The organism is Micromonospora sp. NBC_00898 (genome assembly GCF_045207895.1).
In the GTDB taxonomy this organism is placed as follows: Bacteria; Actinomycetota; Actinomycetes; order Mycobacteriales; family Micromonosporaceae; genus Micromonospora.
The window spans coordinates 3580721-3638391 of the sequence record NZ_CP108775.1 but is presented as its reverse complement, the minus strand read 5'-3'; the positions used below and the strand labels follow the sequence as shown (position 1 = coordinate 3638391).

General features: G+C 69.6%; 47 protein-coding genes and 4 pseudogenes (2 of these 51 running past the window's edge). 20 read left to right on the top strand and 31 right to left on the bottom strand.

Translation table 11 applies throughout. The features are described 5' to 3' along the window. From OG799_RS17720 to OG799_RS17710, 3 genes are all read left to right on the top strand, one after another. Window positions 1-621, top strand: the 3' portion of a protein-coding gene (locus OG799_RS17720) for a carbohydrate ABC transporter permease (RefSeq protein ID WP_406046136.1). The gene continues 273 nt to the left of window position 1, outside the view; 621 of the gene's 894 nt are visible here — the last part of the coding sequence; its start codon lies beyond the left edge, outside the window; its stop codon occupies window positions 619-621. 1 nt (window position 622) lies between these two features. Then, window positions 623-2158, top strand: a complete 1536-nt coding sequence (locus tag OG799_RS17715) for a GMC oxidoreductase (protein ID WP_406046135.1) — start codon at window positions 623-625, stop codon at window positions 2156-2158. Window positions 2159-2246: 88 nt separating this feature from the next. Continuing rightward, window positions 2247-3884: a GMC family oxidoreductase gene (locus tag OG799_RS17710; RefSeq protein WP_406046134.1), complete on the top strand. Its 1638-nt coding sequence runs from the start codon at window positions 2247-2249 to the stop codon at window positions 3882-3884. A 267-nt stretch (window positions 3885-4151) separates the two neighbouring features. On the opposite strand, the pseudogene OG799_RS17705 reads toward OG799_RS17710, so the two are convergent. The 3 genes and pseudogenes from OG799_RS17705 to OG799_RS17695 all read right to left on the bottom strand — a co-directional run. Then, window positions 4152-4388, bottom strand: a pseudogene (locus OG799_RS17705) (transposase); the annotation flags it as partial. Window positions 4389-4720: 332 nt separating this feature from the next. Further along, entirely contained in the window at window positions 4721-6706 is a 1986-nt protein-coding gene (locus OG799_RS17700) for a zinc ribbon domain-containing protein (protein WP_406046133.1), read from the bottom strand. Then, complete coding sequence (locus OG799_RS17695; protein ID WP_406046132.1) at window positions 6706-7314, bottom strand: IS607 family transposase; 609 nt, start codon at window positions 7312-7314, stop codon at window positions 6706-6708. The genes OG799_RS17700 and OG799_RS17695 overlap by 1 nt, the downstream gene beginning before the upstream one ends. A 312-nt stretch (window positions 7315-7626) precedes the next feature. Here OG799_RS17695 and OG799_RS17690 point away from each other — a divergent pair, with 312 nt between their 5' ends. Together OG799_RS17690 and OG799_RS17685 are read left to right on the top strand one after the other, a co-directional pair. Continuing rightward, the gene (locus tag OG799_RS17690) at window positions 7627-8385 is read left to right on the top strand and encodes a hypothetical protein (RefSeq protein ID WP_406046131.1); all 759 of its coding nucleotides are present in this window, start codon (window positions 7627-7629) and stop codon (window positions 8383-8385) included. Between the two features lie 468 nt (window positions 8386-8853). Beyond that, complete coding sequence (locus tag OG799_RS17685) at window positions 8854-9231, top strand: ArsR/SmtB family transcription factor (RefSeq protein ID WP_406046130.1); 378 nt, start codon at window positions 8854-8856, stop codon at window positions 9229-9231. Window positions 9232-9344: 113 nt separating this feature from the next. Here the strand turns inward: OG799_RS17685 and OG799_RS17680 are convergent, their stop codons facing one another. From OG799_RS17680 to OG799_RS17665, 4 genes are all read right to left on the bottom strand, one after another. Next, window positions 9345-11030 carry an ABC transporter ATP-binding protein gene (locus OG799_RS17680; protein ID WP_406046313.1) on the bottom strand — a complete coding sequence of 562 codons (1686 nt, stop codon included), beginning with the start codon at window positions 11028-11030 and terminating at the stop codon, window positions 9345-9347. Window positions 11031-11071: 41 nt separating this feature from the next. Further along, window positions 11072-12943 carry an ABC transporter ATP-binding protein gene (locus tag OG799_RS17675; RefSeq protein ID WP_406046129.1) on the bottom strand — a complete coding sequence of 624 codons (1872 nt, stop codon included), beginning with the start codon at window positions 12941-12943 and terminating at the stop codon, window positions 11072-11074. Between the two features lie 118 nt (window positions 12944-13061). Further along, window positions 13062-13244, bottom strand: a complete 183-nt coding sequence (locus OG799_RS17670; RefSeq protein ID WP_406046128.1) for a hypothetical protein — start codon at window positions 13242-13244, stop codon at window positions 13062-13064. After that, window positions 13216-15123 (bottom strand): GTP-binding protein, encoded by a 1908-nt coding sequence (locus OG799_RS17665; protein ID WP_406046127.1) that lies wholly within the window; start codon window positions 15121-15123, stop codon window positions 13216-13218. Before OG799_RS17665 ends, OG799_RS17670 begins: the two co-directional genes overlap by 29 nt. 858 nt (window positions 15124-15981) lie before the next feature. Here OG799_RS17665 and OG799_RS17660 point away from each other — a divergent pair. Continuing rightward, window positions 15982-16416 carry a GNAT family N-acetyltransferase gene (locus tag OG799_RS17660; protein ID WP_406046126.1) on the top strand — a complete coding sequence of 145 codons (435 nt, stop codon included), beginning with the start codon at window positions 15982-15984 and terminating at the stop codon, window positions 16414-16416. An 82-nt stretch (window positions 16417-16498) separates the two neighbouring features. Here the strand turns inward: OG799_RS17660 and ddaH are convergent, their stop codons facing one another. Continuing rightward, window positions 16499-17326 (bottom strand): dimethylargininase, encoded by an 828-nt coding sequence (gene ddaH, locus OG799_RS17655; RefSeq protein WP_406046125.1) that lies wholly within the window; start codon window positions 17324-17326, stop codon window positions 16499-16501. 287 nt (window positions 17327-17613) lie between these two features. On the opposite strand from ddaH, the gene OG799_RS17650 reads away from it, so the two are divergent. Beyond that, complete coding sequence (locus OG799_RS17650) at window positions 17614-18102, top strand: hypothetical protein (protein ID WP_406046124.1); 489 nt, start codon at window positions 17614-17616, stop codon at window positions 18100-18102. A 183-nt stretch (window positions 18103-18285) separates the two neighbouring features. On the opposite strand, the gene OG799_RS17645 is transcribed toward OG799_RS17650, so the two are convergent. From OG799_RS17645 to OG799_RS17600, 10 genes and pseudogenes are all read right to left on the bottom strand, one after another. Next, window positions 18286-19317: a LacI family DNA-binding transcriptional regulator gene (locus OG799_RS17645; RefSeq protein ID WP_406046123.1), complete on the bottom strand. Its 1032-nt coding sequence runs from the start codon at window positions 19315-19317 to the stop codon at window positions 18286-18288. Window positions 19318-19328: 11 nt separating this feature from the next. Further along, window positions 19329-19490 (bottom strand): hypothetical protein, encoded by a 162-nt coding sequence (locus tag OG799_RS17640; protein ID WP_406046122.1) that lies wholly within the window; start codon window positions 19488-19490, stop codon window positions 19329-19331. A gap of 86 nt (window positions 19491-19576) precedes the next feature. Further along, window positions 19577-20470 (bottom strand): carbohydrate ABC transporter permease, encoded by an 894-nt coding sequence (locus OG799_RS17635; RefSeq protein WP_406046121.1) that lies wholly within the window; start codon window positions 20468-20470, stop codon window positions 19577-19579. Window positions 20471-20475: 5 nt separating this feature from the next. Continuing rightward, window positions 20476-21558, bottom strand: coding sequence for a carbohydrate ABC transporter permease (locus OG799_RS17630; protein WP_406046120.1), 1083 nt, complete (start codon window positions 21556-21558; stop codon window positions 20476-20478). A gap of 117 nt (window positions 21559-21675) precedes the next feature. Then, window positions 21676-22806, bottom strand: coding sequence for an ABC transporter substrate-binding protein (locus OG799_RS17625; protein WP_406046119.1), 1131 nt, complete (start codon window positions 22804-22806; stop codon window positions 21676-21678). An 804-nt stretch (window positions 22807-23610) separates the two neighbouring features. Beyond that, window positions 23611-24066 carry a pyridoxamine 5'-phosphate oxidase family protein gene (locus tag OG799_RS17620; protein WP_406046118.1) on the bottom strand — a complete coding sequence of 152 codons (456 nt, stop codon included), beginning with the start codon at window positions 24064-24066 and terminating at the stop codon, window positions 23611-23613. A 122-nt stretch (window positions 24067-24188) separates the two neighbouring features. Further along, window positions 24189-24815 (bottom strand): glyoxalase, encoded by a 627-nt coding sequence (locus OG799_RS17615; protein WP_406046117.1) that lies wholly within the window; start codon window positions 24813-24815, stop codon window positions 24189-24191. Window positions 24816-24820: 5 nt separating this feature from the next. Continuing rightward, a complete protein-coding gene (locus OG799_RS17610; protein ID WP_406046116.1) occupies window positions 24821-25285 on the bottom strand; it encodes a helix-turn-helix transcriptional regulator in 465 nt (154 codons plus the stop codon). 43 nt (window positions 25286-25328) lie between these two features. After that, window positions 25329-25651 (bottom strand): annotated as a pseudogene (locus OG799_RS17605) (excinuclease ABC subunit UvrA); the annotation flags it as partial. 14 nt (window positions 25652-25665) lie between these two features. After that, complete coding sequence (locus OG799_RS17600) at window positions 25666-26076, bottom strand: VOC family protein (RefSeq protein WP_406046115.1); 411 nt, start codon at window positions 26074-26076, stop codon at window positions 25666-25668. 449 nt (window positions 26077-26525) lie between these two features. On the opposite strand from OG799_RS17600, the gene OG799_RS17595 reads away from it, so the two are divergent. Then, the gene (locus tag OG799_RS17595) at window positions 26526-26690 is read left to right on the top strand and encodes a hypothetical protein (protein ID WP_406046114.1); all 165 of its coding nucleotides are present in this window, start codon (window positions 26526-26528) and stop codon (window positions 26688-26690) included. Window positions 26691-26945: 255 nt separating this feature from the next. On the opposite strand, the gene OG799_RS17590 is transcribed toward OG799_RS17595, so the two are convergent. The 3 genes from OG799_RS17590 to OG799_RS17580 form a co-directional block, all read right to left on the bottom strand. Beyond that, entirely contained in the window at window positions 26946-27959 is a 1014-nt protein-coding gene (locus OG799_RS17590; protein WP_406046113.1) for a hypothetical protein, read from the bottom strand. An 808-nt stretch (window positions 27960-28767) separates the two neighbouring features. Beyond that, entirely contained in the window at window positions 28768-29988 is a 1221-nt protein-coding gene (locus OG799_RS17585; protein ID WP_406046112.1) for a hypothetical protein, read from the bottom strand. Further along, window positions 29985-30371 (bottom strand): hypothetical protein, encoded by a 387-nt coding sequence (locus tag OG799_RS17580; RefSeq protein WP_406046111.1) that lies wholly within the window; start codon window positions 30369-30371, stop codon window positions 29985-29987. Before OG799_RS17580 ends, OG799_RS17585 begins: the two co-directional genes overlap by 4 nt. Window positions 30372-30477: 106 nt before the next feature. Between OG799_RS17580 and OG799_RS17575 the strand changes: the two genes are divergently transcribed. Next, window positions 30478-30624, top strand: coding sequence for an SDR family oxidoreductase (locus tag OG799_RS17575; protein ID WP_406046110.1), 147 nt, complete (start codon window positions 30478-30480; stop codon window positions 30622-30624). Window positions 30625-31108: 484 nt separating this feature from the next. Further along, window positions 31109-31498: a PPOX class F420-dependent oxidoreductase gene (locus OG799_RS17570; protein WP_406046109.1), complete on the top strand. Its 390-nt coding sequence runs from the start codon at window positions 31109-31111 to the stop codon at window positions 31496-31498. 183 nt (window positions 31499-31681) lie between these two features. Here the strand turns inward: OG799_RS17570 and OG799_RS17565 are convergent. Beyond that, window positions 31682-32065 (bottom strand): annotated as a pseudogene (locus OG799_RS17565) (transposase); the annotation flags it as partial. A gap of 300 nt (window positions 32066-32365) precedes the next feature. Beyond that, window positions 32366-33364, bottom strand: a pseudogene (locus OG799_RS17560) (transposase); the annotation flags it as partial. A gap of 253 nt (window positions 33365-33617) precedes the next feature. Here OG799_RS17560 and OG799_RS17555 point away from each other — a divergent pair. The 4 genes from OG799_RS17555 to OG799_RS17540 all read left to right on the top strand — a co-directional run bounded on the left by OG799_RS17555 (window position 33618) and on the right by OG799_RS17540 (window position 38705). Beyond that, window positions 33618-33788 (top strand): hypothetical protein, encoded by a 171-nt coding sequence (locus OG799_RS17555; RefSeq protein ID WP_406046108.1) that lies wholly within the window; start codon window positions 33618-33620, stop codon window positions 33786-33788. Window positions 33789-33929: 141 nt separating this feature from the next. Beyond that, complete coding sequence (locus OG799_RS17550; protein ID WP_406046107.1) at window positions 33930-35585, top strand: MDR family MFS transporter; 1656 nt, start codon at window positions 33930-33932, stop codon at window positions 35583-35585. Between the two features lie 133 nt (window positions 35586-35718). Next, entirely contained in the window at window positions 35719-37953 is a 2235-nt protein-coding gene (gene helR, locus OG799_RS17545; protein ID WP_406046106.1) for an RNA polymerase recycling motor ATPase HelR, read from the top strand. Between the two features lie 404 nt (window positions 37954-38357). Next, window positions 38358-38705, top strand: a complete 348-nt coding sequence (locus tag OG799_RS17540) for a hypothetical protein (RefSeq protein WP_406046105.1) — start codon at window positions 38358-38360, stop codon at window positions 38703-38705. A 146-nt stretch (window positions 38706-38851) separates the two neighbouring features. Here OG799_RS17540 and OG799_RS17535 read toward each other — a convergent pair whose 3' ends face one another. From OG799_RS17535 to OG799_RS17525, 3 genes are all read right to left on the bottom strand, one after another. Beyond that, window positions 38852-39712 (bottom strand): zinc metalloprotease, encoded by an 861-nt coding sequence (locus tag OG799_RS17535; RefSeq protein WP_406046104.1) that lies wholly within the window; start codon window positions 39710-39712, stop codon window positions 38852-38854. A gap of 530 nt (window positions 39713-40242) precedes the next feature. Next, on the bottom strand, window positions 40243-40392 hold the full coding sequence (locus OG799_RS17530; protein ID WP_406046103.1) for a hypothetical protein: 150 nt from the start codon (window positions 40390-40392) through the stop codon (window positions 40243-40245). Window positions 40393-40582: 190 nt separating this feature from the next. Beyond that, window positions 40583-40885, bottom strand: a complete 303-nt coding sequence (locus OG799_RS17525) for a hypothetical protein (protein ID WP_406046102.1) — start codon at window positions 40883-40885, stop codon at window positions 40583-40585. A gap of 924 nt (window positions 40886-41809) precedes the next feature. On the opposite strand from OG799_RS17525, the gene OG799_RS17520 reads away from it, so the two are divergent. Continuing rightward, complete coding sequence (locus OG799_RS17520) at window positions 41810-47431, top strand: GH92 family glycosyl hydrolase (protein ID WP_406046101.1); 5622 nt, start codon at window positions 41810-41812, stop codon at window positions 47429-47431. Between the two features lie 204 nt (window positions 47432-47635). On the opposite strand, the gene OG799_RS17515 is transcribed toward OG799_RS17520, so the two are convergent. The 4 genes from OG799_RS17515 to OG799_RS17500 all read right to left on the bottom strand — a co-directional run bounded on the left by OG799_RS17515 (window position 47636) and on the right by OG799_RS17500 (window position 51017). Continuing rightward, window positions 47636-48112: a heme-degrading domain-containing protein gene (locus OG799_RS17515; protein WP_406046100.1), complete on the bottom strand. Its 477-nt coding sequence runs from the start codon at window positions 48110-48112 to the stop codon at window positions 47636-47638. Window positions 48113-48234: 122 nt separating this feature from the next. Then, on the bottom strand, window positions 48235-49695 hold the full coding sequence (locus OG799_RS17510) for an SDR family NAD(P)-dependent oxidoreductase (protein WP_406046099.1): 1461 nt from the start codon (window positions 49693-49695) through the stop codon (window positions 48235-48237). Between the two features lie 224 nt (window positions 49696-49919). Beyond that, window positions 49920-50534 (bottom strand): dihydrofolate reductase family protein, encoded by a 615-nt coding sequence (locus OG799_RS17505; protein ID WP_406046098.1) that lies wholly within the window; start codon window positions 50532-50534, stop codon window positions 49920-49922. Window positions 50535-50549: 15 nt separating this feature from the next. Further along, the gene (locus OG799_RS17500; protein WP_406046097.1) at window positions 50550-51017 is read right to left on the bottom strand and encodes a hypothetical protein; all 468 of its coding nucleotides are present in this window, start codon (window positions 51015-51017) and stop codon (window positions 50550-50552) included. Window positions 51018-51205: 188 nt separating this feature from the next. Between OG799_RS17500 and OG799_RS17495 the strand changes: the two genes are divergently transcribed. The 3 genes from OG799_RS17495 (at window position 51206) to OG799_RS17485 (ending at window position 54435) form a co-directional block, all read left to right on the top strand. Continuing rightward, complete coding sequence (locus OG799_RS17495) at window positions 51206-52609, top strand: PLP-dependent aminotransferase family protein (RefSeq protein ID WP_406046096.1); 1404 nt, start codon at window positions 51206-51208, stop codon at window positions 52607-52609. A gap of 34 nt (window positions 52610-52643) precedes the next feature. Then, window positions 52644-53495 carry a pyridoxal kinase PdxY gene (gene pdxY, locus OG799_RS17490; RefSeq protein WP_406046095.1) on the top strand — a complete coding sequence of 284 codons (852 nt, stop codon included), beginning with the start codon at window positions 52644-52646 and terminating at the stop codon, window positions 53493-53495. Window positions 53496-53646: 151 nt separating this feature from the next. After that, complete coding sequence (locus tag OG799_RS17485; protein WP_406046094.1) at window positions 53647-54435, top strand: peptidylprolyl isomerase; 789 nt, start codon at window positions 53647-53649, stop codon at window positions 54433-54435. 225 nt (window positions 54436-54660) lie between these two features. Here OG799_RS17485 and OG799_RS17480 read toward each other — a convergent pair whose 3' ends face one another. Beyond that, window positions 54661-55542: a redoxin domain-containing protein gene (locus OG799_RS17480; RefSeq protein ID WP_406046093.1), complete on the bottom strand. Its 882-nt coding sequence runs from the start codon at window positions 55540-55542 to the stop codon at window positions 54661-54663. A 390-nt stretch (window positions 55543-55932) separates the two neighbouring features. Here OG799_RS17480 and OG799_RS17475 point away from each other — a divergent pair, with 390 nt between their 5' ends. After that, window positions 55933-57120 carry an MFS transporter gene (locus OG799_RS17475; protein WP_406046092.1) on the top strand — a complete coding sequence of 396 codons (1188 nt, stop codon included), beginning with the start codon at window positions 55933-55935 and terminating at the stop codon, window positions 57118-57120. Between the two features lie 194 nt (window positions 57121-57314). After that, a protein-coding gene (locus OG799_RS17470) for an aldo/keto reductase (RefSeq protein WP_406046091.1) crosses the window boundary here: on the top strand, window positions 57315-57671 show its 5' end (the start). The gene runs 744 nt beyond the window's last position; 357 of the gene's 1101 nt are visible here — the first part of the coding sequence; its start codon is at window positions 57315-57317; its stop codon lies beyond the right edge, outside the window.

Here is a 57671-nt window from a genome sequence, read left to right as displayed (position 1 = left end):
TTCCGCAACAGCCTGCTCGTTGTCCTCCCGGCCACGGTGGTCAGCTCGCTGCTGGGAGCCCTGGTCGGGTACGTGTTCGCCAAGCTGCCCTTCCGGCTCAGCAACCTGGCGTTCGGCCTGATGCTGATGGGGATGTTCATCCCGTACCAGGTGATTCTGGTGCCGATGGTCCGGTTCCTCGTCACGATCCACCTGTACGGCAGCCTGGTGGGTCTGGGCCTGGTACACGTCGTGTACGGCATCCCGATCGCGGCGCTGATCTTCCGTAACTACTTCGCCGGCCTGCCGCACGAGATCATCGAAGCCGGTCAGGTGGACGGCGCCTCGCACTGGCTGATCTTCCGGAAGGTGATGCTCCCGCTGGCGTTGCCCGCGTTCGTGGTCTGCGGCATCTTCCAGTTCACCAACCAGTGGAACGACTTCCTGTTCGGGATCACGGTGGTTCCCGACCCGACCAAGCAGCCGATCACCGTTGCGCTGAACAACCTGTCCGGGAACTTCTCCGTGCAGTGGAACACCGTCATGGCCGGCGCACTGCTCGCGGCGATCCCCACCGCCCTCGTGTACATGACGCTCGGCAAGTTCTTCGTCCGCGGTCTGACCGCGGGATCGGTGAAGTGACATGAGCTCGTACCCGTTGGTCAGCCCCGACCACGCCGACGAGATCACGTGCGACATCGCGATCATCGGATCGGGCATGGGAGGGGGAACCCTGGCCTGGGCGCTCCGGGACAGCGGCGCCGATGTGCTGCTCGTCGAACGCGGCGACCATCTGCCCCGCGAGGAGCAGAACTGGTCGGTCGAGGAGGTCTTCGCCAAGGGGCGGTACAAGAACGCCGAACCGTGGATCGACGAGTCCACGGGCGCCGAGTTCCTCCCCGGGGTGCACTACTACGTTGGTGGCAACACCAAGGTGTACGGCGCCTGCCTGCCGCGCTTCCGCGAGAAGGACTTCACCGCGCTGGAGCACGCCGACGGCACCTCCCCGGCGTGGCCAGTGACGTACGCGGAGATGGAGCCGCACTACCTGGCCGCGGAGCGGCTGTTCGGTGTGCACGGCAGCCCGGGTGGCGACCCGACCGAGCCGTGGCGCTCCGGGGACTATCCGTACCCGGCGCTGGAGCATGAGCCGGCCATGGCGGACCTCGCGGCGCGACTCGGCGCGCAGGGGTTGAACCCGTTCCTGATGCCAACAGGCGTCGACCGACGCGAGGGAGGCGGCTGTATCCGCTGCCGCACCTGCGACGGGTTCCCGTGCAAGGTCGAGGCGAAGAGCGACGCCGAGACCCGTGCGGTGCGCCCCGCCACGGAGGCCGGCGTGCGCCTGCTGACGCGCACCCGCGTGCGGCGTCTGGAGACGAGCGGGGACGGACGCCGGGTGGTGGCCGCTGTCGCCGAGGTCGACGGCGGCACGGTGCGCATCACGGCGGATCGGTTCGTCCTGGCCGCCAGCGCGGTGAACACCGCGGCGCTGCTGCTGGCGTCCGGCGAGGACGGGCGGGGCCTGGCCAACGGCTCTGGTCTGGTGGGCCGGCGGTACATGGTGCACAACACCACCTTCCTGGTGGCCGTCGACCCGCGGCGGCGCAACGACGTGGTGTTCCAGAAGACACTGGGCATCAACGACTGGTACCTGTCGGGGCGACACACCGAGCTCCCGTTGGGAAACCTGCAGATGCTGGGCAAGCTGCGGGCGTCGATGATCAAGGCGGCCCGCCCCCAGGTGCCGCTGCCGATCCTGCGCTACCTGACCGACCACAGCGTGGACATCTATCTGACCACAGAGGACCTGCCCGACCCGGAGAACCAGGTGGTGCTCCGCGACGACGGCCGACTCGGCGTGCGGTGGCGGGCCAACAATCTGGCCCCGCACGCGGAGTTGGTGAAAAGGGTCGGCGCCGTGATGCGCGCGGCCGGCTACCCGTTGGTCTTCTCCGAGCGGATGAACATCGCGACCAGCTCCCACCAGTGCGGGACTGCCGTGATGGGCACCGACCCTGCCACCAGCGTGGTAGATCCGACCGGCCGGACGCACGACCTGGACAACCTGTGGATCACCGACAGTTCGGTCTTCCCCTCCTCGACCGCCCTCAACCCTGCCCTGACGATCGCCGCGAACGCCCTCCGCGTGGCGAGCCTGGGCGCCCTGACCAGCTGACGCGAGACGTACAGCACCGGACGGTGCGGGCGGTTGGGCCGCTCTCGACCGCATCTTGGAACCCGTACTGAGCAAAGGATCAAGGCGAATGTCCGAGAACCGTTATGACTACATCGTGGTCGGCGCCGGGGCGGCCGGATGCGCCGTGGCCTCCCGACTCACCGAGGACCCCGACACGACGGTGCTCCTGCTCGAGGCGGGAGGTCGGGACTGGAACCCCCTGATCCACATGCCGGTCGGGTTCACCAAGCTGACGAGCCCCAGCGTGAACTGGGGCTTCGAAACCGTGCCCCAGGCTCAGCTCAACAGTCGTCGCATGTGGTACCCGCAGGGGCGGACCCTCGGCGGTAGCACCTCCATCAACGCGATGATCTACATTCGCGGCAATAAGCTGGACTACGAGAAGTGGGCCGAGCTGGGCAACGACGACTGGGGATACGAACAGGTCCTGCCGTTCTTCCGCAAGGCGGAGCGCAACGAGCGGCTCAACGACCGGTACCACGGCAGCGACGGTCCGATGGCCGTCAGTGAGCAGGTGCAGTACAACCCGCTCAGCAAGGCCTTCGTCAGGGCGGCCCAGGAACTCGGCCTGACCTTCACCCCGGACTTCAACGGTGCCGTCCAGGACGGGATCGGCTTCTATGACGTCACCCAGCGCAACGCCCGTCGGGAGAGCGCCTCGACGGCGTACCTGCGCCCGGCGCGCGACCGCAAGAACCTCATCATCCAGCCGCACGCCCTCGGTACGCAGATCCTGGTGGAGAAGGGCCGTGCCGTCGGGCTCAAGTACACCGTCAAGGGCAAGCCGGCGGTGGCCTGTGCCGACCGTGAGGTGGTCCTCTCCGCCGGAGCGGTCAACTCTCCGCGCCTGCTGTTGCTCTCCGGAATCGGGCCGGCCGACGAGCTGCGGGCCCTGGGCGTCGACGTCGTCCACGACCTGCCCGGAGTGGGCAGGAACTTCCAGGACCACATGGACGTGTACCTGACCGCCGAGACGATCCCGGTCAGCTACAACGAGTCCGACCGACCACTCAAGGCCCTGGCCGCCGGAATCCAGTACGTGCTCTACCGGACCGGGCCGGTCACCGCGTCGGTCTGCGAGGCGGGCATGTTCGTGCGCAGCAGCGACAAGGTGGATGCGCCCGACATCCAGATGCACTGCCTGCCCGCCTACGTCATCGACCACGGCCGGATGCGGGTCAAGGGACACGGCATGACCATCAACACGTGCAACCTCCGGCCCAGGAGCATCGGTTCGGTCAGCCTGCGGTCGGCCGACCCGAGCGTGCCGCCGGCGATCGACCCGAACTTCCTGGCCGACCCCTACGACTGGGAAATCTCCATGGAGGGCTTCCGGTGGGGGCGGGAGATGCTGGCCACCAGGGCGTACGCGCCGTTCGTGAAGAAGGAGCACATGCCCGGCGCCGACGTGCGTACGGACCGGGAGATTCGGGACTACATCCGGCAGTGGGCCAAGACCGACTACCACCCGGTCGGCTCCTGCAAGATGGGCAACGACGACATGGCCGTGGTGGACCAGGAGCTGCGAGTCCACGGGCTTCCGGGGCTGCGCGTGATCGACGCGTCCATCATGCCCACCCTGATCAGTGGCAACACCCAGGCAACCTCAATCATGATCGGCGAGAAGGGCGCTCATCACATCCTCAACCCCGCCGCCGCTTCCAAGTCGGTTCGCGACGCTCACTCCGAGGGGGTGCCGAGCTGACCGGCGAGAGCCCTGCGTCCAGCCGGTTAGGGGAGGTTGTCCGCCGGGCGTGGCGGGCGCTGGTCGCCTGGGTGGTTGAAGGGCCGATCGTCACGCTCGGAGGTGGCGACAGCCAGCAACACGGCATCATGGTCTCGACCGCCCACACCATGGACGTACGTCTGGTGGTCCTGCCCGATGGCGACACGGCAACCGGCGGGTCGCAGTCGATTCGCCGCCTGACGGACCAGTGATTCCCTCGCCGCATCGAAGCGGCTGGCTCACGGCCCAGAATCCCAGTGCGCCGTCGCCGATGGCCAGGATCGGGGCGCGCATGCTTCGGCGGGCGCAGTCGCGCAGCAGATCCGCCCAGGAGCCGGTCGATTCGCGGTAGCCGTCGGCCAGGGCGATCAGTTCCTTGGTGCCGTCAGCGCGGACCCCGACGATGACCAGCAGACACAGCTTGTCCTCCTCGAGGCGCACGTTGACGTGGATGCCGTCGGCCCACACGTACACATAATCGACCTTCCCTGCTGAATCGTCGGGCGGCCTCCACCGCTGCTCGGTACGACACCCAGGCAAAAACATGACATCCGATCGGGACCATCAACCAAACGTCGTAACGAAGGAGCAGGGTGGTCACCGGCACGGCGAGCAGGCTCAGCCCGCAACGGCGCGCGGAGACATCGAGCTGGTTCAAGGCCATGCAGGTGCTCCCGGTACGGGATCCACCTCGAGATTCCGGTGCCCGCGCCGATGACGACGGTGACCATCCTGCCGGCCGCCGGCCGGGTGGAGCGCGTCGACGTCGTTGACGGCCTGATCCACGAGTACCGCCGCGCAGCGTCTCTGGTTTCCTATGTGATCCTCAGCGGGGCGGACATCGTGCCTGTACCGCCGTCCTGGTGGGTGATGGGGGTGGCGTGTACGTGGCGGTGGAAGCCGCGGCCGAGGATTGCCCCGCGGACCCGGTGGGGGTGTCGCCGGGCGGTGGTGGGAACCGTGTGCGGCACCTGGCGGACCGGCCCTGGCGGGTTGGTCTCCTGGGGTGTCCGTCCCGCCGGACGCTTGCCGCCAGTTCCCGGTGGGGGTTCTGTCGGGGCGGGAACCTGCCGTCGCAAGGGCAGCAGGCGTGAGGTTTTGGCACCTGTAGGTCGGGTCTGCTTGCGGGTGGGTGCGGTCTTGCGTCGGTCCCGCACCGGCCTGGTCGTCGCGGCTGGGGTTGGTCGACGCGCCCGGCGCCGCACGGGTGTGTCGGTGGCTGCGTGGATCGCGGCCTGGCCGCTACGGTCGGGGCGGGTTTTGGTCTGGTTGGCCAGGCCTCGGGCGGCGATGCGTTGCGCGGCGGCGTGGTCGCGGTCCAGTGACAGGCCACACGAGCAAATCGCCCACCGGTACCCGGCCACGCACCGGTCCGGCGTCTTGACGTGCGTGACCGCGCCGCCGCAGCGGGGACAGCCCGACGACGTGCCACGCGCCGGAACAGTCACGACCGCGATACCGGCTTGCGCGGCGAGGTGAGCGACGGCGGTGAACACCGTGCCGCGTACCGCACCGGACAGTCGCCGGTTGAGGCTGCGTGACCGGCCACCCGCCTCGAGCGTCGCGAGGTTCTCGACGTAGACGACGGTGGCGCCGACCCCGGTCGCGTGGTCGACCAGCCACCGCGCCGCCGACCAGGCAACCGCGTGGTTGAGATGCCGGATCCGGGCGCACACCGCCGCATGCTCGGCCTCCAAGCAGGCAAGCTTGCCGGCCAGGGCCGCCTCGGCGGGGGCGTCGGCGGGCCGGCCGTCCCGCAGCCGGGACAGGTGGTCGGCTTTGGTGTTGAGGTGTTCGCGGTGGCGGCGTAGTCGCACCAGTTTCGCCGACACGCCGGTCGCGTCGAACCGCAACGGACGCCCGTCCACGACGACGCAGCCGCCCTCGAGGTCGGCCACGGTGGCGGTCAGCAGGGTGTTCACCCCCCAGTCGACACCCAGCCCACGCGTGTGCCCGTCCACCGGCGGCGGGGTGTGCGGGGCCTGCCACGGCAGGTCGACCCGAACCCTGCCGTCGCGGGGCCGCACCGTCGGGCTGCACACCTTCACCCCGGCGGGCACGCTCGCCGGCAGCGCCACGTCGAAGGCATGCCACAGCCAGTCACGGTAGGAGACCGGCGCCGCGCATGTCGGAAGCTGCGACCACACCCGGATCATGCGGTCGTCGACCCGGTCGACGACGACCTGTTGCCGATCGGCAGCGGCCAGGCTCACCTGCCGCGCCACAACCGGCGGACCCTCCAACTCACACAACCCCGCCGGCAGCCGCCCATGCACGCCCACGTATGCGGTGATCTGCCGGGTGCGGTTACGGATCGTCGCGGTATCGGTGCCTTCGGGTAGCGCCGCCCGCAACCCCGACCATTCGCCATCGGTACGCGCGAACGGATCGGCCGGCCACGTCGCCAGCAGGGCGGCAACCACCGCACGACGGTGACATCCCAGCCGCAGAGCGCGGGCGGCTTCTTCCTCGGCGATGCGACGAACCCGGTCCGACACCACCACACCCGCCGCCGCCACCGCACCCCAACCGAGCCGGCGCAACGCCATCCACCCACTGGCCGGCAGACGCCTCCCATCAACGCCGACCCCACCAGCAAGCACCGCAAGATCCGCATCCGACCACTGCGCGGCGATCACCTCGTCGGCCATGCCCCGCACCAGGTCCGCCAGCCACCCCACCCGCTCGGCAAACACCCGCCCCGCCACCGGCACCCGCACACCCGGCGCGTCGGGCGTACCGCCGCACACCGCCCGGTACGCGGTGCACGTCGCCGTCGACGTCAACCACGCGCCAGCCACTACCCCACGCCCTCACCCGCGGCTGCCAGCAGCCGGCGCTTGGCCTCACGGGACCGGATGCCGTACATCCGGCCGGCGAACGTCGCCACCAGGGACATGAAGTCGTCTAACAGTTCCTCGATCCCACCGGCCGAACCCTTCGAATGCAGCACCTCGACGCTCACCCCGTCACGGGCAAGCAAAGCGCTCAACCAGGCGGTGCCGAACCGGGCCAGCCGGTCGCTGTGGGTCACTCTCACCACCGTGAACTCGCCCGCCGCCGCTGCCTTCAGCAGCCGCGTCAGACCCGGCCGGTTCTCCCGCAGCCCAGACGCCCTGTCCCTGAACACCGCCACCACCTCGCCGGCAGCCGTAGCCCGCAACTCCGCCTCCTGGACCACCAGCGACGACTCCTGACCCGTCGTACCCGACACCCGCACATACAACGCCTCACGCCGCGGCCGCTCCGCCTCACCACGACCCACGAACACGTCCAGCAACGCAGAGTCGAACCGACGCTCCCGACCCACCCACGTCACCGCCACACGACCCTCATCCGCCCACCGACGCAAAGTCACAGGATGCACACCGATGTACTCCGCAGCCGGACCCAGACGCAGCAACGACACGACCGAGAAAGTACCACATAGGATCGCTTAGCCAATCAACCAGCAGTGGCACACCCTGACAACACTGGGGTGTCGCGCTCATCCGCAGGATGACCTGACCGTTGGTGGTCCGCCAACCAGCGTCCATCGCCTTTGCTGGCCGAGCGGCCCTCGTCCGCCACACAGCTGCGAGCGCGGCACAGGGGTCGGCAAGGTCCGATCCCCGAGGTGGCACCCGTCAGGCCAGGACCCTGTACGCCGGCGACGAAAGACCCCCCAGGACGGGCCGTCCGGTACTTCCGTGCGCGTCGGGTTCGGCGTGACGATCACCTCGTGCAGACGTTCGTCCACCGCCACGATCGCATCGCGAACCCGGCACTCGCCGGCGAGGCCACCGGCGTGCGCTGGAGGCTGCTGTACCGCGCCGCTGCGGCCGCCGCCCTCATCTCAGCGGTGTTCATCCCGATCCAGGTCGCCGTGTTCCTTGTTTGGCCGCCTCCACTCGATGGCACCGCCGCCGACTGGTTCACCCTGCTCCGTAACCACCGGCTGGCTGGCCTGGTCAACCTGGACCTGCTGCTGGTGGCCGACAACGTGCTGCTGATCCCGATCCTGCTGGCCCTCTACGTCGCGCTGCGGCAGGCGTCCGCGTCGGTTGTGGTGACCGCCGTGGCGCTCGGCCTTGTCGGCGTCGTTATGTACCTTGCCGCTAACCCCGCCATCGCGATGGCCACCCTCAGCGACCAGCACGCGGCCGCCACCACCGAAGCCCAGCGAGCCGCCGCCGTGGCAGCCGGCGAAGCGACCCTCGCAATGTGGCAGGGCACCGCCTTCCAGACCGCCTACCTGCTGGGCTCCGCCGCCGGTATCGGCCTCGGCGCCGTGATGCTGCGCAGCGGTCCATTTGGCAAGCCAACCGGCTGGTTGGCCATCGTGGCGAACACGGTCGGGCTGGGCCTGTACGTCCCGGGTGTGGGCGTGTTCATCGCCGTATTCTCCGTCGTGTTCCTCGAGGCCTGGTACGTGCTGCTCGCCCGACGGCTGCACCAGCTCAGTCGGCGCGCCACCGCAGCGGAACCGGCACACCGATGAACCATCGCGCTTGTCAAGGAAGCCATGCAAGACCCGATCTTGGGCACTCGGCTTGGACCTCGGGTTGAACCCGGCGAGTGGGCAGCGTGCCGAAGGCCAGGGTGGTCTCAACCCCAATGGTTGGGGAGCGGTGCCGGCTCACCATGATCAATGTCCAAAGGCTCGTCCTCACCGGACATGCCTGCCCTGACATACGCCTCCGCCCACCGCAGCTCGACGATCCTCCATGCGTCGATTCGAGCAACCCGAGGTCGGAGAGACCGGCCGAGCGGCACAGCGACCGGCGTCCGCTGGCCCCGCAGGGCCAATCCCGGGTAGACGGCTACCACGAGTCCGAGCCCCGCAATGATCCAGCTGTCCGAGCCGTCGGCAGCGGTCGCCACTGTCACGCCGCCAGGCCGTCCAGATCACTCTCGCAGACGTCGTGTATTGCCGATATGCGCGTGGGTGGATGCTGCTGGTGGAAGGATGGCTTACGTGGGAAATACGTCGGCTGGGATGACTAGGCCTCAAGTCTCGCCGCTCGCCGGCGAGCCGATCAAACGTGCCGATGCCGAGCGGCTCGCGGGGGTTCTGAAGGCATTCGCGGATCCCGCCCGGCTGCGGCTGCTCAGCCTGATCCAGTCGGCCCCCGAGGGCGAGGCGTCCGTCTCTGACCTGACTGCGCCGCTCGGGCTTTCGCAGCCCACGGTCAGTCACCACCTGCGTATCCTCACCGAGGCCGGCTTGCTGGAGCGGGAGAAGCGCGGTGTCTGGGCGTACTACCGGCTGGTGCCGAGCGCGATCGCGACGATCGCGGATCTGCTGACCCCGCCACGCAAGCGATCAGCGCGGAAAACCCGCTGACGGGTGACAATCTCACCGCCCTTCACTCCGGCCTCGGCCCCGCGGACTGATGCGGGAGATCGGGCGAGCAGGGCGCGACGGCGAGCCGGCCCGGTGGTTGCTGCACGGACCTCTCAGCTGTGCCAGGAGCGCCAAAGGGAGGCGTACGCCCCGTCGGCGCGGACGAGTTCGTCGTGGCTGCCGAGTTCGGTGATCCGGCCGTCCTCCATCACGGCGACCCGGTCGGCGTCGTGCGCGGTGTTGAGCCGGTGCGCGATCGCGATGACGGTCCGTCCGGTGAGCACGGCGGCCAGCGCCCGCTCGGTTCGCCGGGCGGTGGTCGGATCCAGCGCGGCGGTCGCCTCGTCGAGGATCAGCGTGTGCGGGTCGGCGAGCACCAGCCGGGCCAGGGCGAGCTGCTGCGCCTCGGCCGCCCCGAGCTGCCGGGCCCCGTCGCCGAGTTCCGTGTCGAGGCCGTCGGGCAGCTCGGCGTACCAGTCGGCGCCGACGGCGACCAGCGCGGACCGCATCTGGTCGTCGGACGCGTCCGGCGCGGCGAAGGCGAGGTTGTCGCGCACCGAGCCGATGAATACGTGGTGTTCCTGGGTGACCAGGGCGATCCGGCGGCGGCGCTCGGCGGGGTCCAGGTCGGTGACCGGGCAGCCGCCGATGCTGACCACGCCGTGTCGCGGCGCGTCGATCCCGGCCAGCAGCCGAGCAAGGGTGGACTTCCCGGCGCCCGACGGGCCGACGACGGCCAGCCGCTCGCCGGGCCGTACCTCCAGGTCGATGCCGTGCAGGACGTCGTGGCCGTCGGCGTACGAGAATCGGGCGCCGCGCACGACGAGCCGCTCCCCAGGCGGCGCGGACGCCTTGCCGGGCGGCTCCGGCGGCACCTGGCCGACGCCGAGCACCCGGGCGAACGACGCGAAGCCGCGCTGCGCCTGTTCGGTCCACTGCAGGATCCGGTCCAACGGCTCGATCGCCTGCTGGAGATAGAGCGCGGCGGCAACCACCTCACCGAGCGAGACCATCCCCTTGGACAGGAAGAATCCGCCGACTAGCAGCACCGCGGCGATCGGCAGCGGATAGCTGGCCTCCACCACCGTGTAGAACACGGTCCGCAGCGCGAGCGTCGCCCGTCGGGTGGCCCACACCCGGGCGATGCGCTCGGTGCCGTGGACGATCCGGTCGTCGGTGAGGCGCAGCGCCTCCACGGTGCGCGCGCCCTCGGCGGTCGTGGTCAGCGTCTCGGTCAGCTCCGCGGTGGCGGCGCCCTCGGCGAGGTAGGCGGAACTGGCCCGCCGCAGGTACCAGCGGCTCGCCGCCCAGATCGGCGGCAGCCCGGCCAGCGCGACCAGGCCGAGCATCGGGTGCAGCAGGAAGATCGCCCCGAACAGCAGCGTCAGCTGCGCCGACGCGATGACGATGGTGGGCACGACGTCGCGGACGGTGGTCCCGACGGTCGATACGTCGACCGAGCTGCGGGTGGCGAGGTCCCCGGAGCCGGCCCGCTCGACGACGGAGACGGGCAGGCCGAGCGTCTTGCGGATGAACTCCTCGCGCAGCCGGGCAACCGCCCGCTCCCCGAACCGGTGACCGGCGTACTGGGCGTACCGGGAAAGCAGCGCCTGCACCAGAACGCATCCGCCGATCGCCACCGCCAAGCGGTCCACGGTGGCGACGCCCGCGCCGGCGGCAACCTGGTCGACGATTCTGCCGAGCAGCCACGGCGCGGCTAGTCCGGCGATCGCGGCGGCACCGTGCAGCACCAGCACGACCAGGACCGCGCGCCGGTCCCGGCCGACGAGGTCCAGCATCTCCCGTCGGACGGCGGCCCGGTCCGCTACCGGCAGCCGGCTCACCGCAACGCCCCCTCGGCCCCGGTGAAGTCTTCGGAGTCCAGGGCGTCGCTGCCCCGGGCCACCAACTGCCGGTAGCCTCGGTCCCGTTCGAGCAGTTCGGCGTGCGTGCCGGTGGCGACGATCCGACCCTCGCTCAGATGTGCGACCGTGTCGGCGTGCCCGAGCAGCAACGGTGACGTGGCGAGCACGATGGTGGTCCGCCCGGCCCGCGCCGCGCGCAGCCGCTCGGCGATCCGCGCCTCCGTGTGCGCGTCCACCGCCGACGTCGGGTCGATGAGGATCAGCACCTCAGGTTCGGCGAGCAGCGCCCGGGCCAGCCGTACCCGTTGGCGCTGGCCGCCGGAGAGCGTGCGGGCCCGGGTGTCGATCTGGGTGCCGAGCCCGTCCGGCAGCGCGTCGGCGACGTCCTCCGCCGACGCGATACGCAGGGCCGCCGTGACCCGGTGGTCAGCGCATCCCTTCCGGGCGAGGGTGTCGCAGGTCCCTGCCCGGGCTCGGCCGTCGCCGTTCCCCGCCCGGCCGTCGGCGCTCGCCTCCCGGCCACGCAGGATGTCCCGTAGGGTCCCGGCGAAGAGGTAGGAGTCGTGGTCGGCGACCAGGATCCGGGCGCGTACCTGGTCGAGTGCGATCCCGGTCAGCGGCACGCCGCCCCAGGTCACGTCGCTGACGACATAGCGTCCGAGCCGGTCGGCCAGGGCGATGGCCTCGGCCGGGTCGTCGGCGGCGACGCCGATCAGCCGACCGTCGCGCACGGTCAGGCCGCAAGCGGGGTCGTACAGGTCCGCGGGCCGTACCGGCGCGGACCCGGCTTGCGGTCGGCGGGCACCGGGTACGGTTGCCGACCCGCCCACGTCCGGCGGGGGCGGTCCGCCGACGTTGTGCGGAGCCGGCCCGCCGAGGTCGTGCGGGGTCGGGCCGCCGACATGGTCCGGGGTCAGGTTGAGCAGGGCGATGATGCGGCGGGCGGCGACCCGGCCCCGGATCACCCCGTAGCTGCCCTCCAACAGGAACCAGACCGGCACGATGAGCGTCGCCACGTATCCGTAGACGGCGACCATCTGCCCGACCGTGATGTCGCCGGCTACCGCCATCCGGGCCGCGAGCCACACCACGGCCGCGAGGAACAGCCCCGGTATGGCGACCGTCAACGCGTCGATCCAGCTGTAGACGGCACCGACCCGGTAGCCCTCGGCGAGCAGGTCCTGGGAGCGGGCGGCGTACCGGCGGGCGAACAGGCCGCGGCCGCCGACCCCGGCCAGCACCCGCAGCCCGGCCACGATGTCGCCGGCCCGGGTGGTGAGGACGCCCTGCTGGTGCCGGTATACGGACTCCGCCCGTTCGAGGCGGCGCAGCAGCGGTCCGATGATCAGCGCGATCGCCGGCACGCCCAGCAGCACGCACAGCGCCAGCAACGGGGAGACCGCCCACAGCACGACGGCGATGACCGCGTACGCGATGACCGCGCCGACGCCCGGGCCGGTCATCGTCAGCACCTGCGACGTGTAGCCGATGTCGGAGCCGCCGACCGTGGCGACCTCCCCCGCGGCGAGCCGGCGCGGCAGCACCGCGCCGATCCGGGACAGCTGGCGCAGCAGGACCGCCGCGGAGCGGGCCGTCGCGTCCTCGCGGACGAAGGTCATCGTGCGGTGCCGCATGATGCCCAGGTACGACAGCCCCGCCCCCGCGACGACGATTGCCGCGACCCAGAGCAGCAGGGCTCGGGTGTCGTGCGCGCGCAGCCCGTCGTCGACGGCGCGGGAGACCAGGTACGGCCGGACCGACAGCCCGATCATCCACGCCGTGCCGACCACGGTGCCGCGCAGCACCCGCCAGGGTTGGCAGCGAACCAGCCACCAGACGTACCGCATCGGCCCCCTCGTGTCCGGGACACCGGGCTCGGGATGCGGAATCTGTGGGGGCACCCGCCAAAACTACCGAGCGGGCTGGTGACGTACCCACCCAATATCCCCCCGGTTCGGCCGTGCGTCATCCCGGCGTGGTCGCGCTGCTGGTGAGGCTGCGGTTGGCCAGGAACCGCAGGTACTCCTCGTAGTTGAGCGGGTTGCCGTCGGAGCGTTCGCGGTCCGGGGCCGCCCCGCGGACGGGCCGGTCCGTGCCGGGATGCGACCACACGGCTCCCTCACCACCGGTCAGCCCGGGCAACGCCATGGCGAACTCCTGGACCAGTCGCGCCGGAAGGCCACCGGTGATCAACCAGGACGCGCCCTGTTCCCACCGACTCGGTGATGTCGGCGCCGAGCGAGCTGAGGAAGCCAAGCACGCCGCTCAGCGCGTCACCGGGCACCTCGACCTCCAGCGAGTGGCAGGGTTCGAACACCCGGGTCCCGGCGTTTCCCAACGCGCGCATGAGGACCAGCGGGGTGAGGTTCCGGAAGTCCCCGGCCGTGCTGAGCGGGGCCGCGAAACCCACCCGGTACAGGGTGACGACGCAGTCGGTCACCTCCCACCCGTGCAGCCCCTGCTGCAGGGTCCGCCGGCTGGTCTCCTCGATCGCGCGGTGAAAGGCGCGGGACACCAGCCCCGGCTCGACCCCGCGTACGTAGCTGACGCCGGAGCCGATCGCGCCGGGCTCGACGCGCAGCCCGATCGTCGCCCAGAACAGGTTCGGCCCGTGCCGGTCGATCTCCGACGCCGACTCGCCGGCCCGGACGGGTCGCTCGAGATAGACCGGTCGGACCGGCTCAAAGACGGCCTCCACCCCGAATTCGCGCCGCAGCCGGGCCTCGATGACCTCTTGCTGTACGGCGCCGTACAGCAAGACTGACGTCGCCCCGTCGCCAGCGGTGCGGGTACGGATGAGCGGGTCCTCGTCGGCGAGGCTGGTCAACGCGGCGTGCAGCCGCGCCCCCTGGCCGGGCTGCCGGGCCCGGACGACCGTCTCCAGGCTCGGGGGCGAGAAATGCGGGTGCCCGGCCGCCGCGTCCCGCTCACCCAACCGATCGCCGACCCGGATCTGCGACAGCCCACGGAGCTTTCCGATGTCGCCGGCCGTGAGCCGGCGCCGGTCCGCCCCGGGCCGACCGCGGCCGGTCCTGCCGTCAGCGGATGTCCTCGGGGAGGTCGCGGCCGCCGCGGCCGGGCCGACTCGCTCGAGTCCGGTGATCCGGCCGGCGTGGGTGCTGGTCCCGCCGCCCGACCCTGGCCGATGGAACACCACGCGTTGCCGTTCGCGCAGCTCTCCGGCGAACAACCGCAGGTAGGCAATCTTCTCCCCGCCAATGCCGCGTTCCACGGCGAAGACCGTGCCGGCGGCCGTCGCGTCGTCGGCCGCTGTCTCCCCAGCCCGCGCGCCGCCGGCTGCTCCATTGACCGCCGGTGGCAGGAACGCCGCGATTCCGTTGGTCAGTTCGCCGGTGCCCTGTCCGGTCAGGGCCGAGCCGAAGAACACCGGGTGCAGTACGCCGGCGGCGGTCTGCCGCGCGATCAACGTGTCCAGTTCATCGCGTGCGGGGACCGACCCGTCGACGAGCCGAGCAAACAGGACGTCATCGTGGTCGGCGAGGATCTCGGCCGTCCGGTTGTGGAACTCCCACTCGTTCATGGGGGCGGTCGCGGCGTCCGGCGTGCCCAGGGCGCGTACGGAGTTCATCGGGACCACGTGCGGCACGAGTTTGCGCCGGATCTCGGCGAGCAGCGAGTCGTACCGGGCGCCCATCCGGTCGATCTTGTTGACGAAGATCAAGGTCGGCAGCCCCATCCTCCTGAGCGATTTCATCAGCACCCGGGTCTGTGCCTGCACCCCCTCGACCGCGGACACCACGAGCACCGCGCCGTCGAGCACCGACAGCGCCCGTTCGACCTCCGCGATGAAGTCCGGGTGGCCGGGGGTGTCGACCAGGTTGACCTGAAGTTCGTCGAGGGGGAACGCGGCAACCGCGGAGCGGATCGTGATGCCACGTTCCCGCTCCAGATCGCCCTTGTCCGTCTGGGTGTCGCCGCTGTCGACGCTGCCGAGCCGGGCGATCACGCCGTTGTCGAACAGCAGCCGCTCGGTGAGACTGGTCTTACCGGCGTCGATGTGCGCCAAAATGCCAAGGTTCAACGTTCTTTCGGCCACGAGGGTCCTTGGAGGATAGGGAACGGGAAGGAAGCTGGCTAACTCCGAGGTGTCGCCGCATCTCCCTCTTCCTTCCGTCCGACTCCAACAGGAACCTTCGTGTCGTCGACCTGATCATCTCGGCCGTCGGCGCGGCGCTCCGTGACCCGGATACGTCCGCCGCGATTCACGCTACAACGGCATCCTTCGGCGGCAAGCGATTTTGCGAGCCACCCGCCCCCAGCCCGGTCCGTGCCAGGGACCGCCCGCGATCCGGACGTCAACGCCGCCTTGGCCGAAGGCAGGGGATGACTAGTGACCCATGGCCTCGTGGTACGCGACCCTTCCCAACACCCAGCTGACGCCTACCGCATCACTCGCCTCGGTGCGGAGACCCTCAGGTACGGCGTGGCCGGCGGCCGCGGCCTGTTCGCCCGCCGTTACGCCGCCCGCTCCCAGGACCTGCGCCCCCACGTCTGGGGGCGACGGCGAGCGTGATGTCGCATTGATGCCGCGGCGGTCCGAAAGGTGCGCGCCGGAATCCGCGATAAGAGGCATGGCGCGTCGACCCGTTGCTGGGGTCGCATGCGCAGCTCCAGCGTGCTCATCGGCCTGGCGGTCGCTCGAACTCGCGCCGGGCCGGACGGGAGGGGCCACTGCCAGCCTCCCGGCGGACGAGGGTTGCCCCATGGAACCGGTGCACGTTCTATTTCCGACTCGACGACATCGGTGCAAAGTACGAGCGGCTGATGGGCGGGGCCGTCCCGATCGACAGCGCGCCGCCTCAACCGGTGGGGCCAAGGCCTGGCTCCAGTGTGCGTACGACGATCTCGGCATTACCGTTGCCGGGTGAAAGAACTGATCGCGCCCACCACCCGGCTGCACACCGCCTGGCTCGAGGCGCACGCGGAGTGGGGCCCCGGGCAGCACGAGGACGGTTTCGGGCTGCATCCGTCCGATGAGGTGAATTCGCCAGCCGGGTTCGCGGCATGGGTAGCCCGGCTACTGGGCCAGTCGGATCCGGCGAAACCGCTGGATGCCGGCAAAGGGCGTTGCACCTATCGATGGATCGTCGAGAGCAATCGGGTGCTCGGCGGGATCGCGCTGCGGCACGGTAGCAGCGACTACGTGCTGTGGGCCGGCCACATCGGCTACGGCATCCGGCCGTCCGCCCGCCGCCGGGGGCTGGCCACCTGGGCTCTGGGCCGGATGCTCGACGAGGCACGGACGCTGGGCCTGGATCGGGTGCTGGCAGCTGCGCGGTCGACAATGCCGCCTCGGTGAGGACGATCGAGCGGTGCGGCGGCGTACTCGAAGGCGTCCAGGACACCAGATTCGGCCCAGCCCGGCGTTACTGGATCGAGCTTTAGCGATCGCCTGAGTGCACGCTCCTGCCGCCGACCGGGTCCGGCTGGGGCGTGGGCTGGACCCGGGGGATCAGCACGCTCAGGCAGGTGACGCAGCCCTCGAGCTTCTCGTACTCGCCGATATCGACGACAACCGGCGTGAAGCCGAGGTCCGCCACGAGCGCCGCGGTGCGCGGCGCCGACGCGGCCAGCAGCACGAGGTCATCACCGAGCGGTACGACGTGGCAGCCGGCCTCCTCATCGACCGTGCGCACCGGCTGCCGCAGCGCCGCCGCGTCGAGCAGTTCCGGCAGCGCGAGCAGGGTGCCGTCGGGCAGCGCGGTCACGGCCGACTTGAGATGCAGCACGTCGCGCAGCGGGACCGGGATCACCCTGCGCCCGCGGGGCGCCAGGTGGGCACGCAGCTGGACCAGGCCCTCAGCGTTGGTGCGGCCGCCTCGGCCCACGTACACGGTGGTGCCGACCTGCAGCACGTCGCCGCCGTCCAGCGACCCGGGAGCCTCGATGCGCACGACCTCCAGCCCGGCGTCGCGTACCGCCTTCTCGGTGCCGGGGATCTCCGGACGGCGCTGCGGCGCGCCCGGCCGCGTGATCACCGCCAGGCCGCCGCAGACCACGACGGTGTCCTCGACGAACACCGAGTCGGGGCAGTGATCGGCGGGAGCGACCTCGCGCACCTGCCAGCCGGCTTCGACCAGCACGGCCCGGTACGCCTCGTGCTGACGCCGGGCCTGCGCGACGTCCACGTCGCTGCGCTCGATGTGGGTGACCAGCCCCTCGGCCAGCCGGCCGCTGGGTCGCCGGACCAGGGCGATGCCTCGCTTCATGCCACCAGTCTGCTGTGCGCCTGTAGCCAAGCTCAAGCAAGGCAGGCAGCAGCTCGCGCTGCGCCGTCGAGGAATGCGACTGCCGCTCGTCGCCGACCTGTACAAGGGCGACGTGTGTGGGCTGGCGGCTCAACATCAATATCGGTTGATCAGGACTTCTTGCTCGGTGACCTCTTCGGCTGCTCCGAAGGCGTCGGCGTCCGTGCGTCGCGTTGGTCAGCCGGCCATTTCCTCAACTGCCGATGTGCGGGCGCCTGAAGTTTGCGCTGAGGTGGGACGATGGACCCGTGTGGGGGAACCTGCCCGCGAAGGGACGTTTCTTACTGGTGGCGTTGGCGGTGTTCTGGACGGTAGGCGCGTTCCTGTTGCTGGCGTCATGGCGCAGCGCCGCCGCGGAGAACCGGGCTCGTCAGGCTCCTACCTGTTCCGAGAGTCAACTGTTCACCTCGGCGGAATGCCAGATCACCCTCCACGGCACGATGGCCGGGCTGACCCACGACCAGGCGAAGATGGACGTCAGCGGGCGCCACATTTCAGCGAACGTGACGCTCGCTGGACAGCTTCCCGACGTGGCCGGCGTCCCTGTGCGTGTGACGTTTTACCGGGGCGAGCCCATCCACATCGAGGTGCTGGATCTGAAGATCGATACGAACCGCGCGCCCAGCTCCAGCCGCGAGACCTTCCAAATCATCGGCATGTTCTTCCTGATCGGTGGCACCGTGCTGGTAGGCGCCAATGTGCTGTTGGGGTTCATCGGCCGACTGGGATCTCGGTAACGCACGCTTCTGCCGCGGGGCGTGCGACTGTCAACGGTCTGCCCGCCCCGGCCTTGCCGATTGCTGGTCTGCCCGGGAAGGTCCAACGGCGAACCCACTGGAATGATGATCGGATGTGGTGGCGACGTTGGCGGGGCCTACCACGAAGCATCCGCCTGGTCGTAGCTGTCCAGGTCGCTGTCCTCAGCTACGGCGGGTGCCTCCGCGCGTCTTCGGGGGTGGCGCGGTGGACGCGCGCACGACCAGCTGCACCGGCATGACCTCGTCGACGGCAGCGGCAGCCTCGTCCACAAGCTGGCGCATGAGCGCCTCACCGGCGCGGCGTCCTTGGCGCAGCACGTCCTGGCGCACCGTCGTCAGGTCGAGAGCTTCCGAAAGGACGTGGTCGTCGACTCCGATGACGGACAGGTCCTGGGGTACGGCCAGGCCCGACCGCCGGGCAGCGACCATGACGCCGAGGGCCATCTCGTCGGATGCGGCGACGACCGCGGTGGGGCAGGACGGGCCGTTCAGGACCGCCATGATGTCGCGTGCCGCCCCGACGGCCGTCCAGTCGGACTCGACGACCCACTCCGGCGGACAGCCCAGCCCCCGCTCGGCCAAGGTGTCCGCGAAGGCCCGGGCCCGGTCCTGGGGGGTCTGCAGGTGGGCGCTGGCGTCCGGCACGCCGCCGACGTAGGCGACGTCGGTGTGCCCGAGGTCCAGGACATGGCGCACCGCGGTCCGCATCGCCTCCTTGTCGTCGATCCGCACGCACGACCAGTCGCGGATCCGGTTGCCGATCGTGACGACCGGCAACCCGAGACGGTCGATGAGCGCCTGCTCCTGCTCGTCGAGCGGGGTCGCCAGGACGATCACGCCGTCCACGCGCTTCCAGAGCATGCTGTGGCTCAGGTGCAGCCGAGTGCCGAAGGACTCGCCCTCAAGGTCGATCAGCAGGACGTGGTGGTCGTGGCGGCGCAACGCCTTTTCGATTCCGCTGATCACCGTGGCGAAGAACCACCGGGTCAGGAACGGCACGACGACGGCCACGACCTTGGTGCGCCCGCTGGCGAGGGACGACGCGGTCGGGGACGCGACGTAGTGCAGCTCAGTGGCGGCCTGCGCGACGCGGGCGCGCGTCTGCGGGCTGACCCGGTCGAGACCGCGCAGCGCGCGTGACACCGTGGCGACCGACACGCCCGCCGCCCTGGCTACATCGTTGATGGTGCTCATGACAGCCAGGCCTAGAGCTGGATCTTCCGCCGTGCGCGGGCTGCCAGGAGCAGCAGCACGACGAGCACCGCGAGGAAGAGCGCGGACAGGCCGGCGGCCTGCCCGCGCAACTCCAGCAGGACGGTCTGGATGAACGCCATCACGGTGAAGAAGCCCAAGAGACCGATAAGCATGTCCAGGCGCTGGGCACGGGCACGTGGGTGGCTGCCCGTCCCGCTCCCGGGGTTGAAGATGCCCATTCCGTCCTCCGTCGCCGCCGTCAGCCCTTGACGCCGCCGGCGGTCAGGCCGGAGACGATGGCGCGCTGGAAGAACAGCACCATGATGATGAGTGGCACCGTGACGATGGTCCCGGCGGCCATGACGGCCGTGTACGGCTCCTGGTGCGGCTGGGAACCGGTGAAGCTCGCGATGGCGACAGTGACCGGCTGGGTGTTGGCGGTGGCGAACTGGGACGACAGCAGGAACTCGTTCCAGGCACTGATGAACGCCAGGATCGCGGTGGTGAACAAGCCGGGCGCTGCCAGCGGGAGCAAGATCTTGCGGAACGCCTGGCCCTGGGTGCAGCCGTCCATGCGCGCCGACTCCTCAAGCTCCCACGGCATCTCGGAGAAGAACGCCGTCAAGGTGTAGACGGTGAGTGGGAGCGCGAAGGAGATGTTGGGGATGATCAGCGCCTGGTAGTTGTACCCCGTCAGCCAGCCCCACGAGGAGAACATCTGGAACAGCGGGGACACCAGCGCGACACCGGGGAACATCGAGGCGCCGAGGATGAAGCCCAGGACGAGGTATTTGCCCGCGAAGTTCAGCCGGGAGATCGCGTAGGCGGCGAAGACGCCGACCAGCATGGCCAGCGCCGTCGTGATGACCCCGATGATGAGGCTGTTGAGCAGCGCATGGGCAAAGTGGTTGCCACGGTCCGTGGAGAACGCCGTCTGGAAGTTGTCCAGGGTCACGTGTGTCGGCCACGGGGTGGTGTCGAAGGTGTAGCCCACGTCCCGGAACGCTGTGACGATCATCCAGTAGAACGGCGCCAGGCCCCAGACGACGATGAGCAGCAGGCCGGTGTAGCCGCGGATGGTGCGCCAGCGTCCGCTCTTGACGTGCTGCTCGCGGGTGACCGTGGCCCTGTGGGTGACGGTGGCGATGGCCATGGCTGTCAGTTCCCTTCCACGGTCGACCCGACCGATGCGTCGTTGCGCGGCACCAGCTTCTCGCCACGCTTGCCCTTGGGCGGACGCTTCACGACGTCGGCGCCGCCGAACCGGATGAACAGGAACGCGACGAGCGCGATGACGAGGAACACGACCGTCGAGAGCGCCGAGGCGCTGTGGAAGCCCTCGCGGATCTGCTTGATCACGAGAATGGACAGCGTCATCGTCGCGTGGCCAGTGCCGCCGCCACCACCGGTGAGGATGTAGGGCAGGTCGAAGATGCGCAGCACGTCGAGGGTGCGGAACAGGACCGCCACCATCAGCGGCACCTTGATTATCGGCAGGGTGATCCGGGTGAACGTCTGCCAGCGCGACGCCCCGTCGATTTGGGCGGCCTCGTAGACGTCGGAGCTGATCAGCTGCAGGCCGGCGAGGATGAGCAGGGCCATGAACGGCGTGGTCTTCCAGACATCGGCCATGATGACCGCGAAGCGCGAGGGCCACGTGTCACCGGTCCAGAGCACCGGGCTGACGCCGACGAAGCCGAGCAGGTGGTTGGCAATGCCGTCGTACGCGAAGATGAAGAACCACAGCTTCGCGGTGACCGCGGTCGGGATGGCCCACGGCACGAGAATCGCGGCGCGGACCAGGCCGCGGCCGCGGAACACGCGGTTCATGATGGTGGCGAACCAGAGGCCGAGGACGACCTCGATCGCCACCGAGACGACCGTGAAGAACACGGTGACCCCGAGCGCTGGCCAGAACAGCGACCCGATGTTGCCCGGCGGACAGGTGCTGGTGCCCGTCGCGGTGCTGCACTGCGCCAGCAGCCAGTGCTTGTAGTTGTCCAGGCCCGCGAAGCCGCCCTCGACGAACATCCCGGTGGCCTTGTCCAGGCCCGAGTCGCTCTGGAAGGACAGGACGATCGCCTTGACCAGCGGGTAGACGATCACGACGCCGAGGAGGACGACCGTCGGCGCCACGAGGAAGAGCGCGCGGCGGCCCTGGCCCGCGTTCAGCCCCTTCCTCCTCTGCTCGCGACGGGGGCTCGTGCGCCTCGCCTCTGCGCCCTCGACGGTGGTGCTCATGTGGGCCTCCTTGCCCAAAGGTGCGGCTCAGACACCGCACTGAAGCCTGCCGAGCGGGGTCCGGGGTGCGGGACCGGGCGGCTTGCCCGGCCCCGCATCCGAGGGGAGTAGTGCAGGTCAGTGGGACGCCGAGGCGATCGCCGCCTGCATGTCCTTGATCGCCTGATCGGCCGACTTGTCGCCCTTGATCGCGGCGTAGGCGTTCTCCTCGATCGCGGTCGTCACCGCCGGGTAGAAGGGTGTGACCGGACGGGGGACGGCATTCTCGATCGAGGTCTTCAGCGTCGGCAGGTAAGGGGCCTTGGCGACGAGGGCCGGGTCGTCGTACATCGAGGCAACCACCGGCGCCAACGAGCCCTTCTCCATGAAGAACTTCTGCTGGGCGTCCTCCTCGATGAACTTCAGGAAGTCGAAGGCCGTCGCCTTGTGCTTGGAGTAGACGCTGATGCCCTCGCTGTGGCCACCGAGGCTGGATGCGCCGGGGCCGCTCAGGCCGGGCAGGGGAGCCACGGCGAACTTGTCCTTCACGACCGACGAGCCGTCCGTCTTGGCCAAGTTGTACACGTAGGGCCAGTTGCGCAGGAACAGCAACTTGCCGGCCTCGAACGCCTGGCGGCCCTGCTCCTCCTGGAAGGTGATGGCCTCCTTGGGGATGTCACCGTTCTTGTAGTGGTCGGCGAGCATCTGCAGGCCCTTGACCGACTCGGGGGAGTCGACGGTCGGCTTGCCCTGGTCGTCGACGATCTTGCCGCCAGCGGTGTTGATGGCCTCGGCGGCGTTGACCGTCAGGCCCTCGTACTTCGCGAACTGGCCGGCGTAGCACCCCATGTTCTTCTTCTTGGCGATGCTGCACATGCCCCACATCTCGTCCAGGGTCTTGGGCGGGGTGGGAACGAGGTCCTTGCGGTAGTAGAGCATGCCACCGTCACTGGCGAACGGCGCGGCGTAGAGCGTGCCGTTGTAGGTCGCGGCGGACACCGTCGGCTTGAGCAGCTTGCTGGTGTCTAGCGCGAACTGGCCCTTGAGCGGCACGAGCCAGCCCTTGGCGGCGAACTCCGCCGTCCACACCACGTCGGTGGTGACGACGTCGTAGCTCGGGTCCTTGGCCTGCATGTGCTGCACGATGTCGTCGTGCTGCTGGTCGGCCTGGTCGGACTGCTCCTTGAGCGTAACCTTCTCGTTGGGGTGGGCGGTGTTCCACTTCTCGATAGTCGCCGACCAGACGTTGCTGTTGTCCTTGCCGGTCACGAACGTGATGGGACCCCTGGAGTCGGCCCCCTGCGCTGCGCTGTCGCTGTCGCTCGACGAGCCCCCGCCGCACCCCGCGGTGGTGAGGGCCACAGCTGCAGCCGCTGCGAGCACCGCGTGGACGCGGCGACTTCTCTTCTGCTGGGCCATCCGCCCGCCTCCTATCGTTGGCGTGTCAGGGGCCGATCGCCTTGACACTGAGGGATTTCCGACTCGGAGTAAAAACGCTTGCGCACCGACTGGCAACGGGTGGCGGCACGGCAGCCGATAACGATTGGATAACCGCCGCAGGCGGGGTGGAGCTCGTGACGCACGGTGGCAGCCCGCTGGCACCGATGCCCGGATGTCGGCTCGGCCCCTGATTTGTGCTTCACCGCGGAGGACGAGGAGGCCCCGCCTGCAACGGCCCCAGGCACTGGCACGTCTTCGACGTCATCGCTCGCCGGCCGTCGCCAAACAGCGCTTCACGGCGAGCGCATTCGTGCCCGTTCGGCTACTCCAGCTGCCACTGTGGTGTCCCTGCCGTCGAGCCATGGTGGCTGACGACTGTCCCCTGCCACCAGGAGGGAGAGCGTCTCCGTCATGACAGCGGCCAGTTGGAATTCCCCACCGGCGGCCAGTTGCTGGGGAGACAACTGGCCGCCGACGATCACCGGGTGTTATGTGCTTCTCCCGACGAAGGTCGGTGCTGGAGCGGTCTGAGATGCGTCAGCTCTGTTCGATCCGAGTGGGGAGTCCCCGCTGGAAGTCCACGTCCTCAGCGCACCGCTCGCCGGGTGGAGCGGGTGTGTTCCCGTGCGGCGGTCAGCCGAGCCAGCGGCCATCGCGCATGAGGTCGCGTCCCCGCAGCTCGTTCGCCTCCCGCCAGGCCTGGATGCGCCGCGGCCGGATCAGGAAGTATTGGTAGGGCTCGTCGAGCTCGCGCGGGTCGAAACCGGTCTTGGTCGCGAACGCGTCGCCCGTCTCCGGCGCGAGGTCGGTGATGTCCACCGGCTCGGCCGTGCCGTCGACGACGACGACGTCGCGGGTCGGCCCGAGGCTGAGTCGCACCCGGCCGTCCGCCAGCAGGTTGCGGCCGGTGACCGAGGCGCGCGGCGTCGAGATGAGAAACGCGGTCCCGTCCCAGAGGTACGACAGCGGGATGAGGTGGACGCCGCCCGGGGAGCCCGACGTCGCGACCCAGAGATCGACGTCGCTCTTCAGTTTCGCGCGAGTGTCCCGCAGCCTCTCCTCAAGCCGACGCGGCGGCGCGTCCGTCATGCTTCCTCCAGTCACTCGTGGAGAGCCCTTCCTCCAAGGGGCGGGCTACGTCGGTCATCCGTCGGTTCACCCGGCGGCCGTCTCGTGATCGGCGACCAGGTAGGGCAGGCAGCAGTGACACATCAGGGCGCGGGTGCCGGCGATACGGCCTCCCATGCAAACCCGTCCGGGTCGGTGAAAGGTCCGGCATCGCCGCCGATCATGAGTCGGTGCGATCCGGTGCCGTCGGGAGCGACGCCGACATCCTTGGCAAGGGCACGGCGCCTGTACAGCGCCAGCTTGACGGGACTCGACCCGGTAGTGAACTCGACGTACATGCGGCCAAAGCTCTTCGCTACGGCGAGGCCGCGCTCGACGTAGAACCGCTTGCTCGCGGCCACGTCCGCGACTCCCAGCAGGAGCACGATCTCGTCGATCTGTCGGGTGGCCGGGCCGATGTCCTTCTTCGCCGAGGTCGCGACCTTCCAGATCGTCCCGTCCGGAGCTTGTACGACACCGCCGTAGCCCCAGAGCGACTTCGCGGCAGGCTTCAGCGGCGTGGCACCGGCCTCCAGGGCGGCGCCGATGAGGCCGTTGACGGTGGCCGGCTGGGACACCGTGAGCGCCAGCGTGAACCCACGGAAGCCGGTCGTCGGTGCCTCCGAGGCCCGCAGGCGTATCTGCGTGTCCAAACCGAAGGCGGCGGTGTAGAAATGGTTGGCGGCCGTGGGGTCGGCCACGTCGAGGGTGACGGATTCGATGGATGCCATGGCCATCACGCTAGGTGCGGCTCGGCGACCGGCGCTTCTTGATTCCTGACCGGTCTTGTCACCTGTTTTGCCACACACGGCGGCATCCCCGCCGCAGCGCCCGTCACGCGGCGCCGGTAGGCGCTGGGCGGCATGCCGACCAGCTCGGTGAAGCGGGTGCTGAAGGTGCCCAGCGATGAGCAGCCGACCGCGAAGCAGACCTCGGTGACGCTGAGGTCGCCACGACGCAGCAGCGCCGTCGCGCGCTCGATGCGACGCGTCATCAGGTACGTGTACGGCGACTCGCCGTAGGCCAGCCGGAACTGGCGGCTGAGGTGCCCGGCCGACATGTTCGCGCCGCGGGCGAGCGCCTCGACGTTCAGCGGCTGCGCGTACTCCCGGTCGATCCGGTCGCGGACCCGGCGTAGTCGCGCGAGGTCGCTCAGGCGCTGCGCCGCGGTGCGTGCGCGCCCCCACGAGGGGTGACACATGAGAGAACTCCTTTCATCGATGGCCGCGAGCGCCTGGGTTACCTGCCGAGCAGGCGGCGAGGTGCTCGATGGCGATGGCCGACTTGCCGGAGTCGACGAGCCGGTCGAGCAGGCCGAGCATCTGCTCGACGTCAGCCAGATCGAGGCCGGTGGTCGGCTCGGCGAGGATGTGAACGCCGCCCGTGTGGGCGGCCGGCGTGCGCGCCGCGCCCTCGGCGAAGAACGTCCAGGCCTCGGCGGCCCCGACATCGCGAGCACCTCTGCGATGGTGCGGCCGCCGAGGGGGTGGTCGAGGACAGCGGCCTCGAAGCACTGGGCGCCGCATTCTTCGCAGATGGTCGCGACGGCGGCCATCATGGCTGGATCGATGACCGGACGGCTCAGCGCAACTCCTGGATGCGGATCAGGTTGCCGGCGGGATCGCGGAAGGCGCAGTCGCGGATGCCGTACGGCTGCTCGATCGGCTCCTGGACGACCTCGGCGTCGCCGGCCTGCAGCTTCTCGAAGGTGCCGTCGAGGTCTTTGGTGGCCAGCAGGATCCAGCCGTAGGTGCCCTTGGCCATCATCTCGGCGATCGTGCGGCGCTCGTCGTCGGTGACGCCGGGGTCGGCGGCCGGCGGCGCCAGCAGGATGGACGTGCCGGGCTGGTCGACGGGGCCGACCGTGATCCAACGCATCGTGCCCTGTCCGACGTCGCTGCGGACCTCGAAGCCGAGGACGTCGCGGTAGAAAGCCAGGGAGGCGTCCGGGTCGACGTGCGGGAGGAAGGTCGTGTGAATGGTGATGTCCATGGCGATCAGGCTAGGTGCGCCTCGGGGGCCGGCGCTTCTCGATTCCTGATCGGTCTGGTCACCTGTTTCGCCACACACGGCGGCATCCCCGCCGCTTCCTCCGCAGCCATCAGTCGCCCATTCAGCTCCGCGTTCTGCTCCCGGGTGCGCTCCACCCCCTCTCGGGCCGTAGCCTCCCGACCAGATAGCCGAGTTCCGGAGCGCCGACCAGCGTCGCGTAGGGGTAACACTCGCTGACTGCAAGTCCCTCCGCCGGTGGGCGTCATGGCCTGGGCTGTAGATCCAACCCCTGTTCCGAGCCACCCCGACAGCGCCTCCCACGCCATGCCGGCCGCCTTGAGCCGCTCGGCGGCGCGGCCGCTGGCGATCGCTTCCTCCAGCCACGCCCGCCGGTCGGCCTGCGGCATCTCGTACCGGTCGCGGCGGCGCAGCAGCGTCGGCAGCGGGTCGTGGCGGAACAGCTCGGCCCGGTCGCGCCGGCGGGCCAGGGCGTGCTCGTACAGCGTGCTGCGCCAGTAGGCCAGCAGCTGGGCCGGTTCGTCGGTGCGCCGCAGGCCCTATACGACGTCGAGGCCCACATCGTCTACGAGCCCGCCCCCGCCCCGGTCGGCTGACGCCTACGAGGATGAGGCGAACAAGCTGCGCGCCAGTCTGCTCGGCCTCGGGGTGGCCGTCGCGCCTCTGCACCGATGGCACGCCGGCGAGGTCATCTACGAGGACTACGAGCCGTTCAAGGGGGTGATCCGGCTTTCCCGGTTGGTCAGGGACGAGGCTGGACCGCTCCACCGAGCAGCGGCAAAGCTGAACAGGCCCGCGTCCACTGACGCGGGCCCGTTCAGCCGCCGCCGGGATCCTCGTCCCGTCGCGGCTCAGCGGTCGTTCACGTTGGCGGCCACGATCCTCGGGCTGAACTCGAACAGGTTCGGGTCGTTCGGGTCGATGGTCACGGCCACCCAGTGGGTGTTGCCGTCGCCGAACGTCTCAACCCGGGTGAAATTCGCCACGACCTGGCCGTTGTCGTACTTCAGCGGCTTGTCCTCCTTGAAGTAGTGGCTGTCACCGTGCACGAGCGCAGACTGGCCCGGGAACGCGAGGACCTGCCTGCGCAGCTCGGGGAGGATCTCGTTGAAGCCGTCGTACTGAGCGGGCTGGAGCTTCTGCTCGTTGTTGAAGTTCGGGTCGGCCTGCCAGTCCACGAGTACGCCCTTCAGCCCCAGCCGCTTGGCCTCCGCGTAGGACTCCGACAGCCAATGGATGTTGGCCGCCTCACGCTCCTGGTGCTCGGCAGCCATCCGCGCGATCTCGCTTGCCGGCCGGTTCTCGCCGTCGACACCAACGTGCGGCAGGTTGTCGTTGGAGCCTTGGACGTTGAGGCCGATGAACATCACCGGACCTTCGACCAGACGAACGTTTTCCCGGTACTTCTCGTAGCCGGGTTCCTCGCTCTCCCGCTGCACCGTCATCGTGTGACGCCCGAGGCTCTGATCGGTCGGATAGAAGACCTGCCGCTCGTGGTCGAGTCGCTCGAGCGCGTCGAAGCCCCCGGTGGCCGGGCCGTAGCGGCCCCAACAGTCCGTCCAGTCGTTGTCGCCTGGTAGGGCGACCACCGGGCGGTCGAAGCTGTTGAACCACTCCAGCGCCTGCGTGTACAGCGCATCTGTGCAGGCGCCGTCGCCGCCCGCCTTGAGGTCGCCATCGAAGATCGAGAACGCGAGGTTAGCGTCGTTCATGTCCGCGATCAGACGCGGGTACTCGATCCGTCCGGAAGCGCCGTACGGCACGTCACCGAAGAGCCCGACCGTGTACGAACGGCCGTTCGCATGTCCATCCTCGTGATCGTCATTGTCTGCGTAAGCGCTGCCTGCGCCCATCAAACCAGTCACGACCGCAGCGGCTGCGGCCGCCGCGATCGAACTTCGCCAAATGCTTCGCATATCTGAGGCTCCAGTAGTGCTGGGGATGATCGACCGCAGCGTAGGTAGACGTGGCTGCACAACTCCCGCACGGTGGATTGCCGCGAAACGGCTGCTGAGCGAACGTTCGGCGGATCATGCCCGCGCCGGCGAACGACCTGCGGTCCGCCGGTGGGTTCCGAAGCGCCGGTGAACCAGGTGGCGCAGGCACTCCCCGCTGGTCTATCAACCACCGGTGGACCGGGCCGGACCGGATGGCCGCCCGAATCTCCTGCGACCGGGTCCGCGCGGAGCACCGCGCCGGCCACGAGCGCGAATTGGCTCGTACATCCTCGCTGTCAGGCCAGCAGGCTTAGGCGGACACGGCCCAGCCCCTGCACCACGGGTACCGGCCGGGCCGGGTCGGCTTGCGGGGTCACATGAACGGCCCGGCGAGCGCGTCTCCGACCAGAGTTCCTCGGTGAGGTCAAGCAGCGCCCGCAGCCTGTCGCTCCCGTCGGACAACGCGCGCAGGTCGAGGTCGAAGCGGAGCTCCGTCGTAGACGCTGGGCGGAGGGTCAGCACGGGCGTCGGGGTGTACAACGGGATCTGCAGCGTCGCGGGCGGGGCGTCGGCGGGTCGAGCGAACACCGCAGCCGCGGTGGGCAGGGGCCGCTCACGGTGATGCCGTATGGCCGGTGAGCACCGCCGCGGTCACGGGGCGCTGTATGACGCGCTGGCGTGTGGGCGACTGGGCATCGACCGGCTACGTACCTGCCTCGCGGCGGTGCGGCTGCCGTCAGCGGTGGGGGAGGGTTCGCAACAGTGTGAGGAGTCGGGCCCGACGGCGCTTGGTCGGCGGCTTGTCCAGGGCAAACAAGAACGGCCACTGCGGACCATCGAACCGCGTCGGGATGTAGCCAAGCGCGCGTAGCAGCGTCCGCGTCGCGGAGAACGTCATAGCGCCGAAGCCCGCGTATCCCGCCCTACTGACCTCACCCACGGCGGCGTCAAGCAATGAGGTCACCGCTCCGACCAGTCCCGCCGTCGTATCCAGGCCGCCCGGTCGCCATGGCGGGACGAACGCGCCATCGAACGTGCCGTCCGCCAGGTCGCGCTGGATGTGCGCCAGCACGACCCCGTCGAGTGTCGTCGGACTGTGGAGCTTGTACTCGTTGCACAGCGTGCGCATCCAGCCGAGGAGGTCCTGCCGCACGTTGTGGTCCAGGAAGTCCTCAAGGTTCATCGGCCTCGTGCGCCCGGCGTCGCGAAGCCACCGCAGGAGCTCGAGCGTCTGACGCGTGAGTTCCGCGGAGATTGCCTCAGACGGCGTGCGCTCACCGCTTCTTTGCCTGATGATCGTCGGCCTGCTGGACTCGTCCGTGAGGAGCCTCAGGAACTCCAGGTCGACCTTGTCGAGGTGGACGGAGATGTCGCTGCCCGCTATCTGGAACGCTTGGCCGTGGTTGCGCCCGTCGCGGAGGATCGTCCGGGCCACGACCCGCCGCTCCTCCTGCATAGAGCGGGTGCCTTGGAGGTTGCGGGCGATCGTGTCAAGAGTTCCGGTTGGCAGAGTCTGTGGCGACCGCCGGTAGCGGTCATACCAGGCCTTCGAGCCGCGCGGGTGGTTTTCAAGGTACTCGTCGGCCCATTTGTAGCCGTCCTCCGGCGGGGCAGTCGCCACCCGCTGTTCTCCGGTCGGCTTCGAGGCGTCGTCCTCGCACCACCCGCGCAGCGTGTCGTCGATCCCCGGTGTCCATGCAGCGCCCGCGAAGTTGTGGCCGTCGCGGTACTTTCGCGACATCAGCCAAGGCTCGCGGCCTATAACGCGGACGTGGCCGCGGTCGACGAGCGCGAGGAGGTCCGCGGCGGCGAGACCGGAGTGGGCCAGAAGCAGCCGCGACGACGGCGCCCACAAGGTTAGTGGTCGGCCGAGCAGCACCATCTGAGGTAGATACGCGTACCCCTTCTCGCCGTACTCACTGATGTGGCAGAAGGCGGAAAATCCTGCTGAGGTCACGGGGAGGAGACCTTCCGGTGGTGGCTGTCCGGCTGCGCCGGATCGTAGGGGGCGTCGGACAGCGCTACGACATGCAGCGGCGCCCGTCCGCTGTTGCGGATCGCGTGTGACAGCAGCGGCGGTACGAGGATCGCGGCGCAGCCCTGGCCGTAGACGTCCCGCGACCCCCCGTCCCAGTGCAGCGACCAACTGTCGAGGTAAGTCACCAGGAACACCTCGCGCTTGGCGCAGTGGAAGTGGTCGCCGCGGACGGCGCCGGGCTGCACGGTCATCACGTGCGCGTCACGGACGACGAAGTCGGGCGGAAGGCGGTTCTCGGGAATACTGAAGCTGCTGCCGCGGGGATCCGGTGCGTCACTCAAGACGTGCATCTCGGGCTCCATGACCGCCGATAGTAAGGGGCGCCGGCAATAGCAAGTCCGCTCTCGACCAACACCTGAAGGGACCTCTTTTCTCCTGCGGGCATGGCCTCCCGAACGGACCTACAGCGTGTCCAAGTTCAACTCCTTCAGTCCGATGAACCGCCTCGGCCAGCCGCTGGAAATCGCCACCGCTGCTGCCTGGCTCCTGTCCGACCAGGCCAGCTTCGTCACCGGCGTCACGCTGCCCGTCGACGGCGGCTTCCTGCTCGCCTGACCCCTTCAGTCCTGCACAACCGGACGGGCGCCTCGACAGCCGCCTGTTGGGCCACCCGGCGCCGGCGGCCTCCCAGAAGGGCCTCCCATGGGTCTACGGATGCAGCCGCCGTAGGGCGACTGAGATCGGATTTCCAAGAGGTGGGGTAGGTGCCACCGCCTACGTGGCCGGCTGCAGAGGCGCGCGTCGATTGAGTGGCGTCGCGACTGACACGCCAAGGCGGTCGGCGGCCGACGGTACCGCCGTACGCGGCGCGCCGCCGCTTCGCGGGGAGGTCGTCCGTCCAGCGGACGATCAAGGGAAAGGGAAGTACCCACTCCTTTCCACCTTCAACATATACCGCACCGGGGGGCTTGCGGCAAGACCCGGGTCGTGCCGCAGAATCGTCGGCCGAGGCCAGAACCGACGGAAATGGGGGTCGCGAAATGCGTTTGTTGTTGTTGACGATCGGGTCGCGCGGGAACGGGGTTTCATGCTGACGTGCATGGTCTTCACCCAAGCAGAACTCGACTACCTGGCCACGCAGCACATCGGGCGGCTGGCCACCGTCTCGCCTGACGGGCAGGTGCAGAACAACCCGACCAACTTCTTCGTCGATGCCGGCACTGGCACGATCGTCATCGGCGGGCACGCGCTGGGCTTGTCGAAGAAGTTCCGGAACGTCCAGCAGGGCAGCACGGTCGCGTTCGTCGTGGACGACCTGGCGACGGTCGATCCGTGGGCGCCCCGAGGCATCGAGATCCGGGGCACGGCGGTGGCGCTGACGGACCACGAGCCGCCCCTGCCGTACCTCTCCCGGGAGATCATCAGGATCACACCGACCAAGATCGTCTCGTGGGGGCTGGACGGGCCGCGAGCGAGCCGTACGGTGTGAAATCTCGCTAGGAACGTGCTGAATTTCGGTGTTCCTCGGGGTATGCCCTGCGTGGATGCTTGGTCGGGTTGCCAGCGGCTGGAAAGCGGTCGGGTCGAGGTGGTGACGTTGTAGGGGGTCTGGGCGTTGGTGGACTGGTGGATGAGGTCGTGCTGGTGTCTTTCGGCTCTGGTGTTAGCCGGTTCAGCAGGTGGTCAGGGCCCATCCGTTGGTGTAGTGCAGGCCGCGGTTGATCAGGTTGCGGAGGTTGAGCGCTGCGGTGCGTCGTTTGAGCCAGGCGTTGTTGGGTTCCACGCCGCGGTAGCGCAGTTTCAGCCGGCGTCCGCCGCGGCTGGCGACCTGCGCGATGACCCGTTCGATGTTGGGCCGGTGCCGGCGGTACCGCTCCCGCAGGGTCGGGTCGGTTGTCCAGTCCCGGCGGGCTTGGCGCAGCAGGGCGTCGTGTTCGTGCAGCACGATCTTGCGGCCGGTCTTGGATTTGGTGCACCGGTCCCGCAGCGGGCAGGTACGGCACAGCGCGCCGAAGGCGGCGGTGCGGGTGGTCGGGCTGATCGGCCGGGTGTGCCCGGCCGGGCAGGTGACCGTCTGGCCGTCCTCGTCCACGGCGAAGTCGTCGATGGTGAACCCGCCGGCGACCGGGGACTGCACCGGCTTGGGTTTGATGATCGCGGTGTGGCCGGCCTGGCCGAGGGCATCGCGTAGGTCCCCGGTGCCGTAGGCGGAATCGCCGTACCATTCCCGGCCGGGCACGTCCTCGGCGTCACTGTGCTCCGCGCCGCTGGCGGTGTGGGTGCCGACTGCACTGGTGGTGTTGGGTCCGCCGTCGCCGTCGCCGTCGCCGTCGCCGTCGCCGTCGCTGGTGGCGAGGTCGTTGGCGAGGAACCGGGCCGCCACGGCCGGATCGGAGTTGTCGCTACCGGCGGCTTTGGTCAACTGCTCGTCGGTGACGATGCCGGTATCCGGGTCGGCGGCCACGTGGGCGCGGTAGCCGTCGCGGCGAGCCTCAGGCGATTTGCGGGTGTGCCGGGCCCCGGGGTCCACGGTGGAGACGATCCGGTCCTCGGCCACCTTACGGGCGATGCGCCACCGCCCGTCGGTGCCGTCGGAGCCCTCGGCCGGTTCCACGTCTTGGCCGGCCACCAACGCCAGCAGCGCGAGGGCCTGCGCGGCCGGCTCGTCCAGCGTCGCCCCGGCCAGCGCGCCGAGCAGGGCGGTGGCGTCGTTGACCAGCGCCGAAACGAGGGCGTCCTTGGCCGTCGGGTCGTCCCAGTCGATGTCCGGCTTACCTGGCCGGGTGTAGTCATGCCCGGTACACGCCGCCGCGACCTGCTCCGCGGCGCCGGGCACCACCCGGGCCACCCGGCGGATCTGGCTGATCAACTGGGTGATGGTGTCCTGGGTAGCCACCGCGTCGGCCAGGATCGTGGAATCCACCGCCCGGCGACGCCGTCCCCGCAGCACCCCGGTCGCCTCGACCACCTGCCGGACCGCGTCAGTGATCCGGTGTGGGCGATCCGAACGGGCCAGCCGGCGCCGCCAGTACGTCAACGTCGAGGGGTGGAACCCCTTGTCGTCCAACGCCAACCCGCAGGCCACCTTCCACCGCAGGTCACACCGGGCGGCCTCGGCGGTCTCCGCATCCGAGTAGCCCAACAGCGTCTGCAACATCAGGATCGACGCCGCCACCGGCGCCGGGATCGACGGGCGGCCCTTGGCCGACGGGAACAGATCCGCGAACAGCTCGTCCGGGAACACCCGACCCCGATGCTCGGCCAGGAACGCATACGTACTGCCCGCCGGCACCAGATGCCCCACCAGGGCCGCCGCGTCCAGCAACTCCCGGTCAGCACGCTCCACACCCTGCACGCAAAGATTATCTCACATCAATACAAACAGGTGCAGAAGCCACGCCATAATTCAGCGCGTTCCTAGGACATGGCTACACGAACCTGAGCGGGTGGGGGATGGCGACGTAGCACACACGGTGAAGCGGGCCTGCGCAGGCCGCTCGCCATGCTGTCGCGCCTGGACCGGTTGGGCGACGTGCCGGTCGTGATCACGCTGCCGTCGCCGCACCACCCGCCACACCCGCTGCCAGGCCGGCCGCTCCCGCCCGGACGTGGCCGACAACCGGGAGCTGTGGGACCTGGACGCCCGGAGCTATAAGGCGCTGTTCGGCGCGGCGCTCAACATCCACCGGGCGTCGATCGGCCTGCCACCGGTGGGCAAAGTCCGCGACCACGTCTTGGGCCGCGCGACGACGCGTACGCGCAGGTCGTCGCGGCCGTGACGGACGCCGCGGTCCGCACCGCGCTGATGCGCTGGGCCACGGCGGGCGTCGGCGCGGCCCCGTTCGCCGACCAGGTGGACGAGGCGTTCGCGATATTTGCCGGCGGCCTGACCACATCCACCCCTACACCGAGGAGAGCTGATGACCGTTCAACCGGAGCCGGGCGCGGCCGGGACCCCGGCGGCGATCGCGCCGGACGATCTGGCCGTGGCCGGCGTGCCCGTGGCCGCCGAGGCGGCCGCCCGCGACGAGGTGGCGGCCGAGCAGTCCGGGCGGATGTCGCACGGCGAGGTGATCCAGGCGCTGTCCGGCCTCATGCTCGGCATCTTCGTCACGATCCTGGCCTCGACGATCGTCTCCAACGCGCTGCCGCGCATCATCGCCGACCTCGGGGGCACCCAGTCGGTCTACACCTGGGTGGTCACCACCGAGCTGCTGTCGATGACCGCGACCGTGCCGGTCTGGGGCAAGATGGCCGACCTCTACAGTAAGAAGCTGCTGATCCAGCTCTCGCTGAGCCTGTTCGTGGTCGGCTCGCTGATCGCCGGCTTTGCGCCGAACGTCACGCTGCTGCTGGTCAGCCGCATCGCGCAGGGCGTGGGCGCCGGCGGCATGGGCGCGCTCGCGATGATCGTGATGGCCGCGATGATCCCGCCGCGCGAGCTGGGCCGCTACTCCGGCGTCTTCGGCGCGGTGTTCGGCGCGGCCACGATCGCCGGCCCGCTGATCGGCGGCGTGCTGGTGGACACCTCATGGCTGGGCTGGCGCTGGTGCTTCTTCGTAGGCGTCCCGTTCTCGCTGGCCGCGATCGCCCTGCTGCAGAAGACGCTGCACCTGCCAGTCGTCCGCCGGCCCGTGCAGATCGACTGGCTGGGCGCGCTGCTGATCATGGCCGGCGTCTGTACGCTGCTGATCTGGTCCAGCCTGGCCGGTCAGCACTTCGCCTGGGGCTCGTGGCAGACCGCGGCGTTCGTCTGCGGCGGCGTGCTCCTGCTCGCGCTCGCGGTGTGGACCGAGTCGCGGGCCGCGGAGCCGATCATCCCGCTCGGCATCTTCCGCAACCGCACGGTCACGCTGACCGTGGTGGCCAGCACGCTGGTCGGCGTGGCGATGTTCGGCGGTACGGTGTTCCTGTCGCAGTACTTCCAGGTAGCGCTCGGTAGGTCCCCGACGGTGGCCGGCCTGATGAGCCTGCCGATGATTTTCGGTCTGCTGGTGTCCTCGACGGTTGCCGGACAACTCGTCACGCGGTTCGGGCGCTGGAAGCCGTACCTGGTGGTGGGCTCGCTCGTGATGACCGGCGGGTTCCTGTTGCTCAGCACGATCGACGCGAAGACCGGCGTGGTGCTGCTGGCGGCGTACATGATGGTGCTCGGAATCGGGGTCGGCATGCTCATGCAGAACCTCGTTCTCGCCGCGCAGAACGACGTGCCCGCTGCCGAGTTGGGCGCGGCCACCTCGACGCTCACCTTCTTCCGCAGCATGGGCGGCGCGATCGGGGTGAGCGCGCTGGGCGCGGTGCTCACCAACAGGGTGACCTCGCTCTTCGTCGACCACTTCGGTGCGGCGGCGACCGGGGGCGGCAGCGCCAAGGTGCCCGACCTCGAGACGCTGCCCGCGCCGGTCCTCGCCGTGATCCGCGACATCTACGGCACGGCGACCTCGGACCTGTTCCTGGTGGCTGCGCCGATCGCGTTCCTCGCCGTGCTCGCGGTGGTCTTCATCAAGGAGAAGCCGCTGTCCACCCTCACCGGCGACGAGCGCCGCGCGCGGGAAGCGGCGGCGGCACCGCACTGAGTCGTGCGGGGCGCCCGTCGGCCACGGGGCAGGCGCCGCGCGGGGTGAACATGATGACGGCCACGCCGCACCGACCACCCGTGGCTGGCGGCGGACCAGCATGCCAATGCGCGCCTCGAAAGACGTCGCCCGGATGGCCATCGAGGCGATCCGCGCGCATGGCCGCCGCGCACTCGTCTCCCATTGCAAGCGACCTCAGATCGGAGCTGATGCCGTGAACCCCCTGACTGCCAGCGTGTTCGACCTTCCCGAACACCTCTCCCCCAAGGCCGACCCGACGCTGATCGCCGGCGACGAGCAGCACTTCGCGGCCATCGCGGAGAGCCTCGAGCAGCTGTTCGCCGACCTGTCCGGCCGCCTCGATGCCGAGCGCAAGGCGCCCGGCGGCACAGGCCGGCGGGCGCTGGACCGGGACCAGGAGATCCGCCGGCTGACTGCTCGCCTGCGCGCACTGCGTCGCTTCGGTATGGACCTGTGCATCGGGCGCATGGTCAGCGCGGACAACCCCGAGCCCGTGTACGTCGGACGACGTGGCCTCACGGACAGCGCGGGTCGTCGGCTGTTGCTCGACTGGCGCTCCCCCGCGGCCGAACCGTTCTTCGGAGCGACCCACGCCAATCCGATGGGTCTGGCGAGCCGCCGCAGGTATCGCTGGGCCCGAGGCCGGATCAGCGACTACTGGGACGAGGTGTTCACTCCGGACGGGTTGGAAGGGCACGCTGCGCTCGACGATCAGTCCGCCTTCATCGCCAGCCTGGGCAGCAGCCGGTCGGCCCGGATGCGGGACGTGCTCGGCACCATCCAGGCCGACCAGGACGCCATCATCCGAGCGGGTTCCCGCGGCGCTCTCGTCGTCGACGGCGGTCCGGGTACGGGCAAGACCGTCGTCGCTCTGCACCGCACCGCCTATCTGCGCTACTCCGACCCTCGCCTCGGTCACCGCCGGGGCGGCGTGCTGTTCGTCGGTCCGCATGAGCCCTACCTGGCCTACGTCGCCGACGTCCTCCCCAGCCTCGGGGAGGAGGACGTGCAGACCTGCACCCTGCGGGACCTCGTCGTCGAGGGAGCCACGGCAGCGATCGAGGCCGACCCGGACGTGGCCCTGCTGAAGTCGTCCGCGAACGTGGTGACGGCGATCGAGACGGCCGTCAGGTTCTACGAGGAGCCGCCCACCAAGGGGATGACGGTCACGACCGACTGGTCCGACATCTGGCTGAGCACCGACGACTGGGCCGAGGCGTTCGAAGCGCCTGACCCCGGTACCCCGCACAACGAGGCGCGCGACCAGATCTGGGAGGAGCTGCTCACGACCCTGATGGACAAGCACGATGGCGACGAACCAGCGGACCTGCTCCGCACCTCGCTGCTGGGTAACAGGGAGCTGCGCACGGCCTTCAACCGGGCGTGGCCGGTCCTCGAAGCGGCTGACCTCGTCGGAGACCTGTGGTCGGTGCCCGCCTACCTGCGCAAGTGCGCTCCCTGGCTCAGCCCCGACGACGTTCGGAAGCTGCAGCGCGCAGACGCCCAGGCGTGGACGGTGTCCGACCTGCCGCTGCTGGACGCGGCACGGCAGCGGCTCGGCGACCCGGAGGCGTCAGGGCGTAAGCGACGGCACGACGCTGCTGTCGCCGCTGATCGCGCGCGCATGGCTACGGTCGTCGACGACCTGCTCGAGGCCGATGCGTATGACGACGGGGAAGGTGTGCTGACGATGCTGCGTGGACAGGACATGCGGGACGCCCTGGTCGACGACACCGCACTGCCCGACGCTGATCCGGACCTGCTCGCCGGCCCGTTCGCGCACATCGTCGTGGACGAGGCTCAGGAACTGACCGACGCCGAGTGGCAGATGCTGCTGCTCCGTTGCCCGTCCCGGAGCTTCACTATCGTCGGGGACCGCGCCCAGGCCAGGCACGGGTTCACGGAGTCGTGGCAGGAACGGCTCGAGCGGATCGGGCTCGACCGGATCAACCTGGCCTCCCTGAGCATCAACTACCGGACGCCGGAAGAGGTCATGGCGGAAGCCGAGCCGGTCATCCGGGCCGTGCTCCCGGACGCCAATGTGCCGACCTCCATCCGCAGCAGCGGCATCCCCGTCGTACACGGATCTGCTTCTGATCTGAGCTCGATCCTCGACACCTGGCTCGCCGCGCACGCCGACGGGATCGCCTGCGTCATCGGCGATCCCACCTTCCGGACGACGTCCCGCGTCCGGTCGCTGCCCCCGGAGCTGTCGAAGGGGCTCGAGTTCGACCTGGTCGTCCTCATCGAACCAGAGGCATTCGGCAAAGGCGTCGAAGGAGCGGTCGACCGCTATGTCGCGATGACCCGAGCGACCCAGCAACTCGTCATCCTCACGAGATCCTGACAACGTGATCGCCGCCTGACGATCATGAGGACCGCTACCGAAGTTCGACGGAACGCCATCGGCGCCTACATCCGATGGCGCAACCACCGCGCCCAACCGAATTCCGGGTTCGCCATCAACTCCAAAATTCCGCCACCCGGATTACCCGTTCAAAGCTGCGTGAGGAGGCATCAGATCCGCTCTTGGCCGGCGACCATGGTCGAGCCGAATCCCTTGATGCCCGCCGCGCTGCCACTCGGTACAGCTCGCCGGATGGTTGCGGGCTGACAGCTGCGCCGAGGTCTGGCGGGCCTAGGGTGTGGCGATGCCCGAACGTTGGACCCTGCCCCGTGCGGTGAACCGCCTTCATCGCGATGTCCTGGCGCCGGTCGGGTTCGAGCGTCAGGGCAAACCGCTGTGTCCGCGTGGAAAGCGGGCTCCGCCGTGAGGTGCGGTTCTACACGCCGCGATGGGGCGAGCCTGCCACCAAGGGCGTTCAGGTGTTCCTGATAGTTCAAGTCGAGGGCCTGCGGGACCCGGTGGTGGAGTTCCGTCGAGACGCGCTCTGGACACACCTTGAGCACCTCGCGGTTGTGCCACGCCACCTCGACCGGCTCGGCACCGTCGCCGAGCATCTTGCGAGACATCCGCTTGACCATCGCGCCGTAGATGCCGGTCAATTCGGCCTTCGGGATCCGGGTGTTGCTGGCCAGGTCGCCTCCAGGGTTGCTCTTGGCTTCGACATGGAGACACCGGCCGGGAATCGGTTGTGACAGCTCCGGCGGATTTCCTGATCGCCGTGGCTGAGCAGAGTTGCCCCGCCCGCCTGCAGCAGCTGTCCGGTCTGCGTATCCAGAAGGGGTTGACGAGCCGCTGGCCGCGGCCCGTCAACCCCGACACGTGACCACCGAGGGCTCGGTTACTTGACGCCACCGGCCCGGAATGCCACCCAGGCGTCGCTCATCCGGTCCGCCTGCCCGGCCGTGAACATGTTCATGCAGGAGTCCTGCGTGTAGTCCATGAAGTTGTGGATCGGGTCCAGCCCGGGTGCCGTGCAGGTGTCCGCCCCCACCGGGCAGTTGAACTGCGGCGCCGCCTCCCGCGGGGTGTCCGCGACGTAGTCGCCGGAAGCGGAGCACCCGTGCGCGAAGGTGTGCTCCAGCATCAGCCAGTGCCCGACTTCGTGCGTCAGCGTGTCACCCAGGGCGTACTTGCCCGCCGTTCCGCCCGGCATCGACTCATCGAGCATCACCACGCCGTCGATGTAGTCCCGACCGTTGTTGTAACCCTTCGGGAAGTACGCCCAGCCGAGGAGACCGCCGCCGATGTTGGCCGCGTACACGTTCAAAGTGCGGGAATCGCCGGTGTACAACGCCTGCTTCATGTCCCGCTCGTTCTTGCCCGGCACGACCGTGTACCAGTCGCTGTTCACCGTCCGCGTCGTGTCGACGAGAGAGAACCGGAACGGCGTGTCGGAGGCGTCCGCCGCCGTGCGGCCCGCGAACGAATCGTTGAGTACCGTCATCTGCGCCGCGATCAGGGTGTTCCACCTGTTCGTCTCGGTCGCGCTGAGAGAGTGGTCCGAGATCATGTGGAAGACCGTGGGCACGGTGATGCTGCCGTTGGGCAGGCGCGGCGAATCCTTGATCACGCCGTAGGCGTTCGCCTCATTCTTGGAGTACAGCTCCGGCTCCTGCGCGGTGGCGCCCTCGCTCGCCCGCGCCGCGCTGTGCCCTTCGGCACCCGGCTCACACGCCGAAACACCCGCGGAGGCGGTCACGGACGCTGCCGTACCCACCGCCGCGGAGGCTCCACCGGCCGCCAGGAATGTCGCAGCGGTAGCGGTCAGGACTGCCAGTTGGAACGTCGATCTCCTGTGCATCGTTGCACCTTTCACATCTGGGGGATGGCGGGCTCAAAGAGCGGGATGGACGACGGTCGCCGCGACAAGGCATCGACATCGTCGTCCCGTTATGAGAACACGCCATTGGCGTTGACAACAGACCTCAAGATCGGGATTGCGTCGCCAGATCCCGACTTGGTCGGAGCGCGCCCACCCTGCTGGTGATCTTTGGTTTCCGGCTTCCTCGCAATTGACCTCCCAGCGGTCAAGGCGATCCTGCGCCGAGGTCAGGAGGAGGAGGGCTGGTGGCACTTCGAAGCCGTCTGCGTGCCGTCGCCGCAGAACAACAGCCAGCCGGATCACACATCACCAGCGCCCTCATTGTGTTCAGCCGGGTCTGCCGGACACGAACCAGTCCCGGCCCGCCCGGTCCTCGTCCGGTCGGCGGACCCGTCTCGCGGGGCCCATCAACGCCCGCGGGTGGTGGCCCAGGTACCCACCACGTCGGCGACGGTGCGTAGCCGGACGCCGTCGTGCATCAGGCAGCCCCGCTGGGCCGGCAGCGGCCGGATCTCGGCGGCACTGCGGCTGATCGTCGAGCGATGGACGCCGACCACAGCCTTGTTCGGCGTCGGCCCCGACGTCGCCGCTCAACTGCTGACCACCGCCGGCGACAAGCCCGACCGGCGCCACTCCGAAAGCCGCCCTCGCCCACTGCTACGGCGCAGCACCTATCCCCGCCAGCTCAGGACGGGTGCGCCGGTGCCCTGCTCGCCGACTTCACCGCCCTGACCGGGGGTTGCGGGGTCAGGCGATGTGTTGCAGCACGGGGACGATCCGGAAGTCGACGGTGGTGTGGTCGATGGTCGCGTGTACGGGGGAGTCGGCCATCTCGGTCATGATTCCTGAGGCGCCGCGCCGGCCGTCGGTGGGGGAGTCCCAGGCGACGATGTCGGTGATGGTGCCGTCGTCGTCTTCGGTCATGCGTCGCCAGCGGAAGCCGGGCTGGCGCCGTAGGTAGTTGTTGATGTCGTCGTTGGCTTTGATGAAGTCGGCGCCGGTGAGCCCGGGGGCGAGTCGGAATGTCGTCATCTCGAGCGCTTCGCTCATGGTCGTACTTCTTGTCGTGAGTGGTCAGCCCTGGGTGGTGGAACGCCGGCCACCGCCTTGGTGGCGATCGCGCTGGTCACTGGCCAGATCAACCATCCGCTGAACGGAGCATGCCCGGCCCGTGCGGCCCGGCGGACCGTGCTGGCGAGGGCGGTCTATCCGCCGGGGAGGTCCGCCAAGAGGGCGTCTCTGAGCAGGTCGCTGCGTTCCCGCAGCGGGCGGTTCGCGAGATTGCCGGCAGCGGCGCGGAACGCGATGAGCGGCTGCCCCTGGCGTAGCGGCCGCGATGTCTGAGTCGGGCCGGTCCACCAACGGCGGGTCCGGCAGGCTCCGGGGCGACGAGTGCAAGCCAATGCGGCCCGGATGCCGCCATCCTCGGCGACGGCTGTTCGCTGTGATGAACCCATTGACACGGCCGTGGTTTGGCCGGAACTATCAGCGACAGTTCACTGCTAATGCGTTCGTGGGTCACGAGTTCTTTGACAACGATGTCAGGCCGCGGGGTGCGATGCGACCTCCGAAGGAGAGTGCATGGCCGAGATCGGCGGCCCAGTACTGCCGGTGCAAGCGTCCTGCCGGGCGGCGCCGTGACGGCGTCGGCCAGGCCCGGGTGTTCCCGGCGACGTAGCCGGCCGGTCGGAGCGAGCCGGCCGCCGAGGTGCTGCCGACCCCCTCGGACGGTGGTGCGCTACACCTGTTCGACATCGCCTCCGGATCCGCCACCGGCGCGGGACAGGCCAATCGGCAGGTCGTCCCGGCGCCGATGACGGCGTCGACGCACAGCCGATGGACGGTTCGCCCGGCCTGAGCGCCCGGCAAGCACACTCGCGCTGCATCGCGATCGATCGACCGCAGCAGCCACGGTCCTCTCTGCCCAGACGTTCGACGCACTCGACCCGGATCGAGTCGAAAGGCCCTGCCCTCATGTCGTATCCCCCCCTTGCGCGCCCCTTGTCCCCCCGACTGCTCGCCGCGACAGCTGCGGTCCTGCTGCCGGCGGGACTGCTCGTCGCCGCACCCCCGGCGAATGCCGCGTCCACGACCGCCCCGCCCGGCAACTTCAGCTCCTCGTTCGAGTCGCCCGACCCGCAACCCGTCGCGAGCACCGTCGAGGTCGACGCGAGCGGCAGGCCGGTCCAGGCGAACCTGAGCGGCTCGAGCCCCACCGGGTTGCCCGGCAGCCTGCTCGGTCAGGTCAACGCGGTGACCGCGAGCGCGGAGAACCCGCCGAACGAAACCGCCGCGAACCTCAAGGACGGCAATCCGTCGACCAAGTGGCTGGCGTTCAACCCGACCGGCTGGGTGACCTACCAGCTGGCCAAGCCGGCGGCGGTGGTGCGGTACTCGCTGACTTCGGCGAACGACGCGCCGTCCCGCGACCCCAGGGACTTCACGGTGCAGGGGTCGAACGACGGCAACACGTGGACCGACCTGGACAGACAGACGGGGCAGAGCTTCAGCGGGCGGTTCGTCACCAATACCTACAGCGTTACCAACACGACCGCCTACGGCTACTACCGGCTGAACACCACCGCGAACTCCGGTGACTCCCTCGTCCAGCTCGCCGACTGGGACATCAGCGACGGATCGAACGCCAAGCCCCCGGCCACCCCGATGGTCAGCGTCGTCGGCACCGGTCCCGTCAGCGGATACAACATGAAACCCAGGGCCGGATTCACCGGGCTGGCCTCGCTGCGGTACTCGGGCGGCGCCGAGGCGGACGGTCGCTCGTACGCGACCAACAGGCTGTTCGACGTCGATATCCCGGTCGGGCCGGCGACCCGGCTGTCCTACAAGATCTTCCCTGAGTTCACCGGCCAGGACGCCCAGTACCCGTCGACCTACGCGGCCGTCGACCTGCACTTCACCGACGGCAGCTACCTCAGCCGACTCTCGCCGGTCGACCAGCACGGCTACCCGCTGACGGCCGCCGGGCAGGGTGCGTCGAAGGTGCTGTACGCCGATCAGTGGAACGCGGTGCAGTCCGAGATCGGGGCGGTCGCGAACGGCAAGACGATCGACCGCATCCTGCTCGCCTACGACGATCCCCACGCGACGGCCTCGACCCGTTTCCAGGGCTGGCTCGACGACATCACCCTGGCGGCCGCCCCGACAGGCATCGACGGCTCCAGCCCCACCAACTACGTCGACACCCGGCGCGGGACCAACGCATCGGGCTCGTTCTCGCGCGGCAACCACCTGCCGATCTCGGCGATGCCGAACGGCTTCAATTTCTTCACGCCCGTCACCAACGCCACCTCGAACTCGTGGGAGTACGACTACCAGCGGAACAACAACGCGGCCAACCTGCCCACGCTGCAGGGACTCGCGATCTCGCACGAGCCCAGCCCGTGGATGGGTGACCGTGACCAGATGTCCGTCATGCCGGTGCCGGCCGGCGGACCGCTCACCGGAGCGCCCAGCGGTCGGGCACTCGCCTTCAGCCACAACGACGAGGTCGCGCGGCCGGAGTTCTACCGGGTCGCGCTGCAGAACGGCCTGATCGCCCAGATGTCGCCCACCGACCACGGCGGGATCATGCAGTTCACCTTCCCGTCCGGGCAGGCCACCGGAAGCCTCGTGTTCTACAACGGAACGTTCACCATCGGTACGAACGGCACGTTCACCGGCTGGGTCGACAACGGAAGCGGCCTGTCGGCCGGTCGCAGCCGGATGTTCGTGTCCGGGACCTTCGACCGGGCGCCGACGGCCTCGTCCGCGACGTCCGCCACCTTCGACATCTCCGCGAATCAGCAAGTAACCCTGCGCATCGCGACGTCGTTCATCTCGGTCGACCAGGCACACCGGAACCTCGACCAGGAAGTCACCGGCAGGAGCTTCGACGAGATCCAGGCGGCCGCCACCGCGGCTTGGAAGGACCGGCTCGGCCGGATCGAGGTGCGGGGGGCGACCGAGACGCAGTTGGTGACGCTGTACTCGAACCTGTACCGGCTGAACCTGTACCCGAACTCCCAGTCGGAGAACACCGGCACCGCCACCGCACCGCACTGGCAGTACGCCAGCCCGGTGTCGGCGCCGACCGGCACGTCGACCGCCACCCAGACCGGTGCGAAGATCGTCGACGGGCAGATCTACGTCAACAACGGGTTCTGGGACACCTACCGCACCGTGTGGCCCGCGTACTCGCTGTTGTATCCGGACGTCGCGGCCAGGATCGCCGACGGGTTCGTCCAGCAGTACCGCGACGGCGGGTGGATCGCCCGCTGGTCGTCACCGGGCTACGCCGACCTGATGACCGGCACCAGTGCGGACGTCGCGATGGCCGAGGCCCACCTCAACGGCGTCAAGCTGCCCGACCCGCTCAGCGCGTACGACGCGGCGGTGAAGGACGCGACCGTGGCGTCCGGGCGCAGCGAGGTCGGCCGCAAGGGCATCGAGACTTCGCTGTTCCTGGGCTACACGCCGACCTCCACCGGGGAGTCCGTGTCGTGGGCGCTGGAAGGCTTCATCAACGACTACGGCATCGGCAACATGGGCGCGGCCCTGGCGAATGACCCGGCCACCCCCAAATCGGAGCGCGACCGGCTCAAGGAGGAGTCGCAGTACTTCCTGCAGCGTGCCCGCAACTACGTCAACCTCTTCGACCCGAACACGAAGTTCTTCCAGGGACGTGACGCCGCCGGTAACTTCCTCGCCGGAGACCCGCTGGACTGGGGTGGCGTCTACACCGAGACCGACGGGTGGAACTTCGCGTTCACCGCGCAGCAGGACGGCCAGGGGCTGGCCAACCTGTACGGCGGGCAGAAGGCGCTGCTGCAGAAGCTCGACCAGTTCTTCGCCACCCCGGAGAACGCCGACCATCCGGGCGGGTACGGCGGCACGATCCACGAGATGCTCGAGGCGCGGGCGGTCCGCATGGGCCAGCTCGGCATGAGCAACCAGCCGTCGCACCACATCCCGTACATGTACGACTATGCCGGCGCGCCGGCCAAGACCCAGGCGATCGTGCGGGAGATCCTGCAGCGCCTCTATGTCGGCAGCGAGATCGGCCAGGGCTACCTGGGTGACGAGGACAACGGCGAGCTGTCGTCGTGGTACATCCTCAGCTCGCTGGGCATCTACCCGCTGCAGGCCGGGTCGTCCAACTGGGCCATCGGCTCGCCGCAGTTCACCAGGATGACCGTCCACCGGCAGAGCGGCGACATCGTGGTCAACGCGCCGAACAACAGCACCAGGAACGTGTATGTGCAGAGCGTGAAGGTCAACGGCAGGTCGCAGAGCGGCGTGTCCATCGACTCGTCCGCCCTCGCCCACGGCGGCACGATCGACTTCCAGATGGGCCCGAACCCGTCGCCGTGGGGTACCGGCACGCACGACGCGCCGCCGTCACTGACCAAGGGCAGTGCCAGGCCCAAGCCGCTGCAGGACACCACCGGTCCCGGTCTCGGCACCGCGACCGCGACCGGCGGCCAGGACGCGGCGAAGCTGTTCGACGACTCGTCGATCACCCAGCTGACCTTCGCCGCCGGCACGCCGCAGATAACGTGGGCGTTCCGCGGCGACAAGCAGACGCCGACGTACTACACCCTCACCTCCGGGGCGAGCGCGGGCGACCCGACGGATTGGCAGCTGCAGGGCTCCAACGACGGGATCACCTGGACCACCGTCGATTCCCGCAGCGGCGAGGCGTTCCCGTGGCGCAATCAGACCCGGCCGTTCAGGATCAGCGGTCCGGGGCAGTTCGCGCAGTTCCGCCTGGCCGTGACGAAGACGGCCGGCGCCGGGCAGCCGAACCTCGCCGAGATCGAGTTGCTCGCCGGCGGCGACGTCCAGCTCGGTGGCGGCGCCATCACGGTCACCGCCGCGAGCAGCGTGCACGCGACGTCCGGCGCCGCGGTATCGGTGCCGCTGGCCACCGTCACCGGGGGCACCGCCACCGGCTACCAGGCCACGATCGACTGGGGTGACGGCTCGCCGGCCACCGCAGGCACCCTGTCCGTGAGCTCGCGGGCCGTGTACAGCGTCAGCGGCTCGCACACCTACGCCAAGCCGGGCTACCACCAGGCGAGCGTCACGGTGACCGACGGCACCAGCCAGGGCTCGGCAACGGTCGGCGTCGACGTGGCCTACGCGCCGAGTTCCGGCCTCACCGCCGCGTTCGACACCGTCTGCATCGGCGACGAAGGCGTCCTCGCGGCGAACTGCGACGCCAAGTCGTGGGCGTACTCGCGTGCCGCTCTCGCGGCGGCCGGCGTGACCCAGGGCCAGCAGCACGATGTACCCGGAACGGCGCTGCACTTCACGCTGCCGGCGATCCCACCCGGGCAGCCGGACGACGCGACGGGCAACGGTAGGACGATCGTGCTCAACCTGCCGGCCGACGCCAGGAGCATCTCGTTCATCGGCGCCGGCACGCAGGGCAACCAGAGCACCACCGGCACGGCGACCTTCAGCGACGGCAGCACCGCCAGCATCCCGATCCAGATGAGCGACTGGACGCTGGGCGGCAACGCCAACGGCACCCCGTCCTACGGCAACATCGTCGTCGCCAAGGCCGCGTACCGGCTGAGCGGCACGAGCCGGGACGGCGCACAGCCGTTCCTGTTCGCCACCACGCCGTACCAGATCCCGGCGGGCAAGACGCTCGTCTCGGTGGCCCTGCCGACGCAGACCGGCGATCCCGGATCGGCGGGCAGGATCCACGTGTTCGCCATCGCCGACGACGGCACGCCGGCCACCGCGCTGGCGACCACCGCCCCGCAGGACCAGACGGCCACCGCCGGGCAGATCCTCGCGGCGAACCTCGGCTCGGTGACCGGCGGCGTTCCCGACACGACGGGCTACCACGCGCGCGTGCAATGGGGTGACGGCACGGTTCCGGACGACGTCACGGTCGGCCCGGCCGGGGCGATGAGCGGACAGCACACCTACCCGCAGGAGGGCACGTACACGGTGCACGTCACCGCATGGGACACGCAGTCGAGCAGCTCTGAGACGTTCAGCGTGACCGTGGCGGGTGGCGCGTTCCAGCCGTCGATCGCCGTGTCGTCGTCCGCCACCGTCGTCGCCGGTGACACGATCACCGTCAACGGCAGCGGGTTCGCCGCCGGCGAGCGGGTGACCGTCAAGCTCGGTGCCAGCCCGGCGCGAAGCGTGACGGTCGTGGCGTCCGCCGCGGGAGCGGTACAGGCGTCGATCGCGGCGTCCCGTGACACGCGGCCCGGCCGGTACGCCGTCACCGCCGCCGGCGCGTCCTCGCGGACACCGGCGACGGCAACCGTCCAGGTGACCGGGCAGCGGGCAGTGCCGACGTACCAACCGCAGGTGATTGTCTCGAGCACCGCCGGGCCACGCGGTACGTCACTTGTCGTCAACGGCTCCGGGTTCGCGCCGAACGAAGCGGTCACGATCAGCTTCGGTGACGGCCTCGCCTCCAGCACGGTGCGCGCAAACGGTGACGGCGTCGTCTCTGGCGCGACCATCAGCGTTCCAGGGGCGGCGAAGCCGGGCTCGACCAGCATCACGTTGGCTGGCGCCGATTCGGCGACCCGGGTCGCGGTGCCCTTCACGGTCGGCCCGAACTGAGTCGGGGCTGGTGAAGCCGTCCTGGGCGGGCCGTGACCACGGCCCGCCCAGGGCGGATTGGTTCTGCGCCCAGTCGTCGGTAGCCGGTGTCGGCACGGACCTGAACCCGAGCGGTGCGTGGCGGAGGAGGTCGACCATGTCCTGTACCGCCGGCGGCTCATCCGTGCCGGCCCGGGGCGGCGTCGGCTATGGCATCGGCGCCGACTATCGCGAGATCGCGCGAAGCGTGTCAACGACGAAGCGGTGGTCTTCCAGTTGCGGAAGCCCGGATACGCCGAACCATCCCACCACGCCGGTGCCGCGAACGCGCAGTGGCACTGCGCCCCCGGCGGCCGCATACCTTGAGGCCGGCAGTCCGAACTTCTCCGCCAGCGTCACCTGCCGGTCCTGGCAGAGCCGTGCCATGTACAGCGACGAGTGCTCGAACCGCATCACCACCCGTCCCTTGCGACGCAGCCACGCGTCGTTGTCCAGCGTCGAACCCGGCAGGCCGCAGTGGAACAACTGGCGTCCGGCCCGCCACACACCCACCGCGATCGGTAGCTGCTGCTCCCTCGCGGCGGCAACGGCGCGCATCCCCAACTCGTACGCGTCCGACTCCGACAGGGCCGGAAGCTCCAGCTCGCCCTCCTCGCGCAGCAGCTCCTCCAGCGTCGGCCACGGGTCATGGTCAGGTGGCATACGCACCTCCTCGTCGTTGAGTGGGGGACTGCCCCGGGGTGTGGTTGACTCGCGGTGTTGAGTGGTTCAGGCCGCGTGTGCGTGTCTGTTGATTGTCGCAAACCGGATGGTGGGCGCGTCGATCACCAGGCGCAGGGCGCGTAGTCCTTCAGGAAGCAGCCGTACAGGTCATCGCCCTGTTCGCCGCGGACGATCGGGTCGTAGACCCGGGCCGCACCGTCGACCAGGTCCAGCGGGGCGTGGAAGCCGGCGTCCGCCAGCCGCATCTTCGTCGGGTGGGGCCGCTCGTCGGTGATCCAGCCGGTGTCGACGCTGGTCATCAGGATGCCGTCGGCCAGCATCTCCTGGGCGCTGGTCCGGGTCAGCATGTTCAGCGCGGCCTTGGCCATGTTGGTGTGCGGGTGCCCCGGCCCCTTGTAGCCGCGGGCGAACTGGCCCTCCATCGCCGACACGTTCACCACGTACTTGCGGCGGGCTGCCGCCGCGGCCATCGCCGGTCGCAGCCGGCTGACCAGCACGAACGGCGCGGTCACGTTGCACAGCTGCACTTCGAGCAGCTCGATCGGGTCCACCTCGTGCACCCGCTGCACCCAGCTGTTGACCGGGTCGAGGTCCGGCACCAGACCGCCGGCGTCGATGGCGGTGGCTGCCGCGATCCGGTCCGGCGAGGCGGAGCCGCTGGTCAGGGCCAGCGCGGTGAGCGCCTGCGGGGGGATCGCGGCCGACTGTGGCGAAGCGGTCAGGCTGCCCGCCGGGTCGGCCCGGTCGGCCGGTTTGGCGAACGTGATCATCTCCGGCAGTGGACCGTCCGGCAGGGCCGCCGCCTCCGCGGCGACGAGCGGCGCGTACGCCCCGGGCGTGCGGCGGACGGTCTGCGCCGCGTTGTTGATCAGGATGTCGAGTGGTCCCTGGGCGCTGACCGAGTCAGCGAGGGCGATCACCTGGGCGGGGTCGCGCAGGTCGATCCCGACGATCCGCAGGCGGTGCAGCCAGTCCCCGCTGTCCGGCATCGCGGCGAATCGGCGGACCGCGTCGTGCGGAAACCGCGTGGTCACCGTGGTGTGCGCGCCGTCGCGCAGCAGCCGCAGCGCGATGTACATGCCGATCTTGGCCCGGCCTCCGGTGAGCAGCGCGCGTCGACCGGTCAGGTCGGTGCGGGCGTCCCGGCGCTCCCGGTTGAGCGCGGCGCAGGGCGGGCAGAGCTGATGGTAGAAGGCGTCCACCTCGCGGTAGCGCTGCTTGCAGACGTAGCAGCCGCGCGGATTGTGCAGGAAGCCGGCGGTGGCACCCACGGTGGGGGAGGCGAGCGGGACGCCCTGGGTCTCGTCGTCGATCCGGCCCGGGGCGCCGGTGGCGGTGGCGGCCGTCACCGCGCGGTCGGCCGCCGCGATGGCGTCCCGCCGTTCCTCGCGCCGCCGCTGCTTGATCACCTTGTAGAGCTTCGCCGTGGCCCGTTGCACCCGCACCACGTCGGGGTGATCGGGAGGCAGGTCCTCCAACGCCTCAAAGACGCTGAGACAGGTCTCCAGCCGGCTGCGGTCAATGCCGTTCTGACCGGTTTCGGTAATGTTGTCTGCCGTCATGTCGTCGCTGTCTCGTCCCGTTCCCTGCGCCGGTGCTACCCGGCCAACCCCAAGTCCGACCCGGAACTGTACGCACCGCACGCCCTCCGACGTATCCCGCCTCGTGGTCGGGGCCGTCGCCGACGCCGAAGTCACACCCGCAATCGCGCGCTGAGGCGGCTTCCAGCGACTGTTCTCACCAACGCCGCACCGCGGTTCGGTCCGTGCGGACTTGTGCTTCTGACCTACCTGGTCGCGACCGGGCGGAATCGCACGTTCAGCGCGGCCGAGTGGTCATCGCCGTTGAGCAGCTCGAGTCGGACGGGGGTGCCCCCGGGGTTGTCGAACAGCCGGATCCCGTCGCCGAGCAGCACCGGCGCGATGTGCAGGTCGATCTCGTCGATCAGTCCGCGCTCGAGGAGCTGTCGGCCGATCGTGGCCGAGAAGACCTCGAGGTTCTTGCCGCCGGCGGCGTCCAGCCCGATCCGGACCGCCTCGGCCACATCGCAGCTCAGGAAGGTCACGCCGACGGCGGGCTGCGCGTCCTCGGGATGGTGCGTGAGGACGAACACCGGCCCCTGCCACGCGCCGCCGTAGATGCCGCTGACATCGGGGTGGACATCAAAACCATCCCGACCTCCCAGCACGGCGCCGGTCGTCTCGGCGTACTCCTCGACAAGGCCGGGGCGGAACGAGAACCCCGTCATCCAGTCCATCGCATGGTTCGGTCCCGCCACGAACCCGTCGAGCGACATCGTGAAGTGCCAGAGCACCTTGCCTCCGGCGGTCTGCCGTTCCGGGTCCGCCATCGGCGCGGCGAACGTGGTGTCGATGCTCTGCGGGGTTTCTGCGATGGACATGATCAGATCCTCTTCTCAGTCGATCTCGTTCGGTTCGACGATGGGCAGGTCGTAGGTACGGCGCACGCTGTTTCCTATGCGGCCGATATCGGTGCCGTACACGTGCAGGGACAGGCCCACCGTCGCGCCCGAGTTGGTCACCCGGTGGATGTCGCCGGGAGGGGCGAAGCCGCTCACCGTCCCCGCATGGTCGGTGCGGGTCCCCGTCAACAGCAGGGCTCGGCCGCTTTCGTCGAGGCGGAACCGCTCCTCGCACTCGGTACCAGCGACGACAGCGACCGCGCACCAGGTCGTGTGGTCGTGCACGCTGGTCGCCTGCCCGGGCCGGGCGACGAGCGCGACGACGGAGAAGCTGCCGTCGGGCTCGACGTGAAGTACCTGGCTTCGATCACTCCCTCGGCGGGCGCGGGCCGGGACCTGCCGCAGGACCTCGTCGGCCGGGGGCAGCCTCCCGCTCAGATCGGCGACCACGGCGTCGACCACGGTCTGCCAGTCGGCCGGGACCCGGGTTGCGGCGCGAATCGCGGCGTACATGCGTTCCAGGGAGGAGGGCGTTTCCGGACCGGTACCGGTGGCACGAGAAGTGGTCGGCATGGCTCGCATCAGGTGTCCTCGTGGTTGGTTGAAGCGACGTTAGGCCAGCTGGGTAGCTCTGGGTAAGGTCCAGTTCCATGGCAGTGCAGTGGTCCGGTCTGACCCCGGCCACCTTCATCCAGCTCGATCGCCAGAGCCCCGATGCGCTGGGTTCGCAGCTGCAGAACGCGCTGCGAACAGCGGTCCGAGAGGGACGTCTGCGAACGGGTGAGCGGCTGCCCTCGTCGCGAAGGCTCGCGGTGGACCTCGGTGTCTCCCGTGGGCTGGTGCAGGCGACCTATGAACAGTTGGAGGCCGAGGGTTACCTGCGCGCCGTCGGCGGCTCGGCGACGCGGGTCGCGTTCAGCCCGCAGGCGGCTGTCGTCACCCCACCAAAGCGGACCCCTGCTGCCAGGATGGAGATCGACTTCGCGCCGGGACGCCCCGACCTGAACAGCTTCCCGGCGCGCGACTGGTTGTGGGCATGCGGGGAGGCGGCCCGCACGGCCGCTGCCCGTGATCTGGGGTACGGCGATCCCCAGGGCTCGATCAGGCTGCGAGAGGTCATCGCGTCGTACCTGCAACGGGTTCGCGGAGCGTTCGCAGGCGCGGACGACGTGGTGATCTGCAACGGGTTCACCCAAGGCGCCGTCCTGACCCTGGCTGCACTTCGAGCCGCGGGCGCCACCTCGGTCGCCGTCGAGGACCCGGGCCACCTGGACATGCCAGTCCTCGTCCGCCGGGCGGGCCTGAACCCGGTCTTCATCCCCGTCGACGACCGCGGCCTGGTCGTCGACGACCTCGCCAGGACGAAGGCGACCGCGGTCATCGTCACGCCGGCCCATCAGGCCCCAACCGGCGTCGTCCTCACGCCCGACCGGCGGCTGGCACTGCTGCAGTGGGCCGAGCAGGTGAACGGGGTGGTGATCGAGGACGACTACGACTCGGAGTTCCGCTACGACAAGCAGTCCGTCGGATCGCTCCAGGGCCTCGCGGCGGATCGCGTCGTGAGTATCGGATCGGTCAGCAAGTCGCTGGCTCCCGCGATCAGACTGGGTTGGGTGCTGGTTCCACGGCACCTGCGTGCACGGATCGCCGAGGACAAGCGCCGAAGCGACCGTGGCTCACCGACACTCGACCAGCTCGCCCTGGCTCGGCTGATGGAGTCGGGCCGGTTCGATCGCCATCTGCGCCGCATGCGCGGCGTCTACGCCGCGCGGCGCAACGAACTGGTCGAAGCGATCGGTCAGCACGCTCCCGACCTCGTGCTGACCGGCCTCGCCGCTGGCTTTCACGCCATCGCCCAACTCCCCGAGGGGGCCAACGAGGTGGAGATCGTCGACGCGGCGGCCCAGCGCTCAGTGGGGCTGCAGGGGCTCGGTCGATACCGATCACCGAACAGCGAGGGGCCGCCGGGGATCGTGTTCGGCTTCGGAGACGTCAACCAGGACGCGATCAGACGCGGGATCGCGGCCATCGGCGACCTGCTGCGGCAGGGATAGCGCGCGCGCCGGTGGAAACCGCCATGATGAGCCGGTGAAGATCCTGTCCATCCAGTCTTCGGTCGCCTACGGCTACGTCGGCAACTCGGCGGCCGCCTTCCCCCTTCAACGGCTCGGGCACGAGGTCTGGCCGGTACTGACGGTCCACTTCTCCAACCACACCGGGTACGGCGCGTGGCGTGGGCCGCTGCTGGCGCCGGCCGACGTGGCCGAGGTGATCGCGGGCATCGCGGACCGCGGGGTCCTCGGCAGCGCCGACGCGGTCCTGTCCGGCTACCAGGGTGACCCGGCGATGGGCGCGGTGATCCTCGACGCGGTGGACAAGGTCAAGGCGGCCAACTCGGACGCGGTGTACTGCTGCGACCCGGTGATGGGCGACGCCGGCCGCGGGTTGTTCGTCCGGGCGGGCATCCCGGAGTACATGCGGGACATCGTCGTCCCGCGCGCGGACATCATCACGCCGAACCAATTCGAGCTGGACTTCCTCGCCGGCCGTAAGACGAACTCGCTGACGGAGTTGCTGGAGGCGGTCGACGTGGTGCGCGAGACGGGGCCGCGGCACGTCCTGGTCACCAGCGTGCTCCACGGCGACGTGCCGGTGGGGTCGCTGGAGGTGGTCGCCGTCTCGGACGAGGGCGCCTGGGCGGTGACCACGCCGCTGCTGCCGATCAACCCGAACGGCGGCGGCGACGTCACCGCGGCGCTGTACCTCGCGCATCTGTGGACGACGGGCTCGCCCGCGACGGCACTGGAACGCACCATCGCCTCCGTCTTCGCCGTACTTGAGGCGACCCTCGCGGCGGGCACCCGGGAGATCCAGCTGATCGCGGCCCAGGACGCGATCGCCGAGCCGCCAGCCAGGTTCACGGCCCGGCGGCTGCGCTGACGCGACTTCCTCGGGGCCGTTACTGACGCGCCCGCCGACGGGGGCGGGACCGAGGTTCAGCCGGTCTCCGCCGGGGGCCAGCATCGACATCGGGTCACTGAATCCATAGACTGCGGTCTTTCTGGTACCACGAGTCCAGGGGAGGACCCACGTGTCGAGCGAAACCCGACCGCACGCCGTACCACCGCTGCTGTCCCGCCTCGCGGGCGTCGCGGTGGTCTCCGCCGCGCTGGTCGCCGCCGCCGGCGGCGCCGCGGTCGCGGCACCGGCCGCCGCCCCGGCGCCCACGAAGGGCCCGTGCGCGTACGCGCCGACGCCGGACGAGCCGGCGGCCCGGCCGGTGCCGCTGCCGCCGGACCCCCGGCGGACGCCCGACCGCGGCACGGTCCGGGTCACCCTGCGGACCAGCCAGGGCCCGATCGGGCTGACCCTCGACCGGGAACAGGCCCCGTGCACCGTTGAGAGCTTCCTGCACCTGGCCCGGCACAAGTTCTACGACCGCACACCCTGCCACCGGCTCACCGCCTACCCGACGCTGAAGGTGCTGCAGTGCGGGGACCCGTCCGGCACGGGGGAGGGCGGGCCCGGGTACCGGTACCGCGACGAACTTCCCACCGACCTGCCGCCGGCGCCGATCGACCCGACCGGGATCCGTCGGCTCTACGCCCGGGGCACCCTGGCGATGGCGAACGCGGGCCCGGACACCAACGGCAGCCAGTTCTTCCTGGTCCAGTCCGACTCGGCGCTACGCCCCAACTACACCGTCTTCGGCGCGATCGACGAGGCCGGGCTGGCCACCCTGGACCGGATCGCGGCCGGCGGGATCGCCGCCACGCCGGAGGATCCGGCGCCGGTCGACGGCGCTCCGGCCCTGCCGGTGGAGATCTGCCGGGCCACGCGGGGCCACGGGATACCAGTACCTACCGGCGATCAAGGCTGACTTTCCGCAGCGGCTGGGCCGCACCGATGAGGCGTCGGTCGCCTACCGGCAGGTGCTGGAGTTGACCAGGGGCGAAGCCGAGCGGGAGTTCCTGGCCGAGCGCCTCGCCGGTAGCTGTCGGCCGTAGGACTTCAGGCCCGCCGCACCGGAGCATGTCGCCGATGATGACGGCGTGACGGAGCAGGGGCTGTTCCAGGTCGCCCTGCATCGGTTTCGAAGCAAGCCTCACGGGCCGAAGGTGAAGGCAAACGCGCGTAGGCCGGGCTGGTCGGCGACGAGGGTCAGTACGTGATCGTCCCGGGACGCGCCGGCGACGAGCCGGATCATTGCTGCCCGGTCGATGTGCGCGACCGCGTCGCGGCCGACGTCGGCGCCGCGCTCGTCGCCGATCGGTTTCGCATCGAGCAGGACCGTGACCTCCGCCTGCCCGGACGGCCCCGGGTCCACGACGAGGTTCACCTCGCCGGCGTTGAAGGGAAGGGCGATCTCGCCCGTGCCGCTGGCGAGCTCGACGTACTCGCCGCTGCTCCGCCAGTCGCCGGCCAGGCCGAAACTGCCCGGCATGCTCCGCTCGGTGCCGACGTACGTCTCCGGCGTGACGCCGACGGGGGAGGGCTCGCCGGTCGCGGCGTACGTCGTCGCCTCGGGGCTGACCGGCGGAAGTTCGGTTCCGGGCCGCGCGGCCACGAGAAGCCGTCGGATCTGCGCCTCCACGTCGTCGTAGCCACCCTCGCCGATCCACCGACCAACGAGAATCCCGTCCGCGTCGAAGAGATATTTCGCCGGCCACGCGTTGTTGCCGAGGGCCCGCCAGACCGTGAAGTCGTTGTCGAGCGCGACGGGATAGGTGAGGTCGTGGTCGCGGATCCCCCGGTCGATGTTCTCGGCGCGCTTGCCGAACTCGAACTCGGGCGCGTGCAGGCCGATGACGACCAGGCCCAGCTCGGCGTAGTCGCGATGCCACGCCTTGGCGTAGGGCGCCGTGCGGATCCAGTTGATGCAGGTGTACTCCCAGATGTCGACCAGGACCACCCGGCCGTGCAGCGCTTCCGGGGTCAGCGGCGGGGAGTTCACCCACCGTTCGACAGTGAACTGAGGGATCCGCATGCTCATCTCTTCCCAGCCGGAGTCACGCCTTGACGCGTGGCTGGACGCGCACCACGTCGACCGGTCACCGCAGTGACCGGAAGGCCGCCCGGGGCTCGTCCGTGAACAGTTCCAGCTCTTGCGATGCCGCGAGGTGACCGCCATGGAGATGCCAGGTCCGGGCCCATCGTCCATGCTCAGCCTAGCTACGCGTCGGGACGTGGGAGCCGGAACGCCGACTTCGCGGAGCTCCCACCACATCCTCGATCCCCGGTGCGCTGCTGCCTGGCGCGTCGGGGCCGTGTTGCGTGTGACGGGGCGCATCGGGTAGTCCGCTGCGGCTGGTCAGCAGGAGGGCGTCCAGGCCGATCGCGCGCGGCAGCCGCCAAGCTCACCCGAGGAGCACGTGTCATGAACATCGCCGGACCGGGGCGCATCTCGCCGCAGGTCTCCCTGTTTCTGCTCGCCTCGATCCTCGTGTCGTTTCTGGCCGCGTCGGCAGCACCGACCCCGCTCTACGGGCTCTACCAGGCGCGCTGGCACTTCTCGCCGATCACGACCACGGTGGTGTTCGCCATCTACGCCCTCGCGGTGCTGGCGTCCCTGCTCACGTTCGGCAAGCTGTCCGACCATGTCGGGCGACGGCCGGTCCTGCTTGTCGCGATCGCGGTCCAGATGATCTCGCTGGTCATCTTCGTCTTCGCCAGCGGCGTAGCCACGCTGTTGGCCGCCCGGGTCGTACAGGGGCTGGCGGCCGGCGCCGCCACCGGTGCCGTCGGTGCCGCCATGCTCGACATCAACCGCTCCCGCGGCACGCTCGCGAACTCGATCGCCCCCGGAGTCGGAACCGGTACCGGTGCCCTTCTCTCGGCGCTGCTCATCGAGTTCCTGCCCGCGCCGACGCGCCTGGTCTACGTCGTCCTGCTCGGCATCCTGCTGATCCAGGGCGTCGGGGTCGTACTGATGCCTGAGACGGTCACGCCGATGACGGGAGCGCTGCAGAGTCTGCGGCCCGAGATCAAGCTGCCCCGCGCCGTGCGCGGGCCGGTACTGGTCGTCGCTCCGGTGCTCTTCGCCGTCTGGGCGCTGGCCGGCTTCTTCGGCGCGCTCGGCCCGGCACTCGTGCGCGCCCTCATGAACAGCTCGATCGTGGCCGGCGGTCTGTCCGTCTTCGTCTTCGCCCTCTTCGGGACCATCGCCGTCCTTCTGCTGCGCAACGCCACCGCGCGGACCGTGATGCTCACCGGAATCACCGCACTCATCCTGGGCATGATCATCACGCTGGTGTCGGTCACCACCGAATCCATCGCCGGCTTCTTCGTCGGCCTCGCACTCGGCGGCATCGGCTTCGGCGGCGGATTCCAGGGCAGCCTCAAGACGGTCACGCCGCTGGTCGAGGCGCACGAACGCGCCAGCGTGCTCTCCCTGCTCTACATCGTCTGCTACATCGGCTTCGGCCTGCCCACCGTCATTGCCGGCTTCCTCGTGGTCTACGGCGGCGGCCTGCCCCGGACCGCCGAGGAATATTCCGCCGCCGTCATCCTCCTCGCCCTGGTTGCCCTGTTCGGGCTGCGCAGGACCAGGACGACAGCACGCTGAGGCGCCACGGCACCGGCGGGCCTGGCACGGGCCCGGGCCGGCCGAGTGCTTTCGGGGCCCGGTTACGCGAGCGGGATCAACTCCGGGCAGGTTTTGGACTTGCAGGTCCATTTTTGTCGAGCCACAGTGTGGGCCGGGCGGTCCGACCCGGGCCGGTCGCGAATGTGGCGGACATCAGTCTGGAGAACCAAGACATGAACCACTACTACCTGCTCGGCCGGTCCGGGCTGCGGGTGAGCCGGCTTGCGCTGGGCACCATGAACTTCGGCACCGACGGCTTCCACGCCGCGTACGGCAGGACCGAGGCGGAGGCGGAGGCGATCTTCCGGCGCTACCTGGAGTCGGGCGGCAACTTCATCGACACCGCGGACTTCTACACCGCCGGGGAGAGCGAGCGCATCCTCGGCCGGTTGATCGCCTCCGCCGGGGTGCGGGACCGGCTCGTGGTCACCAGCAAGGGCACCAACAGCATCGACCCGAGTGACCCCAACGCCAGCGGCAACGGCCGCAAGCACATCGTCCGGGCGGTGGAGGCGTCGCTGCGCCGGCTC

What these genes read in the sequence shown, in the direction of transcription:
- OG799_RS17675 (WP_406046129.1), bottom strand. Translation starts at nt 12,943, where the DNA reads ATGCGGTACGTCTGGTGGCTGGTTCGCTGCCAACCCTGGCGGGTGCTG.
- OG799_RS17670 (WP_406046128.1), bottom strand. Translation starts at nt 13,244, where the DNA reads ATGGCGTTGCCCGGGCTGACCGGTGGTGAGGGAGCCGTGTGGTCGCAT.
- OG799_RS17610 (WP_406046116.1), bottom strand. Translation starts at nt 25,285, where the DNA reads ATGTGTCACCCCTCGTGGGGGCGCGCACGCACCGCGGCGCAGCGCCTG.
- OG799_RS17640 (WP_406046122.1), bottom strand. Translation starts at nt 19,490, where the DNA reads ATGCTTATCGGTCTCTTGGGCTTCTTCACCGTGATGGCGTTCATCCAG.
- OG799_RS17715 (WP_406046135.1), top strand. Translation starts at nt 623, where the DNA reads ATGAGCTCGTACCCGTTGGTCAGCCCCGACCACGCCGACGAGATCACG.
- OG799_RS17685 (WP_406046130.1), top strand. Translation starts at nt 8,854, where the DNA reads ATGGCTTACGTGGGAAATACGTCGGCTGGGATGACTAGGCCTCAAGTC.
- OG799_RS17520 (WP_406046101.1), top strand. Translation starts at nt 41,810, where the DNA reads ATGTCGTATCCCCCCCTTGCGCGCCCCTTGTCCCCCCGACTGCTCGCC.
- OG799_RS17620 (WP_406046118.1), bottom strand. Translation starts at nt 24,066, where the DNA reads ATGACGGACGCGCCGCCGCGTCGGCTTGAGGAGAGGCTGCGGGACACT.
- OG799_RS17680 (WP_406046313.1), bottom strand. Translation starts at nt 11,030, where the DNA reads ATGCTGGACCTCGTCGGCCGGGACCGGCGCGCGGTCCTGGTCGTGCTG.
- ddaH (WP_406046125.1), bottom strand. Translation starts at nt 17,326, where the DNA reads ATGAAGCGAGGCATCGCCCTGGTCCGGCGACCCAGCGGCCGGCTGGCC.
- OG799_RS17570 (WP_406046109.1), top strand. Translation starts at nt 31,109, where the DNA reads ATGGTCTTCACCCAAGCAGAACTCGACTACCTGGCCACGCAGCACATC.
- OG799_RS17580 (WP_406046111.1), bottom strand. Translation starts at nt 30,371, where the DNA reads ATGGAGCCCGAGATGCACGTCTTGAGTGACGCACCGGATCCCCGCGGC.
- OG799_RS17495 (WP_406046096.1), top strand. Translation starts at nt 51,206, where the DNA reads ATGGCAGTGCAGTGGTCCGGTCTGACCCCGGCCACCTTCATCCAGCTC.
- helR (WP_406046106.1), top strand. Translation starts at nt 35,719, where the DNA reads ATGGCCATCGAGGCGATCCGCGCGCATGGCCGCCGCGCACTCGTCTCC.
- OG799_RS17645 (WP_406046123.1), bottom strand. Translation starts at nt 19,317, where the DNA reads ATGAGCACCATCAACGATGTAGCCAGGGCGGCGGGCGTGTCGGTCGCC.
- OG799_RS17550 (WP_406046107.1), top strand. Translation starts at nt 33,930, where the DNA reads ATGACCGTTCAACCGGAGCCGGGCGCGGCCGGGACCCCGGCGGCGATC.
- OG799_RS17480 (WP_406046093.1), bottom strand. Translation starts at nt 55,542, where the DNA reads ATGCGGATCCCTCAGTTCACTGTCGAACGGTGGGTGAACTCCCCGCCG.
- OG799_RS17505 (WP_406046098.1), bottom strand. Translation starts at nt 50,534, where the DNA reads ATGTCCATCGCAGAAACCCCGCAGAGCATCGACACCACGTTCGCCGCG.
- OG799_RS17510 (WP_406046099.1), bottom strand. Translation starts at nt 49,695, where the DNA reads ATGACGGCAGACAACATTACCGAAACCGGTCAGAACGGCATTGACCGC.
- OG799_RS17515 (WP_406046100.1), bottom strand. Translation starts at nt 48,112, where the DNA reads ATGCCACCTGACCATGACCCGTGGCCGACGCTGGAGGAGCTGCTGCGC.
- OG799_RS17710 (WP_406046134.1), top strand. Translation starts at nt 2,247, where the DNA reads ATGTCCGAGAACCGTTATGACTACATCGTGGTCGGCGCCGGGGCGGCC.
- OG799_RS17475 (WP_406046092.1), top strand. Translation starts at nt 55,933, where the DNA reads ATGAACATCGCCGGACCGGGGCGCATCTCGCCGCAGGTCTCCCTGTTT.
- OG799_RS17630 (WP_406046120.1), bottom strand. Translation starts at nt 21,558, where the DNA reads ATGAGCACCACCGTCGAGGGCGCAGAGGCGAGGCGCACGAGCCCCCGT.
- OG799_RS17615 (WP_406046117.1), bottom strand. Translation starts at nt 24,815, where the DNA reads ATGGCATCCATCGAATCCGTCACCCTCGACGTGGCCGACCCCACGGCC.
- OG799_RS17635 (WP_406046121.1), bottom strand. Translation starts at nt 20,470, where the DNA reads ATGGCCATCGCCACCGTCACCCACAGGGCCACGGTCACCCGCGAGCAG.
- OG799_RS17600 (WP_406046115.1), bottom strand. Translation starts at nt 26,076, where the DNA reads ATGGACATCACCATTCACACGACCTTCCTCCCGCACGTCGACCCGGAC.
- OG799_RS17525 (WP_406046102.1), bottom strand. Translation starts at nt 40,885, where the DNA reads ATGAGCGAAGCGCTCGAGATGACGACATTCCGACTCGCCCCCGGGCTC.